At 61.1% G+C, this 57,391-nt stretch carries 50 protein-coding genes and 1 riboswitch (2 of these 51 cut by a window edge); of the genes, 32 read left to right on the forward strand and 18 right to left on the reverse strand.

Annotated elements, in window-relative coordinates; all coding sequences use genetic code 11:
- The 7 genes from arnA to ONZ54_RS17700 form a co-directional block, all read left to right on the forward strand.
- Positions 1-1,848, forward strand: partial view of a bifunctional UDP-4-amino-4-deoxy-L-arabinose formyltransferase/UDP-glucuronic acid oxidase ArnA gene (gene arnA / locus ONZ54_RS17670; protein ID WP_271786809.1) — the 3' portion only. 144 nt of this gene lie to the left of the window's left edge; the window shows 1,848 of its 1,992 coding nt (coding positions 145-1,992); the start codon falls outside the window, past its left edge; its stop codon occupies positions 1,846-1,848.
- Entirely contained in the window at positions 1,841-2,740 is a 900-nt protein-coding gene (gene arnD, locus ONZ54_RS17675) for a 4-deoxy-4-formamido-L-arabinose-phosphoundecaprenol deformylase (RefSeq protein WP_270689359.1), read from the forward strand. Before arnA ends, arnD begins: the two co-directional genes overlap by 8 nt.
- Before the next feature lie 68 nt (positions 2,741-2,808).
- Positions 2,809-4,452 carry a lipid IV(A) 4-amino-4-deoxy-L-arabinosyltransferase gene (arnT, locus tag ONZ54_RS17680; RefSeq protein ID WP_271786810.1) on the forward strand — a complete coding sequence of 548 codons (1,644 nt, stop codon included), beginning with the start codon at positions 2,809-2,811 and terminating at the stop codon, positions 4,450-4,452.
- A complete protein-coding gene (locus ONZ54_RS17685; RefSeq protein WP_005311774.1) occupies positions 4,452-4,796 on the forward strand; it encodes an EamA family transporter in 345 nt (114 codons plus the stop codon). Before arnT ends, ONZ54_RS17685 begins: the two co-directional genes overlap by 1 nt.
- A complete protein-coding gene (gene arnF / locus ONZ54_RS17690) occupies positions 4,793-5,239 on the forward strand; it encodes a 4-amino-4-deoxy-L-arabinose-phosphoundecaprenol flippase subunit ArnF (RefSeq protein ID WP_271786811.1) in 447 nt (148 codons plus the stop codon). Before ONZ54_RS17685 ends, arnF begins: the two co-directional genes overlap by 4 nt.
- Positions 5,240-5,468: 229 nt before the next feature.
- Positions 5,469-6,338, forward strand: a complete 870-nt coding sequence (locus tag ONZ54_RS17695) for a phosphoribulokinase (protein ID WP_005311770.1) — start codon at positions 5,469-5,471, stop codon at positions 6,336-6,338.
- Positions 6,339-6,353: 15 nt separating this feature from the next.
- Positions 6,354-6,887, forward strand: a complete 534-nt coding sequence (locus tag ONZ54_RS17700) for a DUF4136 domain-containing protein (protein ID WP_271788302.1) — start codon at positions 6,354-6,356, stop codon at positions 6,885-6,887.
- A 67-nt stretch (positions 6,888-6,954) separates the two neighbouring features.
- On the opposite strand, the gene ONZ54_RS17705 is transcribed toward ONZ54_RS17700, so the two are convergent.
- Together ONZ54_RS17705 and ONZ54_RS17710 are read right to left on the reverse strand one after the other, a co-directional pair.
- A complete protein-coding gene (locus ONZ54_RS17705) occupies positions 6,955-7,251 on the reverse strand; it encodes an MliC family protein (RefSeq protein ID WP_021138330.1) in 297 nt (98 codons plus the stop codon).
- 48 nt (positions 7,252-7,299) lie between these two features.
- Entirely contained in the window at positions 7,300-7,704 is a 405-nt protein-coding gene (locus ONZ54_RS17710; RefSeq protein WP_271786812.1) for an OsmC family protein, read from the reverse strand.
- Positions 7,705-8,013: 309 nt separating this feature from the next.
- Here ONZ54_RS17710 and crp point away from each other — a divergent pair, with 309 nt between their 5' ends.
- Positions 8,014-8,652, forward strand: coding sequence for a cAMP-activated global transcriptional regulator CRP (gene crp / locus ONZ54_RS17715; protein WP_005311762.1), 639 nt, complete (start codon positions 8,014-8,016; stop codon positions 8,650-8,652).
- A 122-nt stretch (positions 8,653-8,774) separates the two neighbouring features.
- Positions 8,775-9,575 carry a putative RNA methyltransferase gene (locus ONZ54_RS17720; RefSeq protein WP_021138331.1) on the forward strand — a complete coding sequence of 267 codons (801 nt, stop codon included), beginning with the start codon at positions 8,775-8,777 and terminating at the stop codon, positions 9,573-9,575.
- A 61-nt stretch (positions 9,576-9,636) separates the two neighbouring features.
- Here the strand turns inward: ONZ54_RS17720 and ONZ54_RS17725 are convergent, their stop codons facing one another.
- The 4 genes from ONZ54_RS17725 to ONZ54_RS17740 form a co-directional block, all read right to left on the reverse strand.
- Complete coding sequence (locus ONZ54_RS17725; protein ID WP_334312741.1) at positions 9,637-11,553, reverse strand: glycoside hydrolase family 19 protein; 1,917 nt, start codon at positions 11,551-11,553, stop codon at positions 9,637-9,639.
- Between the two features lie 82 nt (positions 11,554-11,635).
- Positions 11,636-14,011 carry a M66 family metalloprotease gene (locus tag ONZ54_RS17730; protein WP_271788304.1) on the reverse strand — a complete coding sequence of 792 codons (2,376 nt, stop codon included), beginning with the start codon at positions 14,009-14,011 and terminating at the stop codon, positions 11,636-11,638.
- A gap of 88 nt (positions 14,012-14,099) precedes the next feature.
- Positions 14,100-16,712 carry a glycosyl hydrolase family 18 protein gene (locus tag ONZ54_RS17735; RefSeq protein ID WP_271786813.1) on the reverse strand — a complete coding sequence of 871 codons (2,613 nt, stop codon included), beginning with the start codon at positions 16,710-16,712 and terminating at the stop codon, positions 14,100-14,102.
- Positions 16,713-16,823: 111 nt separating this feature from the next.
- A riboswitch (cyclic di-GMP riboswitch) is annotated at positions 16,824-16,911 on the reverse strand.
- Between the two features lie 173 nt (positions 16,912-17,084).
- Entirely contained in the window at positions 17,085-20,585 is a 3,501-nt protein-coding gene (locus tag ONZ54_RS17740; protein ID WP_087756381.1) for a hybrid sensor histidine kinase/response regulator, read from the reverse strand.
- Positions 20,586-20,808: 223 nt separating this feature from the next.
- On the opposite strand from ONZ54_RS17740, the gene ONZ54_RS17745 reads away from it, so the two are divergent.
- The 3 genes from ONZ54_RS17745 to ONZ54_RS17755 are packed head-to-tail and all read left to right on the forward strand — an operon-like array spanning position 20,809 to position 22,878.
- The gene (locus ONZ54_RS17745) at positions 20,809-21,435 is read left to right on the forward strand and encodes a DUF2975 domain-containing protein (RefSeq protein ID WP_271786814.1); all 627 of its coding nucleotides are present in this window, start codon (positions 20,809-20,811) and stop codon (positions 21,433-21,435) included.
- Between the two features lie 7 nt (positions 21,436-21,442).
- Positions 21,443-21,652, forward strand: coding sequence for a helix-turn-helix domain-containing protein (locus ONZ54_RS17750; RefSeq protein ID WP_005311752.1), 210 nt, complete (start codon positions 21,443-21,445; stop codon positions 21,650-21,652).
- A 17-nt stretch (positions 21,653-21,669) separates the two neighbouring features.
- Complete coding sequence (locus tag ONZ54_RS17755; protein WP_271786815.1) at positions 21,670-22,878, forward strand: hypothetical protein; 1,209 nt, start codon at positions 21,670-21,672, stop codon at positions 22,876-22,878.
- Positions 22,879-22,950: 72 nt separating this feature from the next.
- Here ONZ54_RS17755 and ONZ54_RS17760 read toward each other — a convergent pair whose 3' ends face one another.
- Entirely contained in the window at positions 22,951-24,090 is a 1,140-nt protein-coding gene (locus ONZ54_RS17760) for a 3-phenylpropionate MFS transporter (RefSeq protein WP_271786816.1), read from the reverse strand.
- A gap of 279 nt (positions 24,091-24,369) precedes the next feature.
- Entirely contained in the window at positions 24,370-26,463 is a 2,094-nt protein-coding gene (locus ONZ54_RS17765) for a TonB-dependent hemoglobin/transferrin/lactoferrin family receptor (RefSeq protein WP_271786817.1), read from the reverse strand.
- Between the two features lie 187 nt (positions 26,464-26,650).
- Between ONZ54_RS17765 and ONZ54_RS17770 the strand changes: the two genes are divergently transcribed.
- From ONZ54_RS17770 to ONZ54_RS17780, 3 genes are read left to right on the forward strand one after another with little or no spacing between them, the layout of a single operon-like run.
- Positions 26,651-27,634, forward strand: coding sequence for a ChaN family lipoprotein (locus ONZ54_RS17770; RefSeq protein WP_271786818.1), 984 nt, complete (start codon positions 26,651-26,653; stop codon positions 27,632-27,634).
- A 20-nt stretch (positions 27,635-27,654) separates the two neighbouring features.
- Positions 27,655-28,206, forward strand: coding sequence for a cysteine hydrolase family protein (locus tag ONZ54_RS17775; RefSeq protein ID WP_096120078.1), 552 nt, complete (start codon positions 27,655-27,657; stop codon positions 28,204-28,206).
- Positions 28,207-28,245: 39 nt separating this feature from the next.
- Positions 28,246-28,650 carry a hypothetical protein gene (locus tag ONZ54_RS17780; protein WP_005311736.1) on the forward strand — a complete coding sequence of 135 codons (405 nt, stop codon included), beginning with the start codon at positions 28,246-28,248 and terminating at the stop codon, positions 28,648-28,650.
- A 70-nt stretch (positions 28,651-28,720) separates the two neighbouring features.
- On the opposite strand, the gene hutZ is transcribed toward ONZ54_RS17780, so the two are convergent.
- On the reverse strand, positions 28,721-29,278 hold the full coding sequence (hutZ, locus tag ONZ54_RS17785) for a heme utilization protein HutZ (protein WP_005311733.1): 558 nt from the start codon (positions 29,276-29,278) through the stop codon (positions 28,721-28,723).
- Positions 29,275-29,787, reverse strand: coding sequence for a heme utilization cystosolic carrier protein HutX (gene hutX / locus ONZ54_RS17790; RefSeq protein WP_087756388.1), 513 nt, complete (start codon positions 29,785-29,787; stop codon positions 29,275-29,277). Before hutX ends, hutZ begins: the two co-directional genes overlap by 4 nt.
- Before the next feature lie 168 nt (positions 29,788-29,955).
- Between hutX and ONZ54_RS17795 the strand changes: the two genes are divergently transcribed.
- From ONZ54_RS17795 to ONZ54_RS17805, 3 genes are read left to right on the forward strand one after another with little or no spacing between them, the layout of a single operon-like run.
- Positions 29,956-30,795, forward strand: coding sequence for a heme/hemin ABC transporter substrate-binding protein (locus ONZ54_RS17795; RefSeq protein ID WP_271786819.1), 840 nt, complete (start codon positions 29,956-29,958; stop codon positions 30,793-30,795).
- Positions 30,792-31,823 carry a FecCD family ABC transporter permease gene (locus ONZ54_RS17800; protein WP_169046694.1) on the forward strand — a complete coding sequence of 344 codons (1,032 nt, stop codon included), beginning with the start codon at positions 30,792-30,794 and terminating at the stop codon, positions 31,821-31,823. The genes ONZ54_RS17795 and ONZ54_RS17800 overlap by 4 nt, the downstream gene beginning before the upstream one ends.
- 14 nt (positions 31,824-31,837) lie before the next feature.
- Positions 31,838-32,626: a heme ABC transporter ATP-binding protein gene (locus ONZ54_RS17805; protein ID WP_021138346.1), complete on the forward strand. Its 789-nt coding sequence runs from the start codon at positions 31,838-31,840 to the stop codon at positions 32,624-32,626.
- Between the two features lie 154 nt (positions 32,627-32,780).
- Here ONZ54_RS17805 and ONZ54_RS17810 read toward each other — a convergent pair whose 3' ends face one another.
- On the reverse strand, positions 32,781-33,407 hold the full coding sequence (locus ONZ54_RS17810; protein WP_271786820.1) for a YitT family protein: 627 nt from the start codon (positions 33,405-33,407) through the stop codon (positions 32,781-32,783).
- A 332-nt stretch (positions 33,408-33,739) separates the two neighbouring features.
- Here ONZ54_RS17810 and ONZ54_RS17815 point away from each other — a divergent pair, with 332 nt between their 5' ends.
- From ONZ54_RS17815 to ONZ54_RS17835, 5 genes are all read left to right on the forward strand, one after another.
- Positions 33,740-34,750, forward strand: coding sequence for an NAD-dependent epimerase (locus tag ONZ54_RS17815; RefSeq protein ID WP_271786821.1), 1,011 nt, complete (start codon positions 33,740-33,742; stop codon positions 34,748-34,750).
- A 276-nt stretch (positions 34,751-35,026) separates the two neighbouring features.
- On the forward strand, positions 35,027-35,884 hold the full coding sequence (locus ONZ54_RS17820; protein ID WP_271786822.1) for a lytic transglycosylase domain-containing protein: 858 nt from the start codon (positions 35,027-35,029) through the stop codon (positions 35,882-35,884).
- A 393-nt stretch (positions 35,885-36,277) separates the two neighbouring features.
- Complete coding sequence (gene ettA / locus ONZ54_RS17825; protein ID WP_271786823.1) at positions 36,278-37,945, forward strand: energy-dependent translational throttle protein EttA; 1,668 nt, start codon at positions 36,278-36,280, stop codon at positions 37,943-37,945.
- A gap of 93 nt (positions 37,946-38,038) precedes the next feature.
- Complete coding sequence (locus tag ONZ54_RS17830; protein ID WP_059168486.1) at positions 38,039-38,374, forward strand: hypothetical protein; 336 nt, start codon at positions 38,039-38,041, stop codon at positions 38,372-38,374.
- Between the two features lie 268 nt (positions 38,375-38,642).
- Complete coding sequence (locus ONZ54_RS17835) at positions 38,643-39,986, forward strand: NCS2 family permease (protein WP_042467256.1); 1,344 nt, start codon at positions 38,643-38,645, stop codon at positions 39,984-39,986.
- A gap of 68 nt (positions 39,987-40,054) precedes the next feature.
- Here the strand turns inward: ONZ54_RS17835 and djlA are convergent, their stop codons facing one another.
- Genes djlA through ONZ54_RS17850 form a run of 3 tightly spaced genes read right to left on the reverse strand, consistent with a single transcriptional unit; the run spans position 40,055 to position 42,589 of the window.
- Complete coding sequence (gene djlA, locus ONZ54_RS17840; RefSeq protein WP_271786824.1) at positions 40,055-40,891, reverse strand: co-chaperone DjlA; 837 nt, start codon at positions 40,889-40,891, stop codon at positions 40,055-40,057.
- A gap of 19 nt (positions 40,892-40,910) precedes the next feature.
- Positions 40,911-41,579 carry an N-acetylmuramate alpha-1-phosphate uridylyltransferase MurU gene (gene murU, locus ONZ54_RS17845; RefSeq protein ID WP_125605920.1) on the reverse strand — a complete coding sequence of 223 codons (669 nt, stop codon included), beginning with the start codon at positions 41,577-41,579 and terminating at the stop codon, positions 40,911-40,913.
- The gene (locus ONZ54_RS17850; RefSeq protein ID WP_005311710.1) at positions 41,576-42,589 is read right to left on the reverse strand and encodes an aminoglycoside phosphotransferase family protein; all 1,014 of its coding nucleotides are present in this window, start codon (positions 42,587-42,589) and stop codon (positions 41,576-41,578) included. The genes murU and ONZ54_RS17850 overlap by 4 nt, the downstream gene beginning before the upstream one ends.
- Positions 42,590-42,763: 174 nt before the next feature.
- On the opposite strand from ONZ54_RS17850, the gene lptD reads away from it, so the two are divergent.
- From lptD to ONZ54_RS17880, 6 genes are read left to right on the forward strand one after another with little or no spacing between them, the layout of a single operon-like run.
- Positions 42,764-45,196: an LPS assembly protein LptD gene (lptD, locus tag ONZ54_RS17855; protein ID WP_125605914.1), complete on the forward strand. Its 2,433-nt coding sequence runs from the start codon at positions 42,764-42,766 to the stop codon at positions 45,194-45,196.
- Between the two features lie 30 nt (positions 45,197-45,226).
- Positions 45,227-46,525: a peptidylprolyl isomerase SurA gene (surA, locus tag ONZ54_RS17860; RefSeq protein ID WP_271786825.1), complete on the forward strand. Its 1,299-nt coding sequence runs from the start codon at positions 45,227-45,229 to the stop codon at positions 46,523-46,525.
- A complete protein-coding gene (gene pdxA / locus ONZ54_RS17865) occupies positions 46,525-47,520 on the forward strand; it encodes a 4-hydroxythreonine-4-phosphate dehydrogenase PdxA (RefSeq protein WP_271786826.1) in 996 nt (331 codons plus the stop codon). Before surA ends, pdxA begins: the two co-directional genes overlap by 1 nt.
- Entirely contained in the window at positions 47,510-48,337 is an 828-nt protein-coding gene (gene rsmA / locus ONZ54_RS17870) for a 16S rRNA (adenine(1518)-N(6)/adenine(1519)-N(6))-dimethyltransferase RsmA (protein ID WP_011899041.1), read from the forward strand. Before pdxA ends, rsmA begins: the two co-directional genes overlap by 11 nt.
- A 4-nt stretch (positions 48,338-48,341) precedes the next feature.
- Positions 48,342-48,704 carry a Co2+/Mg2+ efflux protein ApaG gene (gene apaG, locus ONZ54_RS17875; RefSeq protein WP_271786827.1) on the forward strand — a complete coding sequence of 121 codons (363 nt, stop codon included), beginning with the start codon at positions 48,342-48,344 and terminating at the stop codon, positions 48,702-48,704.
- Positions 48,705-48,710: 6 nt separating this feature from the next.
- Entirely contained in the window at positions 48,711-49,532 is an 822-nt protein-coding gene (locus tag ONZ54_RS17880; protein WP_005311698.1) for a symmetrical bis(5'-nucleosyl)-tetraphosphatase, read from the forward strand.
- Positions 49,533-49,720: 188 nt separating this feature from the next.
- Here the strand turns inward: ONZ54_RS17880 and ONZ54_RS17885 are convergent, their stop codons facing one another.
- From ONZ54_RS17885 to ONZ54_RS17895, 3 genes are all read right to left on the reverse strand, one after another.
- On the reverse strand, positions 49,721-50,221 hold the full coding sequence (locus tag ONZ54_RS17885; protein WP_021138360.1) for a 2TM domain-containing protein: 501 nt from the start codon (positions 50,219-50,221) through the stop codon (positions 49,721-49,723).
- Positions 50,222-50,344: 123 nt separating this feature from the next.
- Positions 50,345-50,770: a bleomycin resistance protein gene (locus ONZ54_RS17890; protein ID WP_265452235.1), complete on the reverse strand. Its 426-nt coding sequence runs from the start codon at positions 50,768-50,770 to the stop codon at positions 50,345-50,347.
- 3 nt (positions 50,771-50,773) lie between these two features.
- A complete protein-coding gene (locus ONZ54_RS17895; protein ID WP_219615192.1) occupies positions 50,774-51,763 on the reverse strand; it encodes a luciferase-like monooxygenase in 990 nt (329 codons plus the stop codon).
- A gap of 311 nt (positions 51,764-52,074) precedes the next feature.
- On the opposite strand from ONZ54_RS17895, the gene ONZ54_RS17900 reads away from it, so the two are divergent.
- The 3 genes from ONZ54_RS17900 to ONZ54_RS17910 all read left to right on the forward strand — a co-directional run bounded on the left by ONZ54_RS17900 (position 52,075) and on the right by ONZ54_RS17910 (position 56,030).
- The gene (locus tag ONZ54_RS17900; RefSeq protein ID WP_005311690.1) at positions 52,075-52,515 is read left to right on the forward strand and encodes a DUF1842 domain-containing protein; all 441 of its coding nucleotides are present in this window, start codon (positions 52,075-52,077) and stop codon (positions 52,513-52,515) included.
- Positions 52,516-52,658: 143 nt separating this feature from the next.
- Positions 52,659-55,547 (forward strand): HD domain-containing phosphohydrolase, encoded by a 2,889-nt coding sequence (locus ONZ54_RS17905; RefSeq protein ID WP_271786828.1) that lies wholly within the window; start codon positions 52,659-52,661, stop codon positions 55,545-55,547.
- Positions 55,548-55,679: 132 nt separating this feature from the next.
- Complete coding sequence (locus tag ONZ54_RS17910; RefSeq protein ID WP_059113530.1) at positions 55,680-56,030, forward strand: hypothetical protein; 351 nt, start codon at positions 55,680-55,682, stop codon at positions 56,028-56,030.
- Between the two features lie 63 nt (positions 56,031-56,093).
- Here the strand turns inward: ONZ54_RS17910 and ONZ54_RS17915 are convergent, their stop codons facing one another.
- On the reverse strand, positions 56,094-57,391 hold the 3' portion of the coding sequence (locus tag ONZ54_RS17915) for an AMP-binding protein (protein WP_271786829.1). It continues 397 nt past the right edge of the window; the window shows 1,298 of its 1,695 coding nt (coding positions 398-1,695); its start codon lies off the right edge, out of view; the stop codon is at positions 56,094-56,096.

Here is a 57,391-nt window from a genome sequence, read left to right on the forward strand (position 1 = left end):
TGTGCCGAACACGGTCTGCCGGTCTACTCCCCTGAAGATGTCAACCATCCGCTCTGGGTCGAGCACATCAAGGGGTTGGCACCCCAGGCTCTCTTCTCTTTTTATTACCGCCACATGCTCAAGCAGGAGATCCTGGATATCCCCTCCGCCGGCGCCTTCAACCTCCATGGCTCCCTGTTGCCTGCCTATCGCGGCCGTGCCCCCATCAACTGGTGTCTGGTCAATGGTGAACAGCTGACGGGTATCACACTGCACCAGATGACGATGCGGCCCGATGCCGGCGCCATTGTCGCCCAGCAGGCCGTCGCCATCAAAGAGGCCGACACTGCGCTGACCCTGCATGGCAAGGTGCGCCTCGCCGCCAAAGCCGTGCTGGACGCCGAATTGCCCAAGTTGCGGACGGGCGACATCAGCCTCACCCCGCAGGATGAGTCCAGAGCCAGCTACTATGGTCGCCGCACCCCGGCCGACGGCGAGCTGCACTGGGATAAATCCGCCAGGGATCTCTACAACCTGGTGCGCGCCGTCACCCAGCCCTATCCGGGCGCCTTCAGCTTCGCCGGTGATCGCAAGCTGACGGTGTGGAAGGCAACCCACATAGCCCAGGATAGCGACATGCTACCCGGCACCATCCTCAGCCAGGATCCGCTGCGCATCGCCTGCGGTGAAGGGGTGCTGGAAATCGTGGCCGGTCAGGCGGAAGGGGGACTCTATGTGCGCGGTGCCCAGCTCGCCCGTGAACTGGGTCTGGTGGCAGGCATGCGGCTCGGCGCCAAAGCCAGCAGTGCCCTGCGCAAGGAGCGATTGACCCGGGTGCTGATCCTCGGGGTCAACGGCTTCATTGGCAACCATCTGACCGAGCGTCTGCTCAAGGATGGCCGTTACGAGATCTATGGGCTGGATATCAGCGCCAGCGCACTCGGACGCTTCATCGACCACCCCCATTTCCATTTCGTGGAAGGGGACATCAGCATCCACACAGAGTGGATCGAGTATCACATCAAGAAGTGCGACGTGATCCTGCCGCTGGTGGCCATCGCCACCCCCATCGAATACACCCGCAACCCGCTGCGCGTGTTCGAGCTCGATTTTGAAGAGAACCTCAAGATCGTCCGCTACTGCGTGAAGTACAACAAGCGCATCATATTCCCCTCCACCTCCGAGGTGTACGGGATGTGCGACGATCACAGTTTCGATGAAGACGAGTCCCGCCTCATCGTCGGTCCCATCCACAAGCAGCGCTGGATCTACTCCGTCTCCAAGCAGCTGCTGGATCGGGTGATCTGGGCCTATGGCAAGAAAGAGGGGCTCAATTTCACACTGTTCCGCCCCTTCAACTGGATGGGACCGCGGCTGGACAGCCTGGACTCAGCCCGCATCGGCAGCTCCCGCGCCATCACCCAGCTGATCCTGAATCTGGTGGACGGTACCCCGATCCAGCTGGTGGATGGCGGCGCCCAGAAACGCTGCTTCACCGATATAGAGGACGGCATCGAGGCCCTGTTTCGCATCATAGAGAACAAGGGCAACCGCTGTGATGGCCAGATCATCAACATCGGCAGCCCGGACAACGAAGCCAGCATCCTCCAGATGGCCGAAGTGCTGCTCGGCAAGTTCGAGGCTCACCCACTGCGCCACCACTTCCCGCCGTTTGCCGGTTTCAAGCGAGTGGAGAGCAAGTCCTTCTACGGTGACGGCTATCAGGATGTCTCCCACCGCCGTCCCAGCATCAAGAATGCCCGCCGCCTGCTCGACTGGGAACCGACCATCGAAATGGAAGAGACCATCGGCAAGACCCTGGACTTCTTCCTGCAAGGAGCGGTCAGCACGGGAGTCGAGCATGATTGATGTGGGTCTGCGGATCGACGTTGATACCTTCAGGGGGACCCGTGACGGGGTTCCCCGCTTGCTGCAAACCCTCGACCGGCATCAGATCAAGGCCAGCTTCTTCTTCTCCGTGGGCCCCGACAACATGGGGCGCCACCTGTGGCGCCTGCTCAAGCCCCGCTTCCTGCTCAAGATGCTGCGCTCCAACGCGGCATCCCTCTATGGGCTGGATATTCTGCTGGCCGGCACCGCCTGGCCCGGCAAGTCCATCGGCAAGCAGCTGGGCTCCCTGATGCGCGATACCGACAGCGCCCGCCACGAGGTGGGCCTGCACGCCTGGGATCACCACGGCTGGCAGGCCAATACGGGCCGCTGGGATGAAGCGACGCTTATTCACCAGACAAGGCTGGGGGTGGATGCCCTCAACCAGATCCTGGGGCGGGAGGTGGATTGCTCCGCCGCCGCCGGCTGGCGGGCAGACCCGCTCACCACCCAGGCCAAGGAGGCGTTCGGCTTTCGCTACAACAGCGATTGCCGTGGCAGCGGCCTGTTTCGACCACTGCTGCAGGATGGCCGACCGGGTACGCCGCAGATCCCGGTCAACCTGCCCACCTTCGACGAGGTGGTCGGCACAGAGGTGACGACGGCGCAGTTCAACGCCTTCATGCTGGACAGGCTCAGCACGCCGCCGCAGGTGGCGCCTCACGTCTACACCATTCACGCCGAGGTGGAAGGGATCGTCATGGCGGATCAGTTCGATGCGCTGCTGGCCGAGGCTCGCGCTCGCGGCATCCGCTTTGTCCCGCTGGGGAGTCTGTTACCCCCTGATCCCGCTCAATTGGATGCCGGACGGCTGGTGCGCGGCACCCTGCCGGGGCGAGAGGGATGGCTTGGCTGCAAAGCCGATGTCTAGACCCTTACTCACATCGCGGGCGTCATGATGCGCCATTGCGCTCACCACACAATGCTACAGAGGATGTCATGAAGTTGACCAAGTGGGCCCTGCCCCTGTTCTTTCTCTTGTTTTACCTGCTGCCCCTCGACCAGCGGCCGCTTTGGAGCCCCGATGAGAACCGTTACGCCGAGATAAGCCGTGAGATGGTGAGCACCGGAGATTGGGTCGTGCCCCACTTCCTGGGCTTGCGCTATTTCGAGAAGCCCATCGCCGGTTACTGGTTCAACAGCATCAGCCAGCAGCTGTTTGGTGACACCAACTTCGCCGTGCGCTTCGCCTCGGCCGCCGCCACAGGCCTGAGCGCCCTGCTGATCGTCTGGTTCGCGCTGCAGCTTTGGCAGTGCCGGCGCAAGGCCTTGCTTGCCGGGCTCATCTACCTGTCGCTGTTGATCGTCTATGGCATAGGCACCTACAGCGTGCTCGATGCCATGGTCACCCTCTGGCTCAACGCGGCCATGGTCAGCTTCTATCTCATCCGGCAGGAGGGCCCGCTGCGAACCCGGGTCGCCGGCTACCTGCTGTTTGGCCTGGCCTGCGGCATGGGCTTTCTCACCAAGGGCTTCATCGCCCTGGCTGTGCCTGTCATCGTCATAGTGCCCTACGTCATTTATCAGCGCCGCCTGCCCGAACTGCTGCGCTTCGGCCCATTGGCGATGGTGAGTGCCGCCCTGCTGGCCGCCCCCTGGGCCATCGCCGTACACCTGCGGGAGCCCGATTACTGGCACTACTTCTTCTGGGTCGAACACATACAGCGCTTCGCGGCGGATAACGCCCAGCACAAGGCGCCGTTCTGGTACTACCTGCCCATGGGGCTGCTCGGCACCCTGCCCTGGCTGGGCCTGCTGCCCGGTGCACTGCGCAAGGGCTGGCAGGATCGCAAGATAAGTCCTGAGACCCTCTATCTGCTGGCCTGGGTGGTACTGCCATTGCTGTTCTTCAGCGTTGCCAAGGGCAAGCTGCTCACCTATATCCTGCCCTGCTTCGCTCCCCTGGCCATGCTGCTGGCCGCCAGCGCCATGGACAAACTCAAGGAGGGGAAAGCACAGCCATTCAGGCTCAACGCCTGGTTGAACGGCCTGTTCGGCCTGCTGTGCATGGGTATCCTCGCCGTGCTGGCCTTCTCTCCCAGCCACGCCGTCTATGGCACCGAAGATAATAGTGCCCTGGCGGTGGCCATGGTCATCTTCGCCGGCTGGGCCCTGCTCGGTTTCATCCAGTTGAAGGATGTCAGCCGCCGCTGGACCCTGAGCGCGCTCTGCCCCATGGTGCTGGCGGTGGGTCTGCCCTGGGCATTGCCGCAATCCCTGATCGATTCCAAGTTGCCGGAGCGCTTCATCGAGGCCAACCAGACAGTGCTGATGGACTCCAGCGCCCTGCTGGCCAACGATGTGGGGCTGGCCTCCTCCCTCGCCTGGGGCACCCGGCGCAGCGAGATCCAGCTATTCGACAGCAAGGGGGAGGTGCATTACGGCTTGAGTTACCCGGATGCCAAGGCGCGCTACGTGACCCGGGCCGACTTCCCGGCCTGGCTGGCCGAGGCGCGTAAAAACGGCCAGGTTGCCCTGTTGCTGAAGACGGATAAAGACGGCAGCACGGGAGCTCTGCCACCGGCCGACGAGACGATAGTGAGCCACCGGCTGACCCTGCTTGTCTACCACGGGGCCCGCTGATGGACATGCTGCTGCTTGTGCTGGTGTGCCTGCTGACCTGCAGCGGCCAGATGCTGCAAAAACAGGCAGTCATCAGCTGGCAGCGCCAGCCATGCAGCCACTGGCAGAAGCTGTTTTCACCCTGGCTCATCGCCAGCGTGGTGGCCCTCGGCAGCGGCATGCTGCTCTGGATCTACCTGCTGCAACGGCTGCCGCTGAGCATGGCTTACCCCATGCTCAGCATCAATCTGGTGCTGGTGCTGATTGGCTCGCGGCTGTTCTTTCACGAGCAGATCAGCTACCACAACTGGCTGGGGGCCGGCGCCATCATCATTGGCGCCCTCTTGTTGGGAGGCTTGCTATGAGAGGTGACAATACCGGGGTTGGCAAAGAACCTGCGGTGACGGAGAGGCCCGCGATCAAGGGCTATCTCTATGTGCTGGGCAGCATACTGCTGGTGACCCTGGCCCAGCTCGCCATGAAATGGGGAGTCATGCAGCTGCCTGCCTGGCAGGCCAGCCTCGATATCATGCTGGCTCACCAGCTGCCGCTGCTGGTCATCACAGCCGGAGTGGGCTGCTATGCCCTGTCGCTGCTCTGCTGGCTGGCGGCGCTGCACTTCACCCCGCTCAATATCGCCTACCCCCTGCTCAGCACCAGCTATGCGCTGGTCTACCTGCTGGCGGTCACCATACCGAGCTTTGCCGAACCGCTGGAGCCGGGCAAGGCGGTGGGAGTGATCTTCATCCTGCTGGGGGCCGTGCTGGTGGGGATAAAACCGGTGGGCAGGAAGCGCAACTCCCATTAACCCATCACGGTTTGGCTCGCTATCCTCCCTGTGCAAGGGCTGCTTCGTCAGCCCTTTTCTTATGATGCTGATCCCTCTGCTCACCCGGCTCATCTCCCCTTCGTCGCTGCGCGCCAGGGAACAAGTGTCACGCCAGTGAACCAGTCGGGCGGCGGTACTGACAAGCGGCGTACTTGACCGCACTCGGAACATGCCTTTATAACGGAACTCCCAAGGAAGAGAGAATTCTATGTCGGCCAAGCATCCCATCATTGCAGTCACCGGTTCGTCCGGTGCCGGCACCTCCACCTCCACCAACGCCTTTCGCTCCATGTTTCATCAGCTTGGTTACAAAGCGGCCGTGGTGGAAGGGGACAGTTTTCATCGCTACACCCGACCGGAAATGGACGTGGCGATCCGCAAGGCGCGCGAGCAGGGGCGCCACATCAGCTATTTCGGCCCCGAGGCCAACGACTTCGCGCTGCTGGAGTCCTTCTTCCAGGAGTACGGCCAGAACGGCAGCGGCCAGTATCGGCGCTATCTGCACAGCTTCGACGAGGCGGTCCCCTTCAATCAGATGCCGGGTACCTTCACCCCCTGGCAAAATCTGCCGAGCGAGACCGATCTGCTGTTTTACGAGGGGCTGCACGGCGGCGTGGTCACAGATGACCACAATGTGGCGCGTCACGTGGACTTTCTCATCGGCGTGGTGCCCATCGTCAACCTGGAGTGGATCCAGAAGCTCATCCGCGATACCTCGGAGCGGGGGCATTCGCGCGAGGCAGTCACCGACTCTATAGTCCGCTCCATGGATGACTACATCAACTTCATCACACCGCAGTTTTCCCGCACCCATATCAACTTCCAGCGGGTGCCGACCGTGGATACGTCCAACCCCTTCAGTGCCAAGGTGATCCCGAGTCTGGACGAGAGTATGCTGGTGATCCGGTTTCGTGGCATCAAGCAGGTGGACTTCCCTTACCTGTTGTCGATGATCGATGGCTCCTTCATCTCACGGATGAACACTATCGTGGTTCCGGGTGGCAAGATGGGCTTCGCGATGGAGCTGATCCTGCGCCCGCTGATCCAGCAACTGCTCGAAACTGGCAAGATCACTTAAGCCAAGGAGCTTATGATGCGGTTAGCGTTTATCTCTGTGGTATTGGCCGCCCTGCTGGGCGGTTGCAGCAGCGGCCCGGCCGCTCCGACCCTGGAGTCGGGCACCATGGTGGTGCGACCGGCTGCGAGCTGGCCGTTTGGTGCGACGCCGCGCTACGCGCTGGCCGAGCAGTTCCAGTATGCGGGTGAGAGTGCCGAGGGCTGGCTGGTGCCGGTTCAGCAGGCGGTCAATCAGGAGCTGGGCAGCAAAGGCTGGCAGAGCGTGCCCCTCGATGAAGCGGATCTCTGGGTCGCCATCGGTGTCGCAGGCAGCAAGGACTTGAGCGATGGCGAGATCTTCGCCCGCCTCGGCATGACCCCCGGGCTGCAAGCCAAAGTGGGGGCACGCAAGGGCACCCTGGCCATAGTGCTGCTCGACCGGCGTACCCAGCAGGTGGTGTGGAGCAGTGCCATCCAGCTCGCCAGTGACGTCGCCATCCCCGACGAGTCACGCCGCCAGCTGAGCCAGCAACTGGCCGGCCAGATGCTGGACTCCCTGCCCGCCCGCTAGCACGGGTCTTTTCCCCTTGAAACAAAACGGCCTGCGAGAGCAGGCCGTTGTGATCACACCATGACGATTACTTGCGCTGACAGGTCAGCAGGGTCACATCTTTCTGACTGAGGATGGCCTGTTTCTCCTGATTCCAGAAGGTGGTGACACCATCGGAATACTTGGCGCCAGACTCCGCTTCTACCCGGCCCAGCTTGTGATACACACCGGCGTACGGGAACTGCACCATGTCGGCCTGAGCATCATAGGTAATGGCCAACAGCTCTTCCCCGCACTGGTACTGGCTGTACTGGTACTGGGTCGGCTGGGGCATGCTGCAGGCCGCCAGCCCCAGCAGGGGAAGTAACACTATCAAGTTTTTCATTGCACTTTCCTTATGTCATGGCGTTATCGACGGGACAAATCACAGCTATCAGGCTTCAAGAATTTGATAACTATGGGTAATTTCTACCGCTTTTTCCAACATCAGGGAGACGGAACAATACTTTTCCATCGACAGGTCCACCGCACGGGCCACCTGCTTCTCGGCCAGCCCCTTGCCGGTGACCACAAAGTTGAGGTGGATCTTCTCGAACACCCGCGGCACCGACTCCGCACGCTGCCCTTCCAGTTCCACATGGCAGGCGGTCACGGATTGACGTGCCTTCTCCAAAATGGAGACAACGTCGATCGAGCTGCAGCCACCCACCGCCAGCAGGATCATCTCCATCGGGCTGGCACCTTCGCCGGGGTTGGCGCCGTCCAGGGTCACCTGATGACCGGACTCACTCTCGCCGACAAACTTCATGCCTTCCACCCAGCTGACCTTGGCTTTCATCTCACATTTCCTCTTAATGACGACATATCTGACTGACATAGCATACCCCAGACGGCGCTCAATCGGCATATGTGAGCCATTTTCGCGAACTTCGGTGCTAACTAGATCAAAATCAACATCTGATGCCCCCAAGTTCCCTAAAATGGCGCAGATAGCGCAGCAGGCATCAAGGGGATCTGGCAAAAGCCCTCAAAGCCTTGTCAGCACAGACAAAGGCTCTTATCCTACTGCGACTAATACAAGGAATGGCAAGGTTGGCAGCTTGCCCGGACGCACGAGTCCATAAAAAGACACTACAGAGGAATTCTCATGGTCATTGGCAAACCGCAAAGCGATCCCACCCTGGAATGGTTCTTGTCGCACTGCCACATTCATAAGTATCCCGCCAAGAGCACCCTGATCCATGCGGGTGAGAAAGCGGAGACCCTCTACTACATCGTCAAGGGCACTGTGGCCGTCTTGATCAAGGACGATGAAGGCAAGGAGATGATCCTCTCCTATCTGAACCAGGGCGACTTCCTGGGCGAGATGGGCATGTTCGAGGAGAGCGAGAATCCAGAGCGTTCCGCCTGGGTGCGCGCCAAAGGCTCCTGTGAAGTAGCCGAGATCTCTTACAAGAAGTTCCGTCAGCTGATCCAGGTCAACCCGGACATACTGATGCGTCTCTCCGGCCAGATGGCGACCCGACTGCAGCACACCAGTCAGAAAGTCGGCAACCTGGCCTTCCTGGACGTGACAGGCCGGATCGCCCAGACCCTGCTCAATCTGGCCAAACAGCCGGACGCCATGACCCACCCGGATGGCATGCAGATCAAGATCACCCGTCAGGAGATTGGCCAGATCGTCGGCTGCTCCCGCGAAACCGTTGGCCGGATCCTCAAGATGCTCGAAGAGCAGGAGCTGATCTCCGCCCACGGCAAGACCATAGTGGTGTTTGGTACCCGCTGACAGGGTTCCCTGACGGCTCAGCACAGAGCCGTTGGATAAAAAAGGCTGCCACGGCAGCCTTTTCTGATCGTCTCCCCTATAATCGCGAACGCCCTTCCTCAGCCTCAATCAAGCGAGTGTGTATGCATCTTCAATGTCCCGTTTGCCGCAGCCCCCTGCATCTTCATGAAGCATCCCGCGGGGTCTATTGCGACAACAAGCACCATTTCGATCCGGCCCCGGAAGGGTATCTGGATCTCATTCCCGGCAAGAAGAATCCCAAGGACAGCGACAGCCGCGCCCTGATGCGCGCCAAGCGCCACTTCCTGGAACAGGGCCATCAGGCGCCGCTGGTAGACGCCATGGCGGCCTTGCTCGCCCCCCTCGGTGCCCATGAACTGATCCACCTCGGCTGCGGCGAAGGTTACTACTGCCGTGCCCTGGCCGAGCGCCTGCCCGAATGGCAATTTGGCGGATTCGATCTGGCCAAGAACGCCATCTTCGCCGCCAACAAAGTACAGCCTGAAGCTCAGTTCATCATCGCCGATCCGGCTCGTGCCCCGCTGCAACCGGGCACGGCCCAGGTGCTGCTGGTCAATGATCTCAAGGTCAAGACAGAGCTGCTGGTCAGCTGGCTGGCACCGGGTGGTTACCTGCTTTACCTGCAGCCAGGCCCGCGCCACCAGTGGCAGCTGAGAGTCAGCCTCAACCCGGTGAGCATGGAGCACCCCCTCAGCTGGCCAGCCCTCGGCGGCCTCAACCCCGTGGGTCAGGAGCGTTGCCAGTTCACCATGACCATGGATCAGAGCCTGCGCAGCTTCATTCTGGAAACCAGCCGACTCGGCTGGCGTGCCAGCGCGGAGCAGCGTCACGCCTTTACCCAGCAGGGACCGGATGAACTGGAGCAGGATCTGCTGTTGAGCCTGTGGCAAAAGCCGCTCTGATTGCGCTCATTCCCATGAAAAAAGGCCCTGACGGGCCTTTTTTATTGAACGAATACAGACGTCACAGCTTGATCCAGGCATCCCCCCAGGCCGTGCCCTTGCCTGGCTCATAGGCCCAGGCCGCGCCCGCACACCAGCCAGTATAGGGGTGGGGCTTGCACTGGTAGTTGCCCCCCAGATTGCTTACCTTGTCCCCCGCCTTGTAGGCCGTCCCAGCTTGGTAAGGGGGGTTGCCATCCGGCGGCGTAGTACCGCCGCTGCCCTTGATCAGGATCTCGTGGGTCGCACTGCGACTGAGCCCCTTCTCGTCGGTCACCTTGAGCACGAAACCGTAGCGAGTATCGCTGACCGGCGTGGCAGGCAGGGTGGCGCTCAGGGTGGACTGAGTCAGATCCGAGGCGCTGGCCCCGGCGGGCAGGGTCCAGGCATAGCCGAGCGGTTTGCCTTCCGGATCGCTCGAACCCTGGCCGGAGAGCAGCACTGTCGCACCGCCCAGCGCCTCGCTCGGGCCGCTGATGTTGGCCACCGGCGGCAGGTTGGTGCCGCCGCCGTTGTCCTCGATCACCACCTCGGGGAAGAAGTGCTGCACGCACTGGCTGTAGTCCCGCGCCTTGAACGCGCTAAAGCGGGTCTGGTAACCCACCAGCTTGCAGGCGTAGCTCTTGCCGCCATTGGGATTGCCCGGCACATAGCTCCAATCATTCTCCCAATAGATGGGCAGGGCGCCGGCACCCGCCTCGTCAAAGTACTTCATGTTCTTGCAACCAAGCACCTCGTCTGCCGGCACAGGCACCCCCAAATACTGGGCCTGGGCCTGGTAGTAGGTGATGCGGTTCTGGGACTGGGCGTGCTCGGCCGCGCCGCCGCACTCCACCCCGCCGTTGATGATCTGGGTGGTCACCCCGAAGCCCGGCACCAGGCCGTTCTGCCTGTCGTGGGCATTGGGCTGCCAGGTGCCGTCGATCACGTGCAGCATGGAGGGCTTTGGCGGCTGCGGATAGACGAAGAAGAAGACGGCGCTGGCGAGGTTGAGCCAGGTGTCCGCCACTTTCTCCGGGTTGTCCAGCAGGGTGCGCACTGTGCCGAACATGGCCTCGGAGAAGGGGCCATAGTTGTAGTTGTAAGAGAGCTGCTTGGCGCCACGACCGAAGTAGCTCTTGAACTCGCCGTTCTCGAACTTGCCGCACGGCCACTGCTGACCCTGCCACACATCCGGCCGACACTCGGCGTTATAGCCACCGCGCATCTGCTCGGTCCAGCCCATCTCCCGCACCCAGACCAGGCCCTGACGCCATTCGGGTTCGGGTCGCCAGCTCTCGTGACCGCCGGTCTCCTGGGCGAAGTGGGCAAACATAGTGGCCAGCGACTTGCGGCAGATGGCCTCGGCATTGCGCCCGTCGCTGTAATCACCGCAAAAAGCCGGGAACTTGGCCACCGCCTGCAGGAAGCCGCGATAGGTGTATTCCGGGGCCCGCAGCGGGAACAGGAAGTTGAACTGCGACTCGCTGAGCAATCCCTCGACCCGCTTGACGTTGGCAGGGTTGAGCGCAAGCCCGGGGGCCACCGCCTCGACCACGGCATTGTCGCGGGTCGCGATGGAGGCCTTGACCGCCGCCATGGCCGGGAAGTCGGTGAGGGCCTGCTCCCTGGCGTCCAGCTCGCTCTGGCTCAGGTAGACGGGCGTGCCTTCGGTGGCGCCGCTGCCACCCTCCACCGGAGGCGTGATGCCAGCGCCGCCATCGGGCGGGGTCGCCTCGCCGTCACCCATCAGGGCCCACGGAGAGTCCCATTCATTGGCCACTTGTACCCCCGGGCTCTGGCCCGGATTGGCGTACCACTTGGCTTCATAGATCTTGCCGTTGAAACTGACCTGGCTGCCGCCATTGTAACCCTGATTGATGTCATACAGGGCGGCGGCCCACAGCTGGCCGCTCAGACAGAGTCCGGCCAGCAGGCTGGCCACAGAGGACTTTCTCATCATCATCGTTACCTCTTGCTAGATAAAAGGCGGGGCTTGGCCCCCGCCTGTGGTACCTCGCATTGTGCGAGGAAAAAGCGTCTCAGCGCGTCAACGGCATGCCGTTGACCGTGTAGCCAAGACCGGCCGGTGCCGGCGTGAGCAGAGCGTCACTCTGCACCTGATTGCGGCACAGCACGCTGGCGCTGCGCGGCTCGCTGGCAGTGGGCACGTTGACATGGAACTTGTTCATCACGCTGGCACTCAGGCGGTGGTTGGCCAGTCTGAAACGCAGCAGCCCATCACGGGTCTCCACCTGCAATTGGCAATCCCCCGTCCCGAGCCGCTCGCTGTCATCGCCATAGGTAAAGCCATAAGCACCGTGCAAGGCCGGATAGAGATAACCGGGCAGCTGCCTCTGCGGATCGTAGTAACCGACCAGGGTCGTCACCGGCACCCCGAAGGCGTCAGGTTTTCGCTCCACCGCCAGGTCCGCCAGCGGCCCCTCGTTCCAGCGTGCACCGTCCGAGGTGTAACTCTTCTTGAAACCACGGGAGACGGTGACCTGCTGGCCGTTGATGAAGAGGGTACTGTTGTAGCCGGCGTCATGATCGACAGTGACGATGCGGCCACGATTGACCGCCGAGGCCAGCGGCAGCTGGATGTTGCGGGTCCAGTTGCCATCCCACATGGCCACCTTGACCAGGTCGTACTCGGCCAGCAGGGCGGCCAGTTTCACCTCCCCCAGCTCACTCACGGGTGCCGTGATCTGCTCGGAAAGGTCGATCTTGTGACGGTAGGGCTCCATTTTGGCGCGGCTCTCGTTCCACTTGCTGAAACCCGTGGCTGAACTGGCATCAAACACTGCCTTGCTCTCGAGGAAGCGCTGGATGATGGCCGCCGAGTTGGGGGTGTAGAGCGTAAAACGGTTGAAACCGGAGAGCGGCGCACCGCCAGCCATGGCATCGAGACCAAAGGTGCGGCTATGGAACGGCGCCTGACACTGGCCATCCAGACAGGTGCTCTGGCCGCTGCGGGTTGCGAAGAAGTTGGGAATGAAGCGGTTCTTGTCGCCGTCCCAGCCCCAGGTGGCATTGATCTGGTCGGCGCTGCGATGCACAGAGCCGGCAAAGCCACCCACATAGTGACCAAGGCCGTAGTTGTGACCCACCTCGTGGCTGAACTCGTTGCCAAGGGACGCGTCCAGGGTGACTATGCCGCCCCCGCCGGAGCCGCCATGTACCTTCACCCCGTTGGCGTACTTGCCGCGACTGTTGTGGGCAGCCAGCTGGGCCACCACATAGGGGTGGCTGCTCTCCCCCTCCCCCGCCGTGCTGTTGATGCCGTAGTTGGCATTGTCGATGCCATGGGAGATGAGCTCCTTGCCGATGCGCTGGCGCATGGTGCCGTCGTGCCAGCCCCCTTCACTCGGATCAAAGTCGGTGAGCAGGGTGCCATCCGGCAGCATCACCTCGGGCAGCGACAGGGGGGCATATTGACTCACGATGAGACGGCTGGCAGGTATGGTCTGGAAGTACTCCCGATGCGCCTCGGGATCCTTGGCAAAGGCAAACTGGTTGCGCGGTGTGGTCAGCATGCCGATGTCGATGGTGTGGATCAGCAGCTCCCCCGGTGCCCCCACCTTGAGGCCCGTCAGCTCGCCGTGGAGCTGGTTATGACTGAACCACAAGCTGAGTCCAGGTACTATCCATTTGGAGGGCAATACCCCGCTCCAGGCATCGCTGGCGTAAGTGATGCCGTTATTTTCCAGCTCACCGTCACGGATCCACTGACCGCGCACAAATTTGAATTGCTGGCTCTGACCGCGGGAGAGTGTCACCTGACGGCCACTGAACGTGACAGTCGAGTCGTAGCCGGCATTGGAAGCGAGGCGCACCATCTTGCCTTCCAGCGCCGCATCCGTCGGCAAATAAACGTTGCGCACCCAGCGCCCGTCTGCGGTCTGGATGGACACAAGCGCATGGACTCGCAACTTGCTCAGCAGGAAGGCGCCGGCCGGATCACCCAGCTTTGCCAGTTCGCTGCTGCTGTTGATGACGCCTGTGGTACCGGGGCCTGGGGTGAAATCGACCCCCTCTTCGGGGGAACCCTCCAGGTAGTAAGCCGTTTTGGGTAGTTTAGAGGGTGGATTGAGTCCCACCGAGCCGAGCAACTTACCCGTCCCATCATAGGCCATCACCACCATGGGAGCTGTGTTGTCGGCTTGCATCGGCCTGACCAGCAACAGGCTCTTGCGCAGGGCGGTGAGATGGGGCTGATTGTCCCCTTCACGAGGATGGGCGGGCAGGATCTGGCTCTGGGCAAACTGCACCCTGGCCGCCAAGGATCCTTGCAAGTCATTCTGTGGGGTTGTGCCGTCGAATATCAGGGCAGGGACAGCCTGAGTAGCGGCCAGCAGAGAACCGCTTGCCAGCACTGCGGTGATCAGGCTGGCAATACGGGTAGTGTGTATGGTCATCATGACGCTCGCTGTTGTTGTGGGAAAAAGAAGGGGCATGCCAAGCATGCCCCCGGTTGGTTCACAGAAAGGCTAGTTGACAAAAAAGTTAATTACAGGTGGCGGCGCCCAGGTCCTGCCAGACGTCGTGCTTGCCGGGCTCATTGCCCTTGGTCCAGTACTGGGCCTTCCACTTGCGGCCGTTATGGGTGGTCAGGTCACCGGCGTTGTAGGCCACACCGGCATCCCAGCCCAGCTGCACCTGGCTTGTCAGCTTCCACTGATCGGCGCTGCGGCTCGGTTCATTGCCCTGGGTCCAGTACTTGGCCTGCCACACCAGCTGGTTGTGGCTCACCTTCTCGCCACCGTTGTAGGTGGTCGCGGCTTTCCAGGCCGGCCAGTTGGCCGCATCTGGATCGGTCGCCCCGCACTCGCCTCCCCCGCTGACCGGGGTCACGGTGAGATGGGTCTTGCCCTGGGCATCCAGCACGCCGTCGGTCACTGTGACAGTGAGGTCGTAGCCGGTCGACTCGGTCACGCTGGGACCGGTGACCACCAAAGTGCTGCTGTTCTGACCGCTGGCCGTCAGGCCTGCCGGGACGCTCCACTGATAGCTCAAGGTGTCACCGTTGGGATCGGTGGCGTTGGCAGTGATGCTCACCTGCTTGCCAGCCTGTACCGAGACCTTGTCCTGCACCGTCACCACAGGCGGCAGGTTGGGTTGCGGCGCCTTGTTGGTCACTACAACCTGATCCTTGGCACTGAGGTTGTGATCGTCGGTCACCGTCAGTTCGAACACCAGATTCACGTCCTGGCTGACCGCGTCGACGCTCACCTTGGCCTTGGCCTGGTTGGCATCGCTCAGGGTCGCCTTGGGACCCGAGACCTGAGTCCAGCTGTAGCCGAGCACAGCGCCTTCCGGATCGCGGGAGGAGGAACCGTCCAGCACCAGCTCTGCCGGGCCGGTCACGGCAAGATCATTGCCAGCGTTGGCAACAGGCGGCTTGTTGGTGGGCGGCGTTGTGCCTTCCCCGTTGCCCAGCCCCTCGTGCATGGCGTTGAGAATGTCGCCGTTGTCGGCGTCGATTTCCCAGGCAAACAGGCCGCCGAGCTGGTTGGCCAGCACGTACTGTCCCTTGGCTTTGACCGAACGGTCGTCATCAAAGGTGATGAGCTCACCGGTGGATGCCTTGAACACATAGGGTGCCTCGGCCACTTCGTCATAGCTGTACTGCCAGTCACCGGCCATCTTGCCCTTGGCGATGCCACGGTAGTCGATGACCCCCTTCTCCCAGATCCCTTCCGCTTCGGTGCCCGCTATGGGGCCGGTGGCGGTGCCGGTGAAGGGATTGTTGCCCTGATAACCGCTGACGCCGGTCCAGCCACGGCCATACATGGCCGCGCCAACCACTACTTTGCCCGGTTCGACGCCCTGACCCAGCAGTGCCTTCACCCCCTTGTCCGTGGTGTAGCGGGTATCGGGATCCCAGCTAGCGTCATACAAGGCGGTCTGGTGCCCCAGCTCGGTGTTGGTCCAAGCGCCGTTGAAGTCGTAGCTCATCAGGAAGATGTGATTCATGTATTGCTGGGCGGCGCGATAATCCACCTTGGCAATCTTGTCATCGCCAGCACTGATGGCGGAGGTGAGCTCGTAGGTGCGGCCCGTCTCTGCGCTCAGCTCGTCGAGCATGGCGCGCAGCTCCTTCATCAAGAGCACATAGGTCTCGCCATCGGAGGCATTGCCAAGATCCGGGTTGGCTCCCTGGCCACCCGGGAACTCCCAGTCGATGTCCACCCCGTCGAAGAATTTCCAGGTTTGCAGGTACTCTTTCACCGAGGCGACGAAGGTGTCGCGCTTGGTCTTGTCACCAAAGAAGAAGAAGGGGTCGGAGAGGGTCCAGCCGCCGATGGAGGGGAGAATTTTCAGGTCCGGATAGGCCTTCTTGAGCGCCATCAGGTTGCCAAAGTTGCCCTTGTAGGGCTCGTCATAAGCGGTGAGATTGCCCTGCCCCATCTGGATGGCAGCCCAGGGATCGTGGATGGAGACCTTGAAGTCCTCCCGCCCAGCGCAGGAGCGTTGCAGCGCCTCGAAACTGCCGGAGATGGACTTGAGACTGTCGTTGATGCCATTGCCACCACAGATGGGGGTAAAGCCGTAAAGAATGTGAGTCAGGTTCTGGGCCGGGACCTTGTCCACGGTGAACTTGCGGCCATAGACGCCCCACTCCACATAGTAGGCCCCCACCACCTTGCCGGATTTGTTGGCGTAAGGTTTGTTGTTCTCCTGCAACGGTGCCTTGAGCGGCACCAGATGGCTGCCATCGGTGTCGGCCACCAGAATTTCTTTCTTGTCGGAGAGAGTGCAACCATCGGCATTGCACAGGGCCACCTGCATCTGGTAGCGGCCCCCCTTGGTCACCTTGAAGTTGGCGGTGCCGGAGGCTGACGCGGCGCCGGACCACACCTCCTGGCCATCGAGCAGTACCTTGGCGGTCTGGCCGACATCACCGGACCAGAGATTCCAGCTCACACTGACCGGCGCACCATCGGCATGTACCTTGACCAGTTTGTTGTAGGAGGTGGCGGCTTGATCGACTTCGACGATGGCGAACTTGGTTTCGCCCCAGCCGATGGTGGGTTTGCCGGGGGCGGCAGCGAAGGCAGAGGAGGCACACAGACCCCCGACCAACAACGCCAGTACTGAGGGTTTTGGACTTAACATAGTTGAATATCCTTATTTCGTTCTTGGAATTAACAACGAAAAAGGCAACGCCAACCAGACAGGTAACGCAGACAACATCGCGCCATGGCTTGGCCCATGGACGAAACAACCTGTGGTGGCCCCGCTATCTTAGGTACTGCTGACCCTTAGACCGGAAGCTTTGCGTCCCGGACTTTCGTCCGGTTTGCCTTTTGCACAACTTGATTTGCGACAAAAAATAATCGCCGGTTGAATATAAGGAGTTAAACGAGGAAGGGCAAACCCCTGGCAGGTTATTAATAAGCCACTTTTTATCGGAAAATAGCCCCAAACGAGAAGAAAAGACGCTTTGTTGTGTAAGAAAGCGCCGATCTTGACGTCTCGGGGCTGAGATTAAAAATCAGACGAATTACTTGTTTCGTGATCATCATCAAGTTTGGCAGGCCGCAATATGCTGTTCATCAGCGCACGCAACTTGAGCGGTTTGACCGGTTTGCTGATGTAGCCGTAGCCGTGTTCACGGATCTGCGCCTGCAACTCGCTCTTGCGATCCGCACTGATGATGATGCCGCCAATGTCGTTGCCATGGGCGAGGCGCAGCATGTGCAGGGCCTGCAACCCTGTCTTGCCGTCATCCAGGTGGTAATCGGAGAGCACCAGCTGCGGCAGGAAACCGCCGGCGATGAGATCCTCCGCCTGAGCCTGGCTCTGGGCACACACCACCTCGCAGCCCCAGCGCCCCAGCAGGGAGTGCATGGCGATGAGAATGTCGCCCTCGTTGTCGATGCAAAGCACCCGAACGCCTTCCAGTTGGCTGTCCCGCAGGGCGGGCGCCGCCACTTGCGTCGTTGCAACAGGGCGGGTCGCCAGATTGAGGGTGATGGCAAACACGGATCCCGCCCCCGGCCAGCTGCGCAGGGTCAGGTTGTGGCCCAGCACCAGGGCGATGCCGCGGGCGATGGCGAGCCCCAGACCCAATCCCTGCTCCTTGGCGGTGCGGGAGTGATCGAGGCGGGAAAATTCGTCGAAAATCGCTTCCTGCTTGTCGAGCGGTATGCCGGGACCGTTGTCCCACACCTCAATGCGCACCTTGTCCCCCAGACGGCGACAACCGAGCAGCACACGGCCGCCCGGGTTGTAGCGAAACGCATTGGTGAGGAAGTTTTGCAGCACCCGTCGCAACAGACGCACGTCGCTGTACACAGCCAGCTTGCTCTCCACCACCGAGAACTGAATGCCCCCCGCCTGGGCCAGCACCCCGAACTCCGCCTTGAGGTTGTCGAACACGTCGTGCAGGGCGAAATCGAGCTTTTTGGCCTTGAACTTGCCCGCCTCGAGCCGCGAGATGTCGAGCAGATCCGTGATGAGATCCTCGGTCGCCCCCAGCGCATCGTCGATGTGACGGGCGATGCGGGCCGTCTCATCCCGGGGCGGCAGCATCTCCAGCAGGGAAGAGGTAAACAGCTTGGCGGCGTTGAGGGGCTGGGTCAGATCGTGGCTCACCGCCGCCAGGAAGCGGCTCTTGGAGTGGTTGGCCCGCTCCACCTGCTGGTTCACCAGCAGCAGTTGGCGGTTGAGCTCCGACAGCTCGTGGGTACGCTCGGCCACCCGCGCCTCCAGGTGTTCGTTGGCTTCCCGCAGCACCCGTTCGGCGTCGCGAAACGGGGTGATGTCGGTAAAGGTCATGACGAAACCGCCGGCCGGCATGGGGTTGCCCTGCATCTCGATCACCCGGCCATCGGGTCGCTCCCGCGCCGAGATGTGGGGGCTGCCGCGCTGCATGAAGGCGACCCGCCGTGCCACCTGGGCCTCGATATCTCCCGGGCCGCACAGCCCCTGCTCGGCGTTGTAACGGATGATCTCCTCGATGGATCGCCCCATCTGGATGAGGCCGGGCGGGTAGTGGAACAGCTCTATGTAGCGCCGGTTCCAGGCCACCAGCTTGAGCTCTCTGTCCACCACGGAGATCCCCTGCCCCATGTGCTCTATGGCTCCCTGCAGCAGGCCGCGGTTGAAGCGAAACACGTCGGAGGCTTCGTCCACTATGGTGGCGATCTCCTCGAGCTGCATGTTGCGCCCTTGCAGGGCCGACGCCAGCACCAACCGGGCGGACGAAGTGCCAAACACCCCGGCCAGCAGCCGCTCGGTATGGGCGATAAGCTCAGCCGAGGCCTGCATCTGGGGCGCCAGGGTGCCGCCCCGCTCGCCGGCGAAACGACCGAAGGCCCGCTTGACCCGGCTCGAGCCGACGAAACGGGCCGCCAGCATCTCCAGCTCCTTGACCGAGACCCGCGCCTGATAGAGGGCCGTGGTATCGCGGCTCGGCTTGCCAACGAAGTTGGCCGCCTGCAGCCGCTCGCTCACCGCCGCCCGCGACAGCAGGGATCCCGCCACATAACCGAGCAGGTTGAGCAAGAGGCTCAGGAAGATGCACCAGGCCCCCAGGCTCAGATCGCGAAATGCGGGCCAGTCGGGTGGCGCCAGCAGGGATTCCAGCGGCGAGCCGGCCAGCAGGCCGCTCTCCGCCAGCAGGGTGACAAACCAGAGGCTGACCCCGAGTGCGAGGCCAAGATAGACCCCCTTGCGGTTGCCGTGCCGCCAGTAGAGGCCGAGCAACAGGGCGGGGGCGAACTGGGCCACGGCACCGAACGACAGATAGCCGATGCGCGACAGACTGGTGAGATCCCCAAGCCAGAGGTAAAGCCCCCAGGCCGCCAGCAGGATCAGCAGAATCGCGCCCCGGCGCACCTGCAGCAGCAGCCGCACCAGCCGCTCGTCGCGCCCCTGCTGCCAGAAGCGGCGCAGCAGCACAGGCAGCACCAGATCGTTGCTGACCATGATGGCCAGGGCAATGGTACAGACGATCACCATGCCGGTGGCCGCCGAGGTGCCGCCGAGAAACGCCAGCATCGCCATGCCGTCGAAACCGAGTGACATGGGCAGGCTGATCACATAGGTATCCGAGGCCATGCCGGCCCCCACCCACTGCTTGCCCGCCAGCGCCAGCGGCCAGATGAAGAGCCCCATCACGAACAGGTAGAGCGGGAACAGCCAGCGCGCCCAGTGCAGATCCTGGCCCTGATTGTTCTCCACCACTGTCACGTGGAACTGGCGCGGCAGGCAGATGACGGCGCACATGGCGACCAGAGTGTAGATGGCGAGCTCCAGCAGACCGCCCGGCGTCACCGCCACCACGGCATCGAGAAAGTCACTGGCCACCAGGGTGCGGGCCTGGCTCGGCTTGCTCAGGATCAGCCAGAGCGCAAAGCCCCCCACGGTCACGAAGGCGAGTAGCTTGACCACGGATTCGAAGGCGATGGCTACCACCATACCTCTGTGGTGCTCGGTGGCATCCAGGTTGCGGGTGCCGAACAGTATGCTGAACAGCGCCAGCAGCAGAGCCACGCCGAGGGCCAGCCCGGCGGTATTGCCAGTGGGGCCGGCAGACACAGAGTTGGCCATCAAGAGATCCAGCCCGGTCACTATGGCTTTCAATTGCAAGACCAGATACGGGAGTATGCCCATGATGGCGATCAGCGCTATGACCATGGCCAGACGCTGGGACTTGCCATAGCGGGCGGCGATGAAGTCGGCGATGGAGGTGATGTGCTCGCGCTTGGCCACCAGTATGAGGCGGGCCAGCAGGCGCCAGCCGAACAGGAACACCAGCATGGGGCCCAGATAGATGGGCACCGGCGACCAGGGGGATTCGCTCGCCTGACCGACGGTGCCGAAGAAGGTCCAGGAGGTGCAGTAGACCGCCAGCGACAGGCTGTAGAGCAGGGGTTGCCCCTTAAGACGGCGACGCTTGCTCTTGTCAGCCACATAGGCGATCAGAAACAGCAGCCCCAGATAGGCGAGCGACAACCCGATCAGCAGCCATCCCTGGTGCATCTGTAACCTCTTGTCCATGTTGAATATTTAAGCGCGGCAGCTGCCAGTCTAGAGAGGTGCCCGGAAAATGTCATCTCCTTCTTGCCAGTCAATCCTTATCGTTTTTCAATAAAAAACCCCTTGACGGAATATCGAAAAACGATAAATATTAGCGTAAGATTATCGATAAACAGTAAGCAAATGCCGCCTTGTGCGGCCCATGGCGTCTATCACGAGGTATAGGATGAAATACAACAAGCTCGAACGCATGAGCAGCCTGATCGAATGGATCCTGCTGTTCGCCCTGCTGGCCACCCCACTCATGACGCTGACGGATACCTGGTCTCATCTGCTTGGTGGCAATGACAGCCTGCACGACGAACTGGTAAAGGCGCTCGGCCACGACGGTGACAAGGTGTTCAACGGCGTGCCACTAAAGACTCAGGAAGATCAGGCCCTCGGCACCTTGCTAACCCCGCCGGCACCTGTGCTTAGCGACTATCCGCTCACCTTCGGCACTCGCCTGCTGGCCACCCTGATCATGCTGCTCCCCGATCTGGTGTTCATGCTGATCCTGTGGCAACTGCACCAGCTGTTTCGCGGCTATCGGCACGCCATGCTGTTCACCTTCGGCCAGATCCGCCGCTATCGCTGGCTCGGCTTGCTGCTGTGTGCCAGCTTCATCGCAGAAATCATCACAATGCCGCTCGTTGACATAGCCCTCACCATGCAGGGGCCTGAATTGCATGGCACCATCAGCATAGGCTCATCAGATTTCAGGCTGCTGCTGGCCGGCTTGATTGTCTCGGCACTGGCCCTGGTGATGCGCGAGGCCAAACAGCTGGCCGACGAACAACAACTGACGGTGTGAGGATCCCATGCCCATCATAATCCGGCTCGACGCCCTGCTGGCCGAGCGCAAGATGACAGCCCGTGAACTGGCCCAGCGGGTCGACATCACAGAGGCCAACCTCTCCATCCTCAAGAACGGTCATGCCAAAGCTGTCCGTTTCTCCACCCTGGAAGCCATCTGCCGCGAGCTGGGCTGCCAGCCGGGCGACCTGCTGGGCTATGAGCAAGAGCGCTAATCCGCAGGAACGACGCCATGACCCTTCCACCCGTCATCCAGAGCCTGTTGCTGCTCCCCTTCTGGGGAGCAGCCGTCGAGGCCCCGCCCGACCCAAGCTATCAGCTCATGGCCAGCGCCAAACCCGATACCCTGCTGATCCGCTTCAGCCCGGAAGGGACACAGCCTTTCACTCTTCTGCCCGCCCGTACCTTGCGCGGCATACCACAACAAGGGCTGCCTGCTCTTACCTGTCTGGAGAGCGGCGCCAGGGTCAAGCCGGGCCAGCCAATCCGGTGCCGCGAGCTGAGCTGGCAGGTGACGCTCAAGCCAGTGCCTGCTACCGGGGCCGATGCCTCTACCCAACAGAGCCTCTACTTTCCACAAGGCGGCTGGCTAGTCACCGAATGGGGGAACTTCCCGCGCCAGCAGGGTGCACAACCGGGCCGGGTCTGCCTGCCGGATGGCCGGTGCCACCCCATGCCCCGCATGGACGAGCCGCCACTGATCCTGCCCTTCGCCCTGCCAGCGACAACCCAGTCTCGGCAGGGAGCACGTCTGCAGATCCATCACGATGGGGTGGCCGGGACGCTGAATATCGCCAGCCTGCAAAAGAAGCTGGAGGCCATTATCGATTACCTCGCCTTTCAGCTCGATGCCCCGCCCCCACGCAAGCCCTGGCAACTGGTGTGGCTGGCGCGCGACATCAGTACCCACTCGCTGGGAGGCGCCGCAGGTGCCGGGGCCTTTGTCGCCAACTATCCGGTCAGCGACACCCAGCCCACTGCCGATGCCCCACTGCTCCTGCTACGCACCAGTGCCCACGAGGCGGTACACATGCTCGACACCCGGGCCAGACCGACCTGGGTCGCCGAGAGCCTGGCGGAGTACCTTGCCATCAAGTCGCTGCACCGCTTCCGTCTGGACACCACCACGGCCGCCGACGAGCTGGCGCAGCGCGAAGACCGTCTGCCTCATGCCAAGGCAGGCCTCTATCGGGCCAGTGATGCGGTCAAGGCGGGAGATCTCTCCTACTATCCCCTTTTCTACGTGAAAGGGAGCGCCTTCTGGGAAGCATTGGATCTGGCCCTGCAACGCCATCACCGTACCCTGTCGGCACTTTTGCCACACCTCTCCTGGCAAGAGGATGGTCGCTTCGATGCGGCCTCCAGCACCTTGCTTGCTGGCACCCTGGGTGCCGAGGTCTGGCACGCCCTGATCAGCCGCTATCTGAGCGAGCCAGCGTGAGGCGAGCAACATGCAAAAAGGGGAGCACATGCTCCCCTTCACTTTGTCTGGCACCTTCATTTTCGGCCAAGATCAGGCTGAGGCCGCCTCGCCAGGGCGCAGCTGCAGGAAGAAAACGGGCACCACCACCAGCACCATGATGAAGAAGATGCCGCCACCGAGAGGCTCGAACAGCAGGCCAGAGAGTGTCATCAGGGCGGCCACCGTCATACCGAGACCGAGCGCCGCGTAGAGTGCCTGGGTGGGGATCAGCTGCTCCGTTGGCAACTGACGGGTCATGAAGCGCACGGCGCCGAGATGACTGACGCAGAAGGTGACCGCATGAAGCAATTGGCCCGCCACCAGCACCACCATATCGGTGGAAGCGCCGAGCAGGCTCCAGCGCACCACGCACCCGATCGCCCCCACCAGAAACAGGCTCTGGGCACCGAAGCGGTTGAGAAAGCGCTTGTCGGCGGCGAACATGCCGATCTCCGCCACCACCCCCAGCGCCCACAGATAGCCTATGGTGGTACCGCTGTAACCTGCCGCCTTCCAGTGCATGGCACTGAAGCCGTAGTAGGCGGCATGGCTGCCCTGCAGCAGGGCCGAGATCAACAGAAAGCGGCGCACCGAAGGGGACTTGAGGGTATCGAGCAGGGAGGCTTTCGCCCGCTCTCCCTGAATGTCGCGGGGCGCCGGATGCAGCGGCAACCAGCTGAGCAACAGCATGAGCAGCAATCCCGCCACCATGGTATGCAGCACCCAGTCGCTGCCAAAATTCCCCACCAGCGATCCCACCAGAGTAGATGCAACGATGAAAGCGAACGAGCCACACAGCCGCACCTTGCCGTAGTCGAGATGGGCCTGCACCACCATGCGGGTAGCCAGTGCCTCCCCCACCGGCATCAGGGTCGGGTAGATGAAATTCGCCACCAGGGTCAAGCCCACCAGCCACCAGAGGTTATGGCTCAGATAAAAGCCGAGGAAGGCCAGCAGACTCAGCAGACAGAGCAGCCGGGTGATGGGCAGCAGGTGCCCCGCCCCCTTGATCTGCCCCATCACCATCAGGTTGCCGGCGAAGCGGATCGCCATCCCGGCTCCCAGCAACAGACCTATCATCTCGGCGCTCACGCCGATCCCCTCCAGCCAGAGCGACCAGAACGGCAGATAGGCACCATAGACGAAGTAGAAGGCGCCAAAGAACAGGGCTAACCAGGAGAAGGCAGGCATAGATCCTCGACAGCGGGAAGAAGGGGCACAAATGATAACCGATTTGCAGGGGAGGATCCTGCGATCCCGAGGGGAAGCAAAAATGAAAAACATCAATAAAATTGAACTATTGCCACAAGAGCGGAGTCTATTGAGTAACACCACCTCCTGGTTAGTGTTGCAATCTTTCCACCCGCTTCTGGCGGGTTTCTTTTTTTAGTGGTCATGGGCCGGTTTCAGTCCACAGAAAAGGGGCCTTGCGGCCCCTGAATCATAAGATGTGCGTGCTGCTCACCGGCATTAGAAGACGTACTTGACCCGTGCGCTCAGGTTGCGGCCCGGCTCTGTCTTGTTGCTGGTGTTGGCGGTAGCGCTCTGCCCAGTGATGTTCTCGTAGCTGACATACTCCTTGTCAAACAGGTTGAAGACACCGACGTTGAGCTGCAGATCCTGTATGGGCTTGAACTGGGCGTAGAGATCCACCACACCCCAGCCAGCGCTCTTGATGTTGTCGTTGCCTCTGGCATCCTTGCCCACCTTGTCCATGTCATCGGCAAAGCGCAGCGCCGTGTTGATGTTCCAGTTCGCCTGTTCCAGACGCACACCCACACTGCCGTTGAGCGGGCTCAGGCTGTTGATGTAGTTGCCATCCCCATCCTTGCCTTCGATATAAGCCAGGTTGCCCCAGACGTTGACCAGGTCATTCAACCAGTAGTCAGCCTTGGCCTCGACCCCCTTGGTGGTCGCCTTGTCCAGGTTCTGGTACTGATAAAGGGCAGTGCGACCCTCGGTGCCGACCTGGGTCAGCTCGATGAAGTCGTCAAACTTGTTGTAGAAAGTCGCCACTTCGTAGCTGAAGCCGCCGGCATCGCCGCGTACCCCCAGATCGATACCATCGCTGCTCTCGGGCTTGAGGTTCGCATTCGGCTCGATGCGATAGCCATACGCCTGGTGGTTCAGGGTCGAGAAGGCGTTGTCATACATGGGGGTCTTGTAGCCATGGCTGTACTGGGCGAACAGATTGGCCGCCTCGTGTGCCTTGAACACCAGCCCCAGCTTGGGTGAGAACTCCCCTTCGGAGAACTTCTTGAGGTTTTCGCCCGTGTAGGCGGGATCCTGATCCGGGTTCATACGGTAGTAGTCGTAGCGAACACCCGGCGTCAGTACCCAGCGCTCGCCAAATTTCAGCTCGTCGAAGGCCCACAGAGCACCGTGTTCCGTGGTAGTGGACGGGAAGCTCAGCTCGCTGTAGCCAACAAAGTCACCCGGCGTGGTCGGCGCCTTGAAACGGGTGCGCTCGTTGTCGGTATGCTCATACTCCAGGCCCCAGGCAAGGCGCTGACTGGCCAGTGCCTTGCTGAATTTCACCTGGGCCCCCAGGCTCTCTTGCTCGAAGCCATTGCTGTCCAGCGAGTTCTTGGTCACATAGGGGTTGCCCGGTCTGACCGGATACTTGGAAGAGGCGTACTGATCCAGGGTCTGCTTGGTGCGGGCATAGTAGACCTTGCTGTCGATGCGATCGACCCAGGGCGCGTTCAGGGCGATGCCGTGATCCAGCATCAGGGAGAGGTTGTCCGTGTCCTTGTCGGTGATCGGCTGATTGAAGACGGAGCCTGCCTTGGTGAGATCGACGGCATCCGGATCCTGCCCTTCGTTGAAGTAGTCGACGGTCAGTTTCAGGAACTGATCGTCGCTCAGGTTCCACTGGCTCTTGAACAGCACGGCCTGGCTGACGATGTCGAACTCCTTCTTGTCGCCATCGTAGTTCTGGGTCACACCGCCGTCACGCCAGGTGTAGCGCAGCAGGTTCTCGAACTCGCCGCTGCGCAGGGCACCGGTAAAACCGGCCATGTTCTGATGGCTGCTGGAGGCGTAACCACTGGTCACGTCCAGATAGCTGTCGCGGCCCCGGAGGAAATCGCTGGCATCCTTGGTGGTGATGGCGATGACGCCGCCCAGGGCATCGGAGCCGTAGGCCGCCGACGCAGGCCCCTTGACCACTTCAATCTGCTTGATCATGTCGGTGTCGAAGTAGCTCTGGCCGACCCCGCCGTTCTTGTAAGCATCGTTCTGGCGCACACCGTCACGCACCATCTTGACCCGATTTTCACCCATGCCACGGATGACGAAGGTCTGGGCATCACCAGCACCGCCTATCGCAGTCACGCCCGGCTCGTAACGGAACAGGTCGGCAACGTTGCTCACCGCCTGCTCTTCAATCTGCCTGGCTGTGATCACAGTGATGGGACCGGAAACATCTTCCAGTTTTTGCTCCATCCGTGAGCCGCTGACGACCATGACTTCATCTGCTTTCTTGTCCGCCGCAAAAACCGGGGAAGCGAGGCCGGCCGCCACGGCAAGGGCAACCAGCGAGAGGGTGTTGTTGTGCGCCACTGTGAATCCTTATTGAGAATCGTTATCAAACAGCTGGCATATTACTTAGCTCGCAACAAAGATCAACAATAAAAGGAATCATTCTCATTTTCTTTTGTCATAGTTAGGTTCTACACTATTCCCCTCTGTTTTCCAGCTCGCCATACTGTCATCGTATGGCTCCGGCTCTTCTTCGTTGTGAGATACCATGACCCGACTACTGCCCCTGCTCACCCTTCCCCTGCTGCTGGCCGCCTGCGCCACACCGCCCGGTGACGATGCCGGCACCCTCTACCACTATCAGCTCAGCGCAGGCCAGTCCGATGCAGGCCAAGGTGAGCTGACGCTGACACAGGCGGTGGATCGGGTGGCGGACGCCGACATAGTGCTGGTGGGCGAGCTGCATACCCATACTGCCATACACCTGCTGCAGGCCCGTCTGCTGGCGGGGCTGGAAGAAGCATCCCGGGCCGATGGTCGTGCCCTTGTGCTCTCCATGGAGCAGTTCAGCCGTGCCGATCAAGCCGTGGTGGATGCCTATCTGGCCGGGCGCATAGGTGAGGCGGCCCTCATTCGCGATGGCAACGCCTGGCCCAACTACCAGAGCGACTATCGCCCGCTGGTGGAGTTTGCCAAACAGCACCATCTGCCGGTCATCGCAGCCAACGCCCCCAAGCCGCTGGTGAGCTGTGTCGGTCAGGAGGGGCCACAGTGGCTCGACAAGCTCCCCGCCAACCGCCGCAGCCAGCTTGCCCGCGAGCTGACGCTCACCGACGATGGCTATCGCCAGAAATTCATGGCCTCGCTCCACCACGGTGATGCCGACGGCAATGCCCGCCGCTTCGCCGCCCAGACCAGCTGGGATGACACCATGGCCGAAAGCATGGTCGATTATCTCAAGCAGCATCCCGGCCGGCGCATCATGCACATCGCCGGCAACTTCCACGTCGAGGGGGGCCTGGGGCTCGCCAGCCGCATCGCCAGTCGCAACCCTGCGCTCAAAGTCGCGCTGGTGGTGCCAGAGACTCTATCGCAGACGAATGCACAGATCCCCGCCGGGCAAGTTGCCGATATACGGGCCCGGATCACACCTCTGCCAGAACGCTGGCTAAATGCAGATGAAATGAAGCAAGATATGGGCGCACTGCATCAATCCCGAAGCCGTGACTGCAGCCAATGGCTGCAACCCTGAAAATCGCCTAAGGATTCCATATGGATGTGTTACTGGTCATCGACATGCAACAAGGGCTGTTTGCTCATCCCCGCCATCAGGACGCGCAGGTCATTGCCAATATCAATCGTCTGGCAGACAGCGTGCGGGCCAATCAGGGCCGTGTCATCTATGTGCAGCACGACGCACCGGGTTCTGAACTGGAACCCGGCAGTGCAGGCTGGCAGCTCCACGCCGATTTGATCCCGGCGCGCAGCGACAGCAGGGTGAGCAAGACCGCCTGCGACAGCTTCCTCGATACAGAGCTCGGCTTTCTGCTGGCGGAACAGGCAGTGGATCGCCTGCTGATCAGCGGCTGTGCCACCGATTTTTGTGTCGACACCACGCTGCGCAGCGCCGCCGCCCGGGGATTTGACGTATTCGCGGTGACGGATGCCCACACCACGGCGGATCGTCCTCACCTGAGTGCAGAAAAAATCATCGAGCATCACCACTGGATGTGGGAGCACCTGAGCCTGCCAAAGGGCAGAACCGTGACCCTGCTCACGACGGATGCGTTGCTCGAAGCCACCCAGCCCGAGCTGGCGTGTTAATCTGCCAGCCTTGAAGTGATCACCGGATTGGAGTCTTGTGTGCGTCTACTGTCTGCCGTTGCATTCATGCTGTTGTTACCGGCAATTTCTGCCTGCTCCGGTTTGCCGGGGCGTCAGCCGGATGGCCCTGCCCCCCTGTTTAGAACCCAGATCAACGAAGAGGGGAGCAAGCGTTTCACGTTTGAAGCCGCACCGTTCGACACCCTGCCTACCCGGCTGGAGGAGAACGACGGCAATCGCCTGAGTCGCAGCAAGAGTCTGCTGGAACGGCGTGAAGCCCTGCAGGATGCACAGTTGACCCAGACCCTGGCCGAACGGAAGTATTGCCACAATGGCTACATCATCCTCAGCCAGACTTCCTGGAAGATCCGGGGCGAGTGCAACGAGACGGCCAGCCAGGCCGATCGCGATGCCTTCCCCAACAAGGCTTCCTGGCAGGACTAGCTCTCTGGTGTGACACGCAATAAAAAACGGGCAGCCTGGGCTGCCCGTTTTTTATTGCAAAGGCCTGTCGTCAGACCGGCGCATCGGCCGGGCTGGTCAGCTCGGCACCATTGTCGACCCGTTTGTGCCCTTCCACCAGATGCACGAAATCCACCAGCTCGTCACCTGAGACGCGAAATGCCTGGCCGAAGCCTTTGACGAACAAACCCTGCTCGGGTTTGAGGCGAAACAGCACGAAATCCTTGAGATTGGACAGCCCTTTGACTATCTCGCCAAAACGCCCTTCCAGCGCGGCAATCGCCTGACTCCAGCGCACGTCGTCACGAGCCACGACTTCGGCCAGTGCATCAAAGGTGAGACGCTTGCGGGCGAACAGCTCACGGGCACCTGTCTCGTCCTCGATCAGCATCAGCGATACCTTGGGTACCTGTTGCAGGTTGCGGGCGTGACGGGCGATTTCAGAGATGAGCACATAGTAGCCATCTTCCTGCAGCACGAAGGGGGCATAGCTGGCGTTGGGGTTGCCTTCGCTGTCCACCGTCGCCAGTTGCAGGGTGCGGCAACCGTCGCGAAACTCGCGGATCTCCGGTTGCAGACGATTCTGCAGACGCTCCTGACGTTCACTCATGCTTTTACTTCCTCTTGGTACTGGTGGCGCAAGGCCATGAAACGCTCCACCTGGGCAGGCAACAGCTTGCGCTGCTCATCACGTCCCAGATAGACCTTGAAAATACAGCGACCGCTGTGGCCGAAGAACTGGAAAGAGTGGCCTTCTTTACCCATAAACAGCTTGCTGACCAGGGCAATACCGACCACGTTGTCGAGCTTGAGATGGCCGTGCATCTCGCCGTCACGCCCCATCAGGTTGTAGTAGCCACGGGCATTCTTGCCCCTGGGAAAGGGCGCCTTCACCTCGAAAATGGAACCATCGGATTCGACGATGGTGGTCACCTGACCCCAGTCGGCCAGATCCGCCAGCAGGGCTTCGGCCTGCTCGGCGGGGACTTGGGTCACCAGCTCGTCGGGCAGGTGGCGCACCACCTCCCACTCGCTGACCGCCAGCTGAGTGGCAATGCTGGAAGGATGGGCGCTGGGATCTTGCTCCAGCAGCTCATGAATGCGTTGTGCAATGCTCATCGGTTCTCCCTGGGGATGCGTTCTGCATCCCTCTTCTGTCATGGCGAATACTGTAATAAAGCGCCCAAACCAATGCAATTGATAATCGATTTCATTCTCAGTGCATTTTTTTCACCGACTTGATATTCTCGGCGCAAACCCAACTTCATTCACCCTTCGGAGGTTAGCATGGGCCGTCGTTTTGCCCTCGCACTCACCCTGCTGAGCTGCTCAGCTCTTTCCCTGCCAGCAAGCGCGCAGGAACGTATCGTCAGCATAGGTCCTGCCACCACAGAGCTCATTCTGGCACTGGGCGGTGAACAGAGCCTTATCGCCACCGACATCAGCAGCGTTGAACCGAAAAATCTGCCCAGGGTCGGTTATCACCGTGCCCTCTCCGCCGAGGGGATCCTCAGTCTGGCGCCAACCCGCCTGATCGGCAGCGACGAGATGGGCCCGGCACCGGCGCTGGATCAATTGCGCCGTGCAGGCGTAGCAGTGAGTGTGCTGGAGACGGCACCGACCCTGGCCAACCTCAACCAGCGTATCGATACCCTGGCCAAGCTGCTCAATGACCCGGCCGCCGGGGCGGCACTCAAGGCCGAGATCCAGACCCAGACCGATCAGCTGGCCGCGCAGGCTAAACAGAACAAGCCGCTCAAGGTCGCCTTCCTGCTGCTGCACAAGGGGCAACCCACCAGCATAGCCGGCGGCAACACCACCGCCAGCGCCCTGCTCACCCTGGCGGGCGGCATCAATCCGGTAGACCAGCTGAGCGACTACAAACCCGTCTCTGCCGAAGCCCTGATCAAGCTGCAGCCGGACCTGGTGCTGGTGAGCGGTCGCGACTGGCAGCAATATCAGGATCCGGAAACTGTGCTGGCACAGGTGCCCGCGCTCGCAGCGACGCCGGCAGGCAAGAATCGAGCTATCCACGCCATCGACGGCCACGCCCTGCAAGGGGGTCTCAGTCTCACCTCGCTGCAACAGGCGAACCAGATCGCCAAGTGGATCAAGCTGGGCTCATGATGCGCCTGCCACTGCCATGGTTGCTTTGCCTCACCAGCGCCGCGCTGGCACTGCTGCTGGTCGGATCCCTGGCGACCGGCCCCATGGCGCTCTCCCTCGGCGAGAGTCTGCGCGCCCTGTTTGCCGGTCAGGAAAGCGGCATTGAAGCCCACAAGCTGCTGATCGTGCAGGAGATCCGCCTGCCCCGTACCCTGCTCTGCATCGCAGTGGGCGGCATTCTCGGCCTCTGTGGCGCCGTCATGCAGGGGCTGTTTCGCAATCCGCTGGCCGATCCCGGCATCATTGGCGTCTCCGGCGGGGCCGCCCTCGGTGCCGCGCTGGCCATAGTGCTGCTGGCTCCTCTCGGCCAGCAGTGGCAGAGTCTGCTCGGCATCGGCCTGCTGCCGTTGCTCGCCTTTCTCGGCGGGGCGCTCACCACCACGCTGGTATATTTGCTCGGCACCCGGGAAGGTGGCACCTCCGTCACCGTCATGTTGCTGGCCGGGGTCGCCATCACGGCACTTTCCGGCGCAGTGATCGGCCTGCTCACCTATCTGGCCGACGACCAGATGCTGCGCAACCTGAGCCTGTGGCAGATGGGCACACTGGCGGCAGGCAAACCGGTGGATGTGGCACTGGCACTGGCTACCCTGATCGCCCTGCTGCTGCTGTTCATGCGCGATGCCAATCCCCTCAACGCCCTGTTGCTGGGGGAAGGGGAAGCCCGTCATCTGGGAGTGAATGTGCAATCCCTCAAGCGGCGCCTCATCTTGCTCACCGCCGCTGGGGTCGGTGTCGCCGTCGCCGTGGCGGGCATGATCGGCTTCGTCGGTCTGGTGGTGCCCCATCTGGTGCGACTGCTGGCCGGGCCCAACCATGTCAGACTGTTGCCGCTTTCAGCTTTGCTCGGCGCCGCCCTGCTGCTGGGCGCCGACATGCTGGCTCGCACCCTGATGGCGCCGGCCGAGTTGCCGGTGGGCATCATTACTGCCCTGCTGGGCGCCCCCTTCTTTATCTGGCTGCTGGTCAAGGGCCGCCGGACGCTTTAACCGGAGGTCTCACCTTGTCAATATCATCCCCTCTGCTGCGCTGCCACCAGCTCAGCCTCACCCGCGGTGGCCGCCCTATCCTGGACAGACTCGACCTCACACTGCAGGGCGGCACGCTCACCGCCCTGCTTGGGCCAAACGGCGCAGGCAAGAGCTCACTGCTCAAATGCCTGACCGGCGAGCTGGAGTACGAAGGGGAAATCAATCTGTTTGACCGGGAGCGGCAAGCCTGGGCCAGCAGAGAGCTGGCCCACCGCGTCGGCGTGCTGCCGCAGAGCTCGTCTCTCAACTTTCCGTTTCTGTGCGAAGAGGTGGTCGCCATGGGGCGCCTGCCCCACACTGAGCCAGGCAGCCGACGAGACGAGATTGTGCGGGCCGCCATGACCCACGCCGGGGTCGATCACCTGGCCAGACGTCTCTATCCCGGCCTCTCCGGGGGGGAGCGACAGCGGGTACAGTTTGCCAGAGTGCTGGCCCAGATCTGGCAGGCGCCGGACGATCCCCAGCAGGCGCGCCTGTTGTTGCTGGACGAACCCACCTCGGCGCTCGACCTCAAATATCAGCACCAGCTGCTCACCATGGCTCGCGCCCTGGCCGCCCGCAACACGGCCGTGCTGGTGGTGCTGCACGACCTCAATCTGGCGGCGCGCTACGCCGATCGACTGGTGATGCTGGATCAGGGCAGGCTGATGGCCGATGGCACCCCGGCCGAGGTACTGACCCCGGCCTTGATCGACCGCCTCTATGATTATCCCGCTCAGGTGATCCATCACCCTGAGACAGGCCTGCCCATGGTGGTGTGAGAGGGGTCGGGATCCTGGATAGCAAAAGAGCGCCATCAGGCGCTCTTTTTGATTGTGAGAGAAGTTCTGGCTCAGGCTATCTGATAACGGCCCGGCTTGTGTCGTTGAACGTCAACACCCGATACGGATATCGGATGAGTGCAATATCGGGTTCTCACGCTATCTGATAGCGGCCCGGCTTGTGATTGAGTGTCAACACCAGGTTACAGATGATGGCCGCAACTACCGAGAGGGCCAGGATCCAGGGCTGCACCACGAAGCAGGAGGCAACGACTATGGTGCAGTCCAGCCCCATTTGCAGCTTGCCGGCGCGGATGCCAAAGCGGTCCTGAATAAACAGCGCCAGTATGTTGAAGCCACCCAGGCTGGATTTGTGGCGGAACATGATGAGCAGCCCCATGCCAATCAGGGTGCCACCGATCAGGGCCGCATAGACGGGCTCAATCTTGCCGATCTGCAGCACGGCGTTGAGGTGATCCGTCATGAAGGAGACAGCCGCCACCGAGAAGAAGGTGTTGAGGGTGAAGCGGGGCCCCATCCTCAGCCAGGCCAGGGCGTAGAACGGCAGATTGATACCGAAGAACAGCAGGCCGAAGCTCAGGCCCGTCACCTGTTGCAGCAAGAGCGCCAGCCCGGCGGTACCGCCGGTGAGCAGGCCAACCTGATGAAACAGGAAGATACCGAGAGAAACGAAACCGGCTGCTGTCAGCAGGGCGAGTACATCTTCATAAAGCGGGTGCACAGAAGCGTGCGGGTCCGCAGAGCCCGGGGTGTTGTCCATAACCTGTATCCAATAGCGAAGTGAAAAGAGTGTTTTTGCCGCCGTGGCGGACGCGAGCCCTGTCCGCAGGGCTTCGTTATGGGGTCCAGTCTATTTTTTGCGAGCATGATCACAATAGCCCCGGGAAACGCCCCGTTTTGGTGCCTGTCATTCTCCATTGACAGGCCGTGCACCAAGATGCAGCATGCCGCGCCTGACGAGCTCCGCCATCGCCCGCCATGTCGCCGGAGCGACGTGGCGCCGGCGTGCACACTCTGGTACAAAGCCCACAGCCATTTTCCAGTCCCCGTTCAGGACCAGAGACCCCCAATGATCAGCACAGGACAACACTCATGAAGTATCTGGTGACAGGTGCCGCCGGCTTTATCGGCTTTCACGTGGCCAAACGGCTATGCGAGGCAGGCCATCAGGTGGTGGGGCTGGATAATCTGAACGACTACTACGAGGTAAGCCTGAAACAGGCGCGACTGGCCCGGCTGCTCCCCTTCCCCCACTTCCACTTCGAACAGCGGGAGCTGGCAGATCGGGACGCCATGGCAAACCTGTTCACCAGCGGCCAGTTCGAGCGGGTGATCCACCTGGGCGCCCAGGCGGGGGTACGTCACTCACTGGAAAATCCGTTCGCCTATGCCGACAGCAATCTCACCGGCATACTGACTGTACTGGAAGGGTGCCGCCAGCACGGCATAAACCATCTGATCTACGCCTCCTCCAGCTCTGTCTATGGCCTGAGCGATCTGATGCCCTTCTGTGCCGAACAGCGGGTAGATCACCCCGTCTCTCTCTATGCCGCCACCAAAAAGAGTGGCGAACTGATGGCCCACTCCTACTCTGCGATCTATGGTCTGCCTACCACAGGCCTGCGCTTTTTCACCGTCTATGGCCCCTGGGGTCGCCCCGACATGGCCATCGCCAAGTTCACCCGCGCCATCCTGGCGGGCGAGCCCATCGATGTGTACAACCACGGGGATCTCAGCCGCGACTTTACCTACATAGACGACATAGTGGACGGCATACTCGCCATCGCCGAGCTGCCGCCCCGCGCCAATCCGCACTGGCACGCCAGTCAGGGCAGTCAGGCCGAGAGCGCAGCCCCCTATCGCATCCTCAACATAGGTAACAGCCAGCCGGTGCGGCTGCTCGATTTTATCGAGGCGCTGGAACAGGCGCTGGACAAGCCCGCCATCAAGCGGATGCTGCCCATGCAGGCAGGCGACATGCACGCCACCTGGGCCGACAGCGAGCCCCTTCACACCCTCACGGGCACCCGCCCCGCCACCCCGCTCAGGCAGGGAGTCGCCGAGTTCGTGCGCTGGTATCTCGACTATTACCGGCCGGGGTGAGCCACGGTGACATGAATGTACAATCCTGACTAAATAATGCGGCGTGGAACATAAGTCATCACAGGCTTCCCCCATCGCAAGCCGCTTTTGCTACCCCTTGTGATGGGACTGTCCCTTCCAATACCCACCGGCATCCCACACGGGCCTGTATTTACCATTGGTTCCATATCATTTTGATCTCTGGGCAGGTGGCATCATAACAACAGGATCCACTGGATTAATGGCAGAGCGGGCCATGTTCCCCTATATCTTCTGTACCCCAACAGGAGAGAATCCATGGCGAGCCTCAGCGAAAACAGGCTGTTTTTGCTGCTTTTTTTATCGCTGTTGCTGGCCGGTACTGTGCAGGCTGCAGCGCAAAGCAGGGATTTCAGACAAGCCCCCAAGGTGCTCACTGCCCTGAAAAAGGGTCAGGTGGCGCAGAGCCAGGGCAATTTGACCCAAGCCATCCACTTCTATTGTGCCGCCGCCACGACGGGCAACCCGGAAGGCTATTTTCGCATCGGTCGCCTCCTTGCCACCGGCCCGGGCTCGGTGCGCAACCCCAAGATGGCCAACGCCTACCTCGCCATGGCAATGCGCCTTGGCAATCAGCAAGCCGCCCGCTACTACAATGCCCGCATCGGCAACGCCATCATAGGGGATCAGTGTGGCGCCGGCGTCGGCGGGGGAGCAGGCAGTTACTTTGCCGAGATCCCCAATACCCCTTTCAATCTGGATGCCTACCTGGCCCGCCAGTCACCAACCAAACAGAAACTGGCCACCATGTTGCGCCACGCCGCCAAGCACCACAGCCTCGATGAGCGGCTGGTGTTGGCCATTGCCATTGCCGAATCCAACCTCAACAGCCGCGCCGTCTCCCCCAAGAATGCCCAGGGGCTGATGCAACTCATACCGGAAACCCAGCAGCGCTTCGGCGTGACTCGCCCCTTCGATCCGGCACAGAACATCAAGGGGGGCGTGACCTATCTCAAGTGGCTGGATCGCCGGTTTGATGGCAACTGGATACTGATGTCGGCAGCCTACAACGCAGGAGAGAGAGCGGTGGAACAGTACGGCGGCATCCCCCCCTATCAGGAGACCCAACAATATGTGCGGCGAGTGCTCTACTTCGCCGGTCACAAGGGGAAGTAGCCCTCACCCGTTCATGCCCGATCTGGAAATAGACGTCGGTCCCCTTCCCAACCAGCGACTGGCAATCAGGGCCAGATACAACCCAATGTCTCGCTCGCGGCCAGCAAAAATGTTGGCCAGCAAGGCTGGTCAGCGACGAACAGCTAAATATGGCGGCTTTGGCACAAAAACGAGTCCTCATCATGCCAGGCGTGCCCCCAGCGCACAGCCGGATGTGACGGCTGCGGCAAAGAGGGCTACAAGCCGGGCCCTGCCTTTGCCCCCCTTCCCCCATTGGTTTACAATCGGAGCGTTTTTTGGAACCGGGTTGACGGCGTGTCGACCTGGCCCCACCACGACATCAGTCTGTTAGTGCCAAGACATTAACCTGCTGAATAGGAAGAGAATTAGCCAATGGCTCAATTTATTTACACCATGAACCGGGTCGGCAAGGTAGTGCCGCCCAAGCGTCATATCCTCAAGAACATCTCCTTGAGCTTCTTCCCGGGCGCCAAGATAGGCGTACTGGGCCTGAACGGTGCCGGTAAGTCCACCCTGCTGCGCATCATGGCCGGCATAGATACCGAGATCGAAGGGGAAGCCCGTCCTCAGCCCGGCATCAAGATCGGCTACCTCCCCCAGGAGCCCAAGCTGGATCCGGAGCAGACAGTCCGTGAAGCGGTCGAAGAGGCGGTAGGCGACGTCAAGCGCGCCATTGCTCGCCTCGACGAGGTCTATGCGGCCTACGCCGACCCGGATGCGGATTTTGACAAGCTGGCCCGCGAACAGGGCGAGCTGGAAGCCATCATTCAGGCCCAGGGTGGCCACAACATGGAAAACCAGCTGGAGCGCGCGGCCGATGCCCTGCGTCTGCCGGCCTGGGACGCCAAGATCCAGCACCTCTCAGGTGGTGAGCGCCGCCGTGTGGCGCTGTGCCGTCTGCTGCTGGAAAAGCCGGACATGCTGCTGCTGGACGAACCGACCAACCACCTGGATGCGGAATCCGTGGCCTGGCTGGAGCGCTTCCTGCACGACTACGAAGGCACAGTCGTGGCCATCACCCACGACCGCTACTTCCTCGACAACGTGGCAGGCTGGATCCTGGAGCTGGACCGCGGCGAAGGTATCCCGTGGGAAGGCAACTACTCCTCCTGGCTGGAGCAGAAAGATGCCCGTCTGGCCCAGGAGGCCAGCTCCGAAGCGGCTCGTCGCAAGTCCATCGAGAAAGAGCTGGAGTGGGTTCGTCAGAATCCGAAAGGCCGTCAGGCCAAGTCCAAGGCCCGTATGGCTCGCTTCGAAGAACTCAACACCAACGACTACCAGAAGCGCAACGAGACCAACGAGCTGTTCATTCCGCCCGGACCCCGCCTCGGCGACAAGGTGCTGGAAGTGGCGAACCTGCGCAAATCCTACGGTGATCGGGTGCTGATCGACGATCTGTCGTTTGCCATTCCGAAGGGAGCCATCGTCGGCATTATAGGCCCGAACGGTGCCGGTAAGTCGACCCTGTTCCGCATGATGTCGGGTCAGGAGCAGCCGGACTCCGGCACCATCACCCTGGGCGAAACCGTGGTGCTGGCCTCTGTGGATCAGTTCCGCGACAGCATGGATGACAAGAAGACGGTGTTCGAAGAGGTTGCCGACGGTCAGGATATCCTGCGTATCGGCAACTACGAGTTCCCGAGCCGCGCCTATATAGGCCGCTTCAACTTCAAGGGCGCCGATCAGCAGAAGCGGGTCGGCGAGCTCTCCGGTGGTGAACGTGGCCGTCTGCATCTGGCCAAGCTGTTGCAGACCGGTGGCAACGTGCTGCTGCTGGATGAACCGACCAACGATCTGGACATCGAAACCCTGCGCGCCCTCGAGAACGCCCTGCTGGAGTTCCCGGGTTGTGCCATGGTCATCTCCCACGATCGCTGGTTCCTCGACCGCATCGCCACTCACATCCTGGACTACCAGGACGAGGGTAATATTGCCTTCTTCGAAGGCAACTTTACCGAATACGAAGAGTGGAAGAAGAAGACCTACGGCGCCGAGGCAATCCAGCCCCATCGCGCAAAATACAAACGCATCACCAAATAAGGGTGACGGTGTCACAAGGGGAGCTTCGGCTCCCCTTTCTATTGCCTTTTGGCATACAATCCAAGACGGATGCCTTTGCATGGATGTATCGAAATGACGACCCAGCCCCCCACAGAGAAGAAACTCACCATCCAGATCCGGGTCGAACCCGGCTGCCTCGGGCCGGATGGCAAAGAACACATCGAGACCTTCTGTGTCGCCGCCGCCAAGATCTTCGCCGCCATCTATCCCGAGCTGGTGAGCTGGGTGCTGATCCCGCGCTATGACAAGCAGTTGCCGGAGCAGGAGTTCTTCATCGAGGGGCGCAAGTTGACCGAGGAGCAGGCCAGTCTGTTCCTGCGTCGTGTCGGTAGGGAGCTGGGGGAAGTACAGGACAGACTCGACTCCGTGCTGGCCCAGCTGGTGGAGCGTTACTTCAAGACCCTCTGACGCGGCCTCTGTCAGCCATAAAAGGTTCTCTATCGAGGACCTTTTTTATTGCTCAAAAAGAAAACGTTTGAATTTTTGCTCTATTCATTGATCCGCTTCGCAGATCCGGGGTTTGTAAACGCCGCCGCCTGTGTGAAAATGTGCGCGCTGTCACGGTATCAGGACGAGTCTGGTCACTTAGCCACCAGAAAAACAGCCCCCTTGCCCACGCATGGATGGGGTGCCGACTCTCCTGCTGCTTATTTCACGTCACCTATTGGAATCCAACATGAACCAACAACACCAAGCTGCCAATCAGGCCGCCGGGCAAGGATTGCTTGAGCGCCTGTTTGCCCTGCAAGGCCATGGCACTACCGCCCGCACCGAGGTCATCGCCGGGATCACCACCTTCCTGACCATGGTCTATATAGTGTTCGTCAACCCGCAGATCCTCTCTGCGGCGGGCATGGACACCCAGGCCGTGTTCGTCACTACCTGCCTCATCGCTGGCATCGGCAGCATACTGATGGGCCTGTTGGCCAATCTGCCCATCGCCCTGGCCCCGGCCATGGGACTGAACGCCTTCTTCGCCTTCGTGGTGGTGGCCGGCATGGGCTACTCCTGGCAAGTCGGCATGGGCACCATTTTCTGGGGTGCCATGGGTCTGCTGATCCTCACCCTGCTGCGGGTACGTTACTGGCTGATCGCCAATATCCCGCTCACCCTGCGGGTCGGCATCACAGCCGGTATCGGTCTGCTCATCGCCCTGCTCGGCCTGCACAACGCAGGTATCGTAGTGGCGAGCCCGGCCACCATGGTGACGGTGGGCGATCTCACCTCCCTGCCCTGCCTGTTGGGGCTGCTCGGTTTCTTCCTGATCTGTATCTTCTCAGCCCGCGGCGTTCACTCCGCCGTGCTGATTGCCATAGTGGTTACCACCACCCTGGGCTGGCTGTTTGGCGATGTGACCTTCAAGGGCTTCGTCTCCATGCCACCGAGCATAGAGCCGGTATTCGGCCAGCTGGATTTGATGGGGTCGCTCGACATCAGCCTGGCGGGGATCATCTTCTCCTTCATGCTGGTCAACCTGTTCGACTCTTCCGGTACCCTGATAGGCGTCACCAACCGCGCCAAGCTGGCGGACGACAAGGGTCACTTCCCGCGCATGAAGCAGGCGCTTCTGGTGGATAGCGTGAGCTCGGTCGGCGGCGCTTTCATGGGCACCTCCTCGGTCACCGCGTTTATAGAGAGCAGCTCCGGCGTCGCCGTCGGCGGCCGCACCGGCCTGACCGCCATAGTGGTCGGCCTGCTGTTCCTGCTGGCGATCTTCTTCTCCCCCGTCGCTGCCATGGTGCCGGCGTACGCTGCGGCGGGGGCCCTTATCTATGTGGGTGTGCTGATGTGCTCCGAGTTGACCCGGGTGAAGTGGGAAGACCTGACCGAAGCGGTACCCGCCTTCATGACTGCTGTCATGATGCCGTTCAGTTTCTCCATCACGGAGGGGATCGCCATCGGCTTTATCTCCTACTGCGTGATGAAGGCTGGCACAGGCCGCTGGCGCGAGATCAACCCCTGCGTCTTGGTGGTCGCCCTGCTGTTCGTGCTCAAGTTCGTCTGGGTCGACAGCCACTAAACCTGACTTTCGCAAACAAAAATGCCCGTCATCGACGGGCATTTTTTATGGCGGACAGATAGCGGCACTCAACGGATGCCGCGGGCCTCGCGGATCCACTCCCAGGCCTGCTGTATCTCCTGGGTCTTCTCCTTTGCCATCTCCATCATCTCAGGTGGCAGCCCCTTGGCGGCCAACTTGTCAGGGTGATGCTTGCTCATCTCCTTGCGGTAGGCGCGCTTGATGTCCTGATCACTGTCGCTCTCGCTCACCCCGAGCAACTGGTAGGCATCCTTGAGGCGATCCGCTGACGGCGCCTCCTGCCGATACTGCTGCCCGCCGTACTCACCGCCCTGATACTGGCCGCCATGCGCCCGGTTGAAGAAGTTCATCTGCGCTTCGGCCATCGCCAGGATGCGGGCCAGCTCGATGCGGCTGAAGCCCAGCTCATCGGCGATGGTATGCAAAATGGCGCGCTCGTCGGCCTCGACCTTGCCATCGGCAAAGGCGGCCTGCAGTTGCACCTCCAGGAAGAAGCGCAGAATGTCCCGCTGCCCCAGGCTGGCACGACGGAACTCGGCCAGAGTTTCCCGCAACGGGAACTCGGCCTCCTTGCCCAGACGGAACGACTCCTGGGCGCGCGCTCGCTGATCCCCCACCAGTCGCATCCGATCCATCAGGTTGGAGGCAACCCGGATCTCTTGCTCTGTAACCTGGCCATTCGCCTTAGCGATATGACCCATGACGGCGAAAGTGGCATGGAAAAAGACCGCCTGTTGTTGCTGGCTGGGGCCACGCTGAAACGCGCCCCGAATACCCATGCCCCGATCGAAACGGTGGCCGATCCAGAGGCCAAGCAAGGCACCAAAGATGTTGCCGAGCAGAAAACCGAAGAAGGCGCCCAGCACCTTACCCCAAATACGCATGGTTCAAGACCTCGTGATGTTAATGAGTGCGCCGTTGCAGCTGATCATCCAGCTCGCGCAGCCGCTCTGTGGTGCCAATGTCGCGCCACTCGCCGGCCAGCATGGCGCCACCGACCCGGCCTTGCGCCATCCACTCGCGCAGCAGGGGGGCCAGCTTGCGCGCACCCGACGGCAAACCGGCAAAGGCGGCGGGGTCATAGAGCCCGACACCGCTGAAGGTAAAGGCTGGCGCATCCTGCACCCGACCGGCGTGAAGCGAGAAATCCCCATGAGGATGCTGGGGCGGATTGGGCACTAGCCAGAGATGGGCCAGATCCGTACCCAGTGGCTGGTTGACCAGGGTGCGATAGTCCAGACGGAGCCAGGTATCGCCGTTGATCACCAGAAACGGATCGGCGCCAAGCAGGGGCAGTGCCTGCACTATGCCACCGGCGGTTTCCAGCGCACTTGCCTCTGCCGACCAGTGAATGCTGACCCCGAACGCACTGCCGTCACCGAGTGCTTCCACCAGCTTGTGGCCGAGCCAGGCGTGGTTGATCACCAGTTCAGTCACTCCGGCAGCCTTGAGCTTTTCGATATGGTGCACTATGAGCGGCTTGCCCCCTGCCGCCAGCAGCGGCTTGGGCAAGGTGTCAGTGAGCGGGCGCATCCGCTCGCCACGGCCGGCAGCCAGGATCATCGCCTTCATACCGGGGCTCCAGCCACTCGGGCCAGCCCGGGCAGCACCACTTGCTGCAACCAGGCACCGAAGCGGGCCAGCTCCGGATAGCTGGCGCCATGTTGCTGGCACACATCCACCACATAGCCCAGGGTGCGGGGAATGTCCTTGAGGTAACCGGACTTGCCATCCCTGTGATAGAGGCGGGTGAAGAGACCCGCCGCCTTCAGGTGACGCTGCATGCCGGTCAGGTCGGCATGACGACGGAAACTGGCATAGTCGAGCCCGCCAAGCAGGCCCGCCTGCTGCAGCGTATCGAAGCCATGGCGCATGCCCTGCTCGATCACATCGTCGGGCCAGCGCACGTAACAGTCTTTCAGCAGTGAGACGAGGTCATAGCTGAGGGGGCCGATCACCATGTCTTGAAAATCGATGATGGCCAATTCGCTGCCGTTTGGAGTATCGCCACCACAGACCATCAGGTTGCGGCTGTGAAAGTCACGGTGCATCACCCCCTGAGGCTGAGCCAGATTGCTGGCGGTGAGGCAGGCAAACATATCATCCAGCAGCTGTTGTTCTGACTCGCTCAGGGCCAGTTGCAGATGATGGCCCAGCAGCCACTCGGGGAAAATACTGTTTTCACGGGCCATGAAGGCAGCGTCGAAGGGCTCCAGCGCCAGTGCTACCGCCCCCAGTCTGGGTAGCAAGGCGATGGCTTTGCCATACCAGGCCAGCACATTTTGTGCATCCAGACAGCTGATAAGCTGGGTATCCCCCAGATCTGTCACAGCCAGCAGACCATCATCATAGTCCACCCCCTTTACCTCGGGCGCCAGCAGCCCCATGGCATGCAAAGCAGAGGCATTGCGGACAAATTCATGATTTTTTTCGGTTTTTGGATTGGCATCCACCCACACCAAGCCACCGCCACGGTAGTAGCGGCGAAAACTGGCGTCACCGGAAATCAGGGTCAACTCAAGGTTGGCATCACCGGAAATCCGGCGAGCCCATTGCAATAGCAGGGAATCGCGATCGTACATAAGTCGGGGACCGAATTGGAAAGCAGCACTTGGCTGTTAGCCCTGGCCGCAATAATGCTTTATCATTGCCGGCTAACATAAAGCAATGACATGCAATGTCAACTCGATGAATCCTGTCGTAAAATGCATGTCTTGAATCAGCCGTATCTACCACGGATTGCGCGAGTCTTTCACATGACAAAATGGACACTGGGGTACTCATATCCCATCGCCCTGACCATCAGCCTTATCCCAGCCCTGACCCCGGCAATAGTGCAGGCGGCTCCGCTGACGCCGCCGCCCGCCACCGGGATCCTGGACGGGCTCTGCTATGACTATGTACCCAAGGTAGAGAAACTGGCCCCCGGAAAGGATGCCAACGCCCAACCTGTCGAAGTGGATGCCGATCGGCTAGAGGCCAAGCAGGGCGGTACCGCCGTCTATCAGGGCGATGTCAAAGTTCGCCAGGGTGTGCGCAAATTTGACTCGGATTATGCCGAGCTCGATCAGAAGAGCCGGGATGTCATCGCCATCGGCAACATCTATTACAACGATGGCCAGATCACTGTCACCAGTGACAAGACCCTGAAATCCAACCTGGATACCAAGAATTCCGAGCTGGAAGAGGGCAAATACCAGGTTCATGGCTCACCGGTACGCGGCTCTGCCGACCGGGTCACCATGACCAACAACAACCAGAACATCACTCTGGAAGGGGCTCAGTACACCACCTGCCCACCTGGCCAGGAAGTGTGGACCCTGAAAGCGGGCAGCATCGACATCGATCAGACAGAGGTGTTCGGGGAAGCCTGGAACGCCAGCCTCTGGCTCTATGACTATCCGGTGTTCTACTTCCCGTATATCAACTTCCCCATCAAGGATGAGCGCAAAACCGGTCTGCTCTACCCGGGTTATACCCAAAGCTCCAAGAACGGCATGGACATCACCCAGCCGTTCTACTGGAACATAGCGCCCAACTACGACGCCACCATCACTTCCCGTTTCATGGACAGACGGGGCCTGATGGAGCAGGTCGAGTTCCGCTATATGCCGGATCCGGCCCATGCCGGCAGCCTCTATTTCGAAAATCTGGCAGACGACAAACAGTATGATGAAACCCCCAGCCTGAACGAAAAGCTGTCTGACGGGCATCGCTATCTGCTCAATGCGCGCCACACCTCACTGTTTGCCGACAATGCCATGCGGGTATCGGTCGACTACACCAAGGTCCGGGATCGGGATTACAACTACTTCAACGACTTCTCCCCCAAGGTGGGAACCCAGGTCGAGAACCAGTTGCAGCAATCCCTGATGGCCGGCTACTTCCAGCAAAACTGGAACCTCAACACAGAGGTGCGGACCTACCAGATACTGCTGGCAAGTGCCCAGCAGCCTCACGAACTGATGCCACGGATCAACCACAACTACTACCATCAGGGCAACTGGTACGATCTGGCCTGGAATACCGAAGTCACCCGGTTCGGTTACAACAACACCCAGGCCTCAGCGCAAAACCTGGGGGATGCCTATACCGGCACCCGTGTCTACACGGCGCCGACCCTGACCATGCCGCTCATCGACGAGGCAGGCTACTACCTCGACAGCCAGTACAAGCTGATGTACACCCGTTACGATCAGGAAGTGCCGGACAACATGAGCTCCACCTTCACCAAGCGGTTCACTCCTGAAGGTGCGAGCGGTGTCACTCTGGATGAGGGCATCATCACCCGGACCCTGCCTTCCTTCCGCCTAAAGGGTGGCATGACCTTCGAACGCAACCAGGACTGGTTTGGTGGCAACGCCAATCAAACCCTGGAGCCGGAGTTCCAGTACCTCTATGTGCCCTACAAGGATCAGGACAACATAGGTGTCTATGACTCCACCACCATGCGTCAGGACTACTACAGCCTGTTCAGCGACCGCCGTTATGCCGGTCTGGACCGCATCAGCGACTCCAACAGGGTCTCACTCGGTGTTACCACCCGGGTTTATGATCAGGCTGGTGATGAACGAATTCGACTGGCCGTTGCCCAAGCTTTCGACTTTGTTGCCCCCAGGGTCAAGCTCTACCCCAGCGAGTCACTGGCGACCAACACCCGCTCCCCGCTCTCGTTTGAGGGGGATGCCAAGATCAACGAGCAGTGGTTTGCCCATGCCGGGGCGCAATATGATATGGATCAGAGCGAGATCAGCTCTGCCAACAGCGCCCTCGAGTATCGCCGCGAGAAGCTGATCAGCCAGCTGAACTACCGCTTCGTGCGCAATGCCAACTACGACCTGTCGAACACCAATCAGGTCGCCGACCTCAATCAGGTCGGTATGCTGTTGACCACACCGCTCAATGATCAGTGGCACCTCTACGGTGGCTACTATCACGACCTTGATCAGGGAGTGAAGGTAGATCGCAAGGTGGGTCTGAAATATGACTCCTGCTGCTGGAGCATCAACTTCAACCTGGAGTGGGTCAATACACCGGATAACGTGACCATGCGTCCGACCTCGGAGCGCAGCCTGGGCATTCAGTTTGAAATGAAAGGATTGGGTAGCGTGGGTACCGGCTCCAAGGGCACCTCCCTGGATACCGAAGCACTGCCTTACATTCGTCCGTTTAACCTGCGAGACCAATAACCGGTCTGGCAAACGCCTTGAGAGATGGATATGAAGAAGACGTTGATTTCCCTGCTGACTGCAGGCCTGTTCGGAGCCATGAGTCAGGGGGCCTTCGCCGCCCCCGAGCTGATGGACAAGGTGCTTGCCGTGGTCAACAAGGACGTGGTGCTGGCCAGCCAGCAGGAAGCCCTGGTACAGAAAGTCAAAAGCTCTGCCCAGGAGAGCGGCCAGTCCCTGCCCGATGATGCCACCCTGCGCAAGCAGGCGCTGGATCGCCTGATCCAGGAGAGCCTGCAACTGCAACTGGCGGATCGCCAGGGCCTCAAGATCAGCGACACCCAGCTGGAGCAAGCCATCCAGAGCATAGCCGCCGACAACAAGATGACCCTGGATCAGCTGCGTGCCCAACTGGCCCGCGAAGGCCTGACCTATGCCCAGTATCGGGAAGAGGTGCGCCGCGAGATCCTGATGAACGAGGTGCGCCGCAACCAGGTGCGCCGTCGCATCAACATCTCCGATCAGGAGGTCAAGCAGGTGGTGGATATCCTCGCCAAGCAGGGCCAGCAGCAACAGCAGTACCATGTCGGCCATATCCAGATTGCCCTGCCGGATAACCCGAGCGCCGAGCAGCTCAACGCCGCCAAGAGCAAGATAGAGCGCATCCTGACTGCCCTGAAACAGGGCGCCGACTTCCGCAAGCTGGCCATTGCCGAGAGTAATGGTCCCAAGGCACTGGAAGGGGGCGACTGGGGCTGGATGAGCCCGCAAGAGATGCCGACCCTGATGGCCGAAGCGGTACAAGGCGCGGCCAAGGGTGACATAATTGGCCCGCTGCGCTCTGGCGCCGGTCTGCACATCGTCAAGGTGTTCGATGCCAAGGGTCAGCAGCAGGTGCTGCAGACCGAGGTAAAAGCACGCCACATACTGATCAAGCCTTCCATCATCCTCAGCGAAGAGAAAGCCAAAGGCATGCTGGATGGCATACTGCACGACATCAAGAGCGGCAAGGCGACCTTCGCCAGTCTGGCGGAAAAATACTCCGAAGATCCGGGCTCTGCGGTGCAGGGCGGCGAGCTGGGCTGGTCTGATCCCAACGTCTATGTGCCGGAGTTCCGCGACATGGTCAACCGCCTCAAGCCGGGTGAGCTGAGCGCCCCCTTCCGTACTACCCACGGCTGGCACATAGTGCAGCTGGAAGATCGTCGCAGCCAGGATGCCACCAGCAAGGCCCAGGAGCAGCGTGCCTATCAGCTCATCTTCAACCGCCGCTTCACCGAAGAGTCCCAGGCGTGGCTGGATGAGCTGCGTGACGAGGCCTACATCCAGATCGAAGGCGCCGGCAGCTGATGAGCTGTCGTCGTCTCGCCATTACGCCGGGTGAGCCCGCCGGAATAGGCCCGGATCTGGTGCTGCAGATAGCCCAGCAGGATTGGCCCCACCAGCTGGTGGTGATCGCCGATCCCGCCTTGCTGCTCGAACGGGCCGCCCTGCTGGGGCTGCCCATCGAGCTGCAACCCTATGATGCCGAAACTTCTGCCGAGCCGCAGCGGGCGGGTACCCTGAGCATCTGTCCTGTGACCCTCGGCGCCCCCGTGGTGCCGGGTGAGCTGAACGAGGGCAACGGCGCCTATGTGCTGGCCACCCTGCAGCGCGCCTGTGACGGCAACCTCAGCGGTGAATTTGCCGCCGTGGTAACCGGGCCGGTGCACAAGGGGATCATCAATCAGGCGGGCGTGTCATTCAGTGGTCATACCGAGTTCTTCGCACAGCAGTCAGGCACCGCCGACGTGGTGATGCTGCTGGCGACGGAAGGCTTGCGGGTGGCGCTGGCGACCACCCATATACCGCTAGCCTACGTGGCCATGGCCATCACGGAGGATCGCCTCGGCAAGGTGATCCGCATTCTGGATGCGGATCTCAAAACCAAGTTTGGCATCGCCAAGCCCCGGATTTACGTCTGCGGCCTCAATCCCCATGCCGGGGAAGGGGGCCATCTCGGCCGTGAAGAGATTGACGTGATCGAACCCGCCCTGGCCGGCTTGCGCCAGGAGGGGATCGATCTGGTCGGCCCGCTGCCGGCCGATACCCTGTTCCAGGATAAATACCTCAAGGATGCGGATGCGGTACTCGCCATGTACCACGACCAGGGGCTGCCCGTGCTCAAATACAAGGGGTTCGGCAGTTCGGTCAATATCACCCTTGGACTTCCTTTCATCCGCACTTCGGTGGATCACGGCACTGCGCTGGATCTGGCAGGCAAGAGCCTGGCGGACCCGGGCAGTCTGATCACCGCGATTAACCACGCCATCAAGATGGTAGAGAAAAAAAGATATGAGCAGTAAGGTGCAGAGCAACAAGGTGCACATGGGTCATACGGCCCGTAAGCGTTTCGGTCAGAACTTCTTGCATGACCGCTATGTGATCGATCAGATAGTGGCCGCCATCAATCCGCAGCCGGGTCAGAATCTGGTGGAGATAGGCCCGGGCCTCGCCGCCCTGACCGAACCGGTCGCCTCCCAGATGGACAAGATGACAGTGGTCGAGCTGGACCGGGACTTGGCCGCGCGCCTGCGCGAGCACCCGACCCTCAAGGACAAGCTGACCGTGATCGAGGCCGATGCCATGCGCTTCGACTTCGGCACTCTGATGGGGGAAGGCAAGGGGCCGCTGCGCATCTTCGGCAACCTGCCCTACAACATCTCCACGCCGCTCATCTTCCACCTGTGCGATTTCGCCGACCGGGTAGAAGACATGCACTTCATGCTGCAAAAAGAAGTGGTATTGCGGATGTCTGCCGGCCCGGGCAGCAAGGCCTATGGCCGCCTGAGCGTCATGGTGCAGTACTACTGCCAGGTGATCCCCGTGCTGGAAGTGGGCCCTGGCGCCTTCAAACCTGCACCGAAAGTGGATTCAGCCGTGGTCCGTCTGGTACCGCACAAGAACCCGACCATAGTCGCCAAAGACATCCGCTGCCTGAGCCGCGTCTGTACCGAAGGCTTTGGCCAGCGCCGCAAGACCATCCGCAACAGCTTCGCCAACTTCATCACGGACGCTCAGCTGACCGAACTTGGTATCGATGGCAACCTGCGCCCGGAGAATCTCTCCCTGGAGCAGTTCGTCATGATCGCCAACTGGCTGGCGGATCAACAACAGGCCTGATCCCGTGGCATACCCGCATATCGTTATCCGCCCATCCCCCCGTTATGTGGCGGATACCCAGGACCCTTACCAGTTCCACTATCTGATCGAGATCGAGAATCTGGGGCCGGGGCCGGCGCAGCTGCTGCACCGGCGCTGGCTCATCACGGATGCCAACGGCAAGATGCTGGAAGTCGAGGGCCCCGGCGTGGTCGGGGAGCTGCCCGTGATTGCCGAAGGGGAGACCTTTCGCTATCAGAGCGGCGTGCCACTCGACACCCCATTTGGGGTGATGGAAGGGAGCTATACCCTGCAAGATGAGTCAGGGCAGCCGTTCGAGGCGCCCATAGCGCCTTTTACCCTGGCCGTCCCAAACATTATTAACTGAGGTTTCATGGCGAACTGTTTTGTTGGCGATATCCAGGGCTGTTATGACGACTTGCGTCGTCTGCTGGATCTCGCAAAGTTCGATCCAGCCAAGGACGTGCTCTGGCTCTGTGGCGACCTGGTCGCCCGCGGCCCGGACTCCCTGAAGACACTGCGCTACGTCAAGTCGCTGGGCCAGCGGGCCGTCACAGTGCTCGGCAACCACGACCTTCACCTGCTGGCGGTCGCCGATGGCGTTGCGCCGCTCAAGAAGAAAGACAAGCTGCAAGCCCTGATGGAAGCGCCGGATCGGGACGAGCTGCTGACGTGGTTGCGCCATCGCCCCCTGCTGGCGGAGCACCCGGATCTGCCCATCATGATGGTGCATGCCGGTATCTCCCCCGCCTGGGACGCCCGAACGGCACGCAACTGTGCCCGCGAAGTGGAGAGTCTGCTGCGCGGCGATCAGTACAGCTGGTTGTTGCACAACATGTATGGCGATCTGCCCGATGGCTGGAGTGAAGATCTGGCAGGTATCGAACGTTACCGCTACATCATCAACACCTTCACCCGGATGCGCTTCTGCTATTTCGATGGCCGACTCGAGTTCAAGTGCAAGAAAGGCCCCACGGAGTCTACTCCCGGCCTGCGCCCCTGGTTCGAGCAGCGCGAGCACCATATGGATGACCCCATACTGGTGTTCGGCCACTGGGCGGCCCTGATGGGCAACACAGGCAGGAACGACATCAAGGCGCTCGACACCGGCTGCGTGTGGGGCAACAGCCTCACCCTGTGGCGTTATGAAGACGATGCCCTGATAGCGACGCCCTGCCCCACTCACGCCAAGTGATGGTTAAGGGCTGCGCCTGAGCGACGAGAGCCTCACTCTGTGGTGTTACGAAGACGATGCCCTGATCGCTACCCCTTGCCCCACTCACGCCAAGTAAGGGGAAAGAGTGGTGAGAACCCCACTCTGTCGCGTTACACAAGAACAAAGCCCGGCAAGTTGCCGGGCTTTGTTCTATTCGCACCAATGAGTTACAGCTTGCGCCCCAGTCGCTTCTCGATCTGGCGTCGCTCCCATTCCGGACCAAACAGCTTGAAGGGCTGGAACAGGTTGATGGCATGGGAGATCAGCCCCAGACCCCACCCCAGCGCCGGCCACCAGGCCCAGATATAGTCCGGGTTGCTGAGGTAGTTGATGACAAACAGCCCGCAGATCACCAGCACATAGCTGAAAATGTGGTAGTAGAAGCCTTTGAGCCCCTCCACATACCCCATGGCGGCCCGCTCCTCTGCCGACACCTGCACCCTGTCCTGACCCATAGTTTCATTCCCTCTCATCTCGCGCTCCTGTTGTTGTGTCCCATCCAGTTGAGCCACATCAAGTTCAAAGACGGAGGCCAGGGCCTTGAGAGATTCCAGTCCGGGCTGCTGACCCTGTTCGATCCGCTGTATGGTGCGAACACTCAAGCCAGTCAGGGTCGCCAACTGATCCTGTGACCAACCCCGTTGCAATCTCAACTTCCTGACGATCATCATGAGCTCCTAGTGGTGGTAGACAGGGCCAGCATAGGGCCAGCGCAAAGAAAGGTGACACGACAGATGGCCGACATCAACCTGACTATTGTTTAAAATCAATGAATTAGATGTAATCCTGGATCAGAAAGCCGGTCGTTCGCCCAGATGCTGGACGAACCGCAGCAGATAACCGTCGGGGTCCTGTACCAGAAACTCCCGCTGACCCGAGCTCATATTTCCCACCGGATACCAGGATTCACGCAGTGGCCGATAGAGCGCCACCCCGGCCAGCGCCAGCCGAGCGAGCAGGGGCTGGATGTCGGTCAACTCCATCTGTAAATTTATACCGCGTCCCAGCGGAGGCTCCAGCACACCGGTCAGCCATCCTGCCGGATGGATCTGTTCCAGCATCAACTGTACCTGTTGCTGCTCCAGATAGGCGAAGGGGGGATCGTCGCGCTGATAGCGCACAGCAAACCCCAATAGCCCGGTATAGAAAGGCAAGGAAGCTGCCAGGTTGGTCACCGACAGCTCGGGCACCATGGGGTTCCAGTAGACCTCATCCATGGATCACAGGCTCTGCATCAGCTCGGCCGCGATCTCGAACGAGCGCAGCCGCGCACCCTGATCGACGATGGGGCCGTTGAACATCAGCTCATCGGCACCCGTCTCGGCCAGCAGCGCCTTGAGGCCGTGACGCACCTGATCGCGATCTCCCACCAGTGAGCGGGCCAGGGTCTGCTCCATCGCCATCAGCTCACGGGGCGACCACTCTTCCCCCAGCTCGACCACAGGTGCGGGCAGCTTGCCAGCGTCACCTCGGTAGAGACGCAGGAACTGTTGCTGCACAGTGGTGAACTGGAAACGGGCCTCCCGCTCGCTGTCGGCGGCGATCATGTTGATGCAGACCACGGCATAGGGCTTGGGCCAGCGCACCGAGGGGCGGTACTGGGCGCGGTAGATCTCCAGCGCCTGCAACAACAGGCCGGGAGCAAAGTGGGAGGCAAAACCAAACGGCAGCCCCATAGAAGCGGCAAGCTGGGCACTGTAAAGGCTGGAACCCAGCAGCCAGATGGGCAGATGCAGCCCCTGGCCCGGCACGGCCTGTACTGCCCCTGTCTCGTCACCGAAATAACTCATCAACTCACGCACATCCGCCGGAAACTCATCCACGTCGCCGCTGCGCTGACGTCGCAGTGCCTGCATGGTGCGCTGATCCGTGCCGGGGGCACGACCCAGCCCAAGATCGATGCGATCAGGGTAAAGCGAAGCCAAGGTGCCAAACTGCTCGGCAATCACCAGCGGTGCATGGTTCGGCAGCATGATGCCGCCGGCGCCCAGTCGCAGGGTCTTGGTACCCCCCGCCAGATGACCGATCAGCACAGCGGTGGCAGCACTGGCGATGCCCGGCATGTTGTGATGCTCCGCCAGCCAGTAACGCTGATACCCCCAGCGCTCGGCATGCTGGGCCAGGTCCAGTGAACGGCGAAACGACTCGGCCGGGTGGGAGCCTTCGGGCACGGGGACCAGATCGAGCACTGAATAGGGGATGGCAGACATGGGTCACTCCATTGATTTACAGACCAGTAACAAGGGAGGCAATGTAGCACGGGATACCTGAACGAATCACGCGCCAGGCCAACGAATTGACCCTGGCTCTTTGCTAGCAACCGATAATCTAAATCGCCGCACCTCCTGAGTACCCTGAGTCTCCTGCCTTGCCAGAGGTGCAGATGGCGCCATGCCAGCCCGGGCTGAGCGTCAAGTAACAATATCCACAGTTACCCGCTCTGACCGCAAGCGCTAGCATGCTGTGGCTCGTTGTCTGGTTGTGAGCTCAGCCCACCCTCTTCTTGCAGGAGAATACAGGCATGAATGCAATCACAGACACCAAGACCGGCCTCTTCCTCGCCTCTTTCGAGATCGGCAAAGCCATGCCGGGGGCGCAACTGCTGCACCTGAACCTGGCAGTCTATACGCCAGGGGAGACAGTCAATGGCGTCGCCCATCTGACCCAGGCAACCAATCCACCGCTCGACATGGCCTCCGAACTGAAAGGCCAATACACCTATATGTGCGTCATGCCCAAGCAGTGCCATATCCTGGTGACTGCGCAGGGCTACCCCATTATCAAATGGCCCCAGAGCGGCGGGATCGGGCCGGTGATCCAGCCCAACTTCGAGCTGCGCATGGTACTCGGGGAAGACTGGAAATCAGGCACGGCCAACTACAAATATCAGGACAATCATCAGGTGTGGCACGAGGTGAAAGACGCCCCCGTCACCCTGGTGCCCGCCGCAGTACTGGCTTGACCCCCTCAAGACGGCCCCGATGGGGCCGTCACGTTTATGCCATATCCTGATATATCTGAACGGGTTATTGTGTTTTCTGTCATCCTGTTGGCACACTGATAGTAGATCGTCTCTGCAATCGCCCGTGTGACAAGGATGTGTCCATGACAAGTGCCAGGCCAGGTCGTAAACCCTTCTATGTGCATATCGCCACCCTCTTCATCCTGCTGTTTACCCTGCTGGGCAGCGCCCTTATCGCATTGCAATTCCAGCAAGCGGCACAACAGGGACTGGAGCATGAACGGCAAAATTTCCTGCAATACCGGGAGCAGCTCGCCCTCGCCCTTCAATTGAACGAGCGGCCGGCCCGCATGTCCCTCAGTCTGCTGCGCAGCGGTCAGCTGGCGGCTATGAACAGTCTGGATGCCCGGCTCGGCTACCTGCCACAACTGGCAGAGGTGCTGGCCAACAGCCCCAGTTATGGCGCCGTCTATGCCGGCTACGCGGATGGTGATTTCTTCCTGGTGCGCAAGTTGACCGAGCGGGCCCGAGCCCAACTGGACAGGGTCCCAGCGGCCAGCACCTTGCTGGTGCAGAGCCTGCACCAGGGCAAGGGGGAGTTTCTCTACTTCGACCAGCGGCTGACCCTGCTCGAGCGCCGGGCCATGCCTCAATACCAGTTTGATCCCCGCAGCCGCGACTGGTACAAGCAGGCACGCTGGCGTTCAGGCATCGCCACCACCCACCCCTATCTCTTCTTTACCACCAAGGAGCCAGGCATGACGCTGGCGGTGGAAAGCGACAACAGAAGGGCAGTGATCGGGCTGGATACCAGCGTCGAGGGGCTGTCGGCCCTGATCGGTGAACTGCGGTTGCCAGAGCAGAGTCAGGTGGTTCTGTTCGACGAATACGCCACCCTGCTTGCCACGGATCCCAAACAGCTTCCCAGCTTCGAGCAACTGAGCCAGCTGCCCCTCCTGTCGGCGCTGTCTCATCCCGTGCTGACCCAGCTGCAGCAACAGGTCACCAGCCAACCCGCCTTGCTGAGCAGCCCGGTGGAGCTGAATCTGACCGCCGCCGATCAGAGTGACTGGCTGGTCAATCTCTCTCCCCTCGGTGAGGGATCCCCCTTTTATATCGCCTTGCTGGTCTCGGCCGACCTGCTCTACCAGCAGGCTCGCAACGAAGCGCTGATCAACCTCGGCTGGGCACTGGCAGGTTTGCTGCTGCTGTTGCCGGTGATCTGGCTGGTCTCCCGCCGCACCGCGACCCCCCTGCTGGCCCTGACTCAAGAGGCGGAGCGGATCCAGCACTTCGACTTCGGCGAGAGCCGGGTGCCGGAATCGGCGATCCGCGAGATCGACGATCTGGCCCGTACCATGTCAGGCATGCGACTGACCCTGGGCAACTTCATGAACATGGGCCGGGCACTGGCGGCCGAACACCGCTTCGACTCCCTGCTCAGCCGCATACTGCACGAGACCATAGCCGCCGTACAGGCCGAGGGGGGCTGCCTCTACCTGGCGCAAGAGCAGAGCATGGTGGCAGTCCAGGCGCTCTGGCGGCAACAGTCTCTGCCCGCCGAGCAGGCTCCCTGGCAGGAGGCGCTGCTCGGCAAGCTGGCTCATGGCGAGCGGCTCACTCTGGCCGTCGACGAACGGGGCTGGCAGCAACATCTGGCGAGCTGGGGCCCCTTCCCCGGCCCTTGCCAGCTGGTCGCCGAGCCACTGTGCAATCATCGACAGGAGCTGATCGGCTGCCTGCTGTTGATCCTGCCCGACTGCTCTGCCCGCGAACTGGCCTCGCGCATCAGCCTGATCGAGGCGCTGGCAGGCACGTCTGCTTCCGCCATCGAGAACCAGCGCCTGCTGGAGGAACAGAAACAGCTGCTGGAGTCCTTCATCGAGCTGATGGCAGGGGCCATCGATGCCAAGAGTCCCTACACGGGTGGCCACTGCCAGCGGGTACCCGAATTGACCCGGATGCTGACCGAAGCAGCCTGTGCCCAGCAGCAGGGCCCCTTCGCCGACTTTCGGCTCAATGAAGAGGAGTGGGAGGCCATTCACATCGCGAGCTGGCTGCACGACTGCGGCAAGGTCACCACGCCGGAGTTTGTGGTCGACAAGGCCACCAAGCTGGAGACTATCTACGATCGGATCCACGAGATCCGCACCCGCTTCGAAGTGCTCAAACGCGACGCCTATATCGAGGTGCTGGCGGCCCGTCTGCCGGCGTCAGAACGGGAAGCGGCAAGAGCGGAGGTGGCGCCACTCTGGAGTACCCTGGATCAGGAGTTCGCCTTCGTCGCCGATTGCAACCTCGGCGGGGAATGGATGGCACCGGAGAAGCTGACACGGCTCGATGCCATCGCCAACCGCACCTGGTTGCGCACCCTGGACGACAGGCTCGGCATCAGCCGGGAGGAACTCAAGCTGCACCAGAACGAACCAGCCTCCCATTTGCCCTGTATCGAGCCACTGCTGGCTGACAAGACAGTCCACCTCATACCCCGCCCCGTCCACGACAGCCTGGATGAGCGCAATCCCTGGGGCTTCAAGGTCAGGGTGCCGACCTATCTCTACAACCGTGGAGAACGTTACAACCTGGCCATCGGCCGCGGCACCCTCACAGAAGAGGAGCGCTACAAGATCAACGAGCACATCATCCAGACCATCCGCATGCTGGAGCGGCTCCCCTTCCCGCGCCATTTGCGCAATGTGCCCGAGATCGCCGGTGGACATCATGAACGCATGGATGGCAAGGGTTACCCCCGCCAGTTGCTGGGGCAACAGATGAGCATCCCGGCACGCATCATGGCCATCGCCGACATCTTCGAGGCGCTGACCGCCAGCGATCGCCCCTACAAGTCGGGTAAGACGGTGGCTCAATCCCTGGCCATCATGCAGAACATGGTGCGTGAGCAGCACATAGACCCGGCGCTGTTTGCCCTGTTCGTCAGCAGCGGTATCTGGCGCGACTATGCCGAGCGTTTTCTGGCGCCGGAACAGCTGGACCAGGTGGATGAAGAGGCTCGGCTGACCCCACAGGCATAGACAGGGTTCATATTTTCTTACATTTGTATGCTGGTTTGGGCAGGCCCGCTTGGTTATAACTGTGCCCTACAGCGAAGGGGGAGCAAAAGACTTCCCCTCACTCTTTATCACACCACATGGTTCAGGTTATTTATGTCAAAACATCTCATCATGCTGGGCGCGCTGGCGCTGTCCGGCTGCTCCCTGTTGTCGCCACCCCCGCCCACCGTTACCCCTGTCCATCTGGCCGATGCCAGCCAGCGGGGTTTCTATATCGAGTGCAGCAGCATGACGGCCTGCTTCCAGCAGGCCAACCAGACCTGCCCCCAGGGCTACAAAGAGACGGATCGTCGTCAGCAGACGCTCTACTCCACCCAGTACACAACGGGCAGCTATGACGAAGAGAAGAAAATATACAAGGCGGGCACACCCCACCGCATCGCCAATACGGTCCATTCGTTGACCATTCAGTGCCCCACGGATGTGAGCATCACGCCGCGCTAGCAGCCTGCTGGCAACAACGAACAAAGGGCCCGCAGGCCCTTTTCTCATCGCGGTAACACCACCTCAGCGCGTCGCCTCAGCATGCTGGCGGGCCAGCTCGCGGGTCATGGCCTCCCGCATCTTGAACTTCTGCAACTTGCCGGTCACCGTCATGGGGTACTCCTCCACGAAACGTATGTATCTTGGCACCTTGAAGTAGGCGATGCGGGCCGAGAGGAAGTGCTTGATCTCCTCCTCGCTGACCATCTGATCCGGCCTCAGCTTGACCCAGGCACACACCTCCTCCCCGTAACGCTCGCTGTCGACACCGAACACGGCGGCATCCTGCACCGCAGGATGATCGTAGAGCCGATCCTCTATCTCGCGGGGATAGATGTTCTCGCCACCGCGGATGATCAGCTCCTTGCTGCGCCCCACTATCTGCACATAACCCTCTTCATCCATGATGCCGATATCACCCGAGTGCAACCAGCCTTCATCATCGATGGTTTCCGCCGTCTTGACCGGGTCCTGCCAGTAACCCTGCATGACCCCCTTGCTGCGGCAGCAGATCTCACCCCGCTCGCCAATGGGCACCAATTCACCGCTCGGGTCAATCAGCTTGATCTCGGTGTGGTCAAGGGCGCGGCCCACCGTGGTGACGCGCTTGTCCAGCGGCGCATCGATGGCGGTCATGTGGTTGATGGGGCTGCACTCGGTCTGACCATAGGCGATGGTCACCTCTGTCATGTGCATCAGAGTCTGCACCTTGCGCATCAAGGGCTCCGGGCAGATAGCTCCTGCCATGATGCCGGTGCGCAAAGAGGAGAGATCAAACTCGCCAAAGCCGGGCAGCTCCAGCTCGGCGATAAACATGGTCGGCACACCATGCAAGGCGGTGCAGCGCTCCTCGCTCACCGTCTGCAGGGTCGCCACAGGATCGAACGCTTCCGATGGAAACAGGGCGCAGGCCCCCACGCTGATGCACACCAGATTGCCAAGCACCATGCCAAAACAATGATAGAGCGGCACGGGTATGCAGAGCCTGTCCTGCTCGCTGAACGCCATGCCCCGCGCCACCTGCCGGCCGTTGTTGAGTATGTTGCCATGGCTCAGGGTTGCGCCCTTGGGGCTGCCCGTGGTACCCGAGGTGAACTGGATGTTGATGGCATCATCCAGTTTGAGGGTAACCGCCACCCGGGCAAGCCAGGCCGGATCCTGCGCATCCCCCAGGGCCTGCACGGCGCTGAAGTTCAGCATACCCGGCGTTTGCGTCTCCCCGAGCCGGATCACCATTTCCAGGCTCGGCAAGCGGGCGCTGACCAGCTGCCCCGGCGGCGAGCTTGCAAGCTCGGGGGCCAGCTCATTGAGCATGGCGAGGT

The sequence above is a fragment of the Aeromonas salmonicida genome (genome assembly GCF_028355655.1).
In the GTDB taxonomy this organism is placed as follows: Bacteria; Pseudomonadota; Gammaproteobacteria; order Enterobacterales; family Aeromonadaceae; genus Aeromonas; species Aeromonas salmonicida.

Coding starts and splice junctions, on each gene's coding strand:
- arnD (WP_270689359.1), top strand. CDS start 1,841: ATGATTGATGTGGGTCTGCGGATCGACGTTGATACCTTCAGGGGGACC.
- arnT (WP_271786810.1), top strand. CDS start 2,809: ATGAAGTTGACCAAGTGGGCCCTGCCCCTGTTCTTTCTCTTGTTTTAC.
- ONZ54_RS17685 (WP_005311774.1), top strand. CDS start 4,452: ATGGACATGCTGCTGCTTGTGCTGGTGTGCCTGCTGACCTGCAGCGGC.
- arnF (WP_271786811.1), top strand. CDS start 4,793: ATGAGAGGTGACAATACCGGGGTTGGCAAAGAACCTGCGGTGACGGAG.
- ONZ54_RS17695 (WP_005311770.1), top strand. CDS start 5,469: ATGTCGGCCAAGCATCCCATCATTGCAGTCACCGGTTCGTCCGGTGCC.
- ONZ54_RS17700 (WP_271788302.1), top strand. CDS start 6,354: ATGCGGTTAGCGTTTATCTCTGTGGTATTGGCCGCCCTGCTGGGCGGT.
- ONZ54_RS17705 (WP_021138330.1), bottom strand. CDS start 7,251: ATGAAAAACTTGATAGTGTTACTTCCCCTGCTGGGGCTGGCGGCCTGC.
- ONZ54_RS17710 (WP_271786812.1), bottom strand. CDS start 7,704: ATGAAAGCCAAGGTCAGCTGGGTGGAAGGCATGAAGTTTGTCGGCGAG.
- crp (WP_005311762.1), top strand. CDS start 8,014: ATGGTCATTGGCAAACCGCAAAGCGATCCCACCCTGGAATGGTTCTTG.
- ONZ54_RS17720 (WP_021138331.1), top strand. CDS start 8,775: ATGCATCTTCAATGTCCCGTTTGCCGCAGCCCCCTGCATCTTCATGAA.
- ONZ54_RS17725 (WP_334312741.1), bottom strand. CDS start 11,553: ATGAGAAAGTCCTCTGTGGCCAGCCTGCTGGCCGGACTCTGTCTGAGC.
- ONZ54_RS17730 (WP_271788304.1), bottom strand. CDS start 14,011: ATGACCATACACACTACCCGTATTGCCAGCCTGATCACCGCAGTGCTG.
- ONZ54_RS17735 (WP_271786813.1), bottom strand. CDS start 16,712: ATGTTAAGTCCAAAACCCTCAGTACTGGCGTTGTTGGTCGGGGGTCTG.
- ONZ54_RS17740 (WP_087756381.1), bottom strand. CDS start 20,585: ATGCACCAGGGATGGCTGCTGATCGGGTTGTCGCTCGCCTATCTGGGG.
- ONZ54_RS17745 (WP_271786814.1), top strand. CDS start 20,809: ATGAAATACAACAAGCTCGAACGCATGAGCAGCCTGATCGAATGGATC.
- ONZ54_RS17750 (WP_005311752.1), top strand. CDS start 21,443: ATGCCCATCATAATCCGGCTCGACGCCCTGCTGGCCGAGCGCAAGATG.
- ONZ54_RS17755 (WP_271786815.1), top strand. CDS start 21,670: ATGACCCTTCCACCCGTCATCCAGAGCCTGTTGCTGCTCCCCTTCTGG.
- ONZ54_RS17760 (WP_271786816.1), bottom strand. CDS start 24,090: ATGCCTGCCTTCTCCTGGTTAGCCCTGTTCTTTGGCGCCTTCTACTTC.
- ONZ54_RS17770 (WP_271786818.1), top strand. CDS start 26,651: ATGACCCGACTACTGCCCCTGCTCACCCTTCCCCTGCTGCTGGCCGCC.
- ONZ54_RS17775 (WP_096120078.1), top strand. CDS start 27,655: ATGGATGTGTTACTGGTCATCGACATGCAACAAGGGCTGTTTGCTCAT.
- hutZ (WP_005311733.1), bottom strand. CDS start 29,278: ATGAGTGAACGTCAGGAGCGTCTGCAGAATCGTCTGCAACCGGAGATC.
- hutX (WP_087756388.1), bottom strand. CDS start 29,787: ATGAGCATTGCACAACGCATTCATGAGCTGCTGGAGCAAGATCCCAGC.
- ONZ54_RS17795 (WP_271786819.1), top strand. CDS start 29,956: ATGGGCCGTCGTTTTGCCCTCGCACTCACCCTGCTGAGCTGCTCAGCT.
- ONZ54_RS17800 (WP_169046694.1), top strand. CDS start 30,792: ATGATGCGCCTGCCACTGCCATGGTTGCTTTGCCTCACCAGCGCCGCG.
- ONZ54_RS17810 (WP_271786820.1), bottom strand. CDS start 33,407: ATGGACAACACCCCGGGCTCTGCGGACCCGCACGCTTCTGTGCACCCG.
- ONZ54_RS17815 (WP_271786821.1), top strand. CDS start 33,740: ATGAAGTATCTGGTGACAGGTGCCGCCGGCTTTATCGGCTTTCACGTG.
- ONZ54_RS17820 (WP_271786822.1), top strand. CDS start 35,027: ATGGCGAGCCTCAGCGAAAACAGGCTGTTTTTGCTGCTTTTTTTATCG.
- ettA (WP_271786823.1), top strand. CDS start 36,278: ATGGCTCAATTTATTTACACCATGAACCGGGTCGGCAAGGTAGTGCCG.
- ONZ54_RS17830 (WP_059168486.1), top strand. CDS start 38,039: ATGACGACCCAGCCCCCCACAGAGAAGAAACTCACCATCCAGATCCGG.
- ONZ54_RS17835 (WP_042467256.1), top strand. CDS start 38,643: ATGAACCAACAACACCAAGCTGCCAATCAGGCCGCCGGGCAAGGATTG.
- djlA (WP_271786824.1), bottom strand. CDS start 40,891: ATGCGTATTTGGGGTAAGGTGCTGGGCGCCTTCTTCGGTTTTCTGCTC.
- murU (WP_125605920.1), bottom strand. CDS start 41,579: ATGAAGGCGATGATCCTGGCTGCCGGCCGTGGCGAGCGGATGCGCCCG.
- ONZ54_RS17850 (WP_005311710.1), bottom strand. CDS start 42,589: ATGTACGATCGCGATTCCCTGCTATTGCAATGGGCTCGCCGGATTTCC.
- lptD (WP_125605914.1), top strand. CDS start 42,764: ATGACAAAATGGACACTGGGGTACTCATATCCCATCGCCCTGACCATC.
- surA (WP_271786825.1), top strand. CDS start 45,227: ATGAAGAAGACGTTGATTTCCCTGCTGACTGCAGGCCTGTTCGGAGCC.
- pdxA (WP_271786826.1), top strand. CDS start 46,525: ATGAGCTGTCGTCGTCTCGCCATTACGCCGGGTGAGCCCGCCGGAATA.
- rsmA (WP_011899041.1), top strand. CDS start 47,510: ATGAGCAGTAAGGTGCAGAGCAACAAGGTGCACATGGGTCATACGGCC.
- ONZ54_RS17880 (WP_005311698.1), top strand. CDS start 48,711: ATGGCGAACTGTTTTGTTGGCGATATCCAGGGCTGTTATGACGACTTG.
- ONZ54_RS17885 (WP_021138360.1), bottom strand. CDS start 50,221: ATGATCGTCAGGAAGTTGAGATTGCAACGGGGTTGGTCACAGGATCAG.
- ONZ54_RS17890 (WP_265452235.1), bottom strand. CDS start 50,770: ATGGATGAGGTCTACTGGAACCCCATGGTGCCCGAGCTGTCGGTGACC.
- ONZ54_RS17895 (WP_219615192.1), bottom strand. CDS start 51,763: ATGTCTGCCATCCCCTATTCAGTGCTCGATCTGGTCCCCGTGCCCGAA.
- ONZ54_RS17900 (WP_005311690.1), top strand. CDS start 52,075: ATGAATGCAATCACAGACACCAAGACCGGCCTCTTCCTCGCCTCTTTC.
- ONZ54_RS17905 (WP_271786828.1), top strand. CDS start 52,659: ATGACAAGTGCCAGGCCAGGTCGTAAACCCTTCTATGTGCATATCGCC.
- ONZ54_RS17910 (WP_059113530.1), top strand. CDS start 55,680: ATGTCAAAACATCTCATCATGCTGGGCGCGCTGGCGCTGTCCGGCTGC.